Here is a 57,671-nt window from a genome sequence, read left to right on the forward strand (position 1 = left end):
CATCGCCAGACGCCTAACAAACAAAAAAGCCCTAGCTGAATGCTAGGGCTTTTTTGTTTGTCTCGCTTCCAGCGAGCACGACTTAACATGCAGCCCAAAGCTGCTGGCGCAGTGTGTGCCCCTCAGCTCGCAGCCAAGCTGCTTCGCGCTACAGCCATCTATCAAGCTGTGCTTGATGAGCAGATGTCTTTCGCCCCCATGTGAGATGGTGCTGTGGATATGTTGAGAATGGCTCGACTGGTTTATCTGGTCAGATTTATCCAGTCCCTGATCTATCCAGCCCCTGGAGCACAGAGATTTCACCCGACCAGTATTCTCAATGAGGGTATTCCAGGCTCGGGATGCTTACTCAACAATTTGCTCGTAGCAATCGAATACTCGGTTGGAAAGACAGTGTTGTCTGAGCCATTGCCAAACTTGCTCCATCGGGTTCAGATCTGGGGAATAGGCGGGTAGCTTAATCAAAGTGAGATTTGAGAAAGGTGTTGCCATATCCATAGTATGCCAGCCTGCGCCATCAAGGATGACCTCTGCAGAGGTGATTTGGGACATCTGCATCGACAAGACAGGGATAATAAAAAGCCAGCTTAGGCGGCTGGCTTAGGGCTTACTTTGAAAACTCTGTCAGGATTTTATCAAGAATCGGTTGGTTGGCATCCGGGAAGGTGTATTCCGGGAGCTGTTCCAAGTGCACCCACTCGACTTGCTGTCCTTCTACGCCATAAGCCGTACCATTGAATTCCGTAACCAGGTGAATATCCAGTAATACCTGTTTGTCCGGGTAGTCATAAGACAACAACATAAAGGGAGTGGAACCTGCTATGTTGAGGCCAACCTCTTCCGCGAGTTCTCTGGCAAGCGCTTGGGTGACGGTTTCGCCCATTTCGACTTTACCGCCGGGGAATTCCCATTTTCCACCTTGATGCAGATGCCCATGGCGCTTGGCCAGTAGGATCTGTTTACCGGATTTGATAATGCCGACTGCGACATGAACTCTTTTTGTCATGATTGATCCTTGAAGAAATTGCCTTCATCGTAACCCAGCTCATCCAGCATTTGCTGATCAAATTCTGGCTTCACCGGGATAGCATGTTTCTCTGAGGCCCAATCTCCAAGATCGATGAGTTTACAGCGCTCGCTACAGAAGGGCTTGAATTTGGATTCGGGGCTCCATTCCACCTCTTTTTGACAGGTGGGGCACTTAACTGTGATAGGCATTTTTGTGTCTCTCGGGCTAACTGATGGCGCCCATGGTAAAGAGTTTAGCCGCAGGTCGCCAGTAGGAATTTGACGGTTTTGTCGGAATGCTTTTGTTGTTCGAACAGGACAAAATGAATGGCAAAGCGGTTTCTGTGACCACTAATGGTGGGGTAGCAGCCCTGTTCGGCGTCAAGCTTGACTCTGACCAGCGACAAGCTTTGTTGGCTGTCGCCTTGGTAAAAGCCGGCATGGGCCACAGCTTCTCGGTACTCACAGCTCATGCGGGTTAGTTGCAACAGCAGGCTGATAGGTTGCAGTAAACTCCTGAAGTGGTTGGTCCATTGGCGATACTCTTGGCTGCGTTCTTCCCAAGGTTTCGCCAGCCAAAAGTGGAGTTGTGGCAGATCGAAGTTACAGCAAGCACCAGGCATACTGAATCTCTGTCTGAGCGCCGATATAAATCTGTCTTGTTTCAGTTGGCTACCTGGACGCTGCGGGCGTTGCAGCTCTTCTCTGGCATGGGAGAATTGTTCAAGATAGTGCTGCAGCTGTTGTTGATCGACTTGTTCCCGCTGTTGCCAGTTTTGCAGTTGGATTAATTGGCGGTCGATGTCTTTGATGACTTCGCTGCGGTAATCACAGCGTTCGGTAAGTTCACAGAGAGAGAAAAGCGGATAAAAGCATCTGTGTTGATGATCTTGCAGCAGGTTGTTATCCAATTGACGAGCGAGATATTCCAGGCGCAGATAACTACGGATCTTTTCATTTAGCGGCTGTTCGAATATCAGTTCTGTCGTGTTCATGAATTTTTAATGTCTGCCAGCTGTAAGTATTTATTATGCAGCGCCAGTACCTGGGCCTGTAACGCGTCGATCTCTCCCTGATTGTCAATCACATCATCGGCCTTATCGAGTCGGCTCTGGCGGTCGCTCTGGCTATTGATAATGTTTTGAACCTGCTCCTTAGACACCATGTCCCGTTCAATAGTTCGCTGCAATTGTAATTTGGGTGAAATATCTACGACTAATGTGCGATCTGCCAGTTTGTCCAGGCCGTTCTCAAACAGTAAGGGAACCACCATAATGACATAAGGAGAAGCCGCCATCTCAAGCTGTTCCAGCATGCGGGTGCGTATCATGGGATGCAACAGGGCATTGAGCCATTCCCTGTCTTGCGGATGATGAAATATCTGTTCCCTCAGCGCCGCCCTATCCAAGCAGCCATCGGGTGTCAGCATCTGCGGGCCAAATTTATCGCCAATTTGCTTAAGGCCATCTGAGCCCTTGGCGACAACTTCTCTGGCGATGATATCGGCATCAACCAAAACAATGCCTTGCTCGGCAAACAGATTGGCTACTGTCGTTTTACCGCTGCCTATGCCCCCCGTGAGGCCTATAATAAAGTTCGCCATTTAAAGTGTTCCCAAGTACCAGTCAACTATCTGTTGCCCCCACACCATGGCAACCCAACCGGCTATGGCAATATAGGGGCCAAAGGGAATGGGGTTACCCCGATTGAGGTTCTTGAACACTATGAGTAACACACCTACCAGGGCGCCCACCAAAGAAGAGAGCAGAATTATCAGTGGCAGCATCTGCCAGCCCAGCCAGGCGCCGAATAGAGCCATCAGCTTGAAATCGCCATAGCCCATGCCTTCCTTGCCGGTGATTAATTTGAACAGCCAGTAGATAGACCAGAGGCTTAAATAACCGGCTGCGGCACCTATGGTGGCATCGGTAATACTGGCAAAAGTGCCGGAGATATTAATCAGTAAACCGAGCCACAGCAGCGGCAGGGTTATCTGGTCAGGCAACAGCATCTCATCCAAATCTATGCCGCTGAGGGCTATCAGTCCAAAGGTCAGAATAGTTGCATAGGCAAACTGCAGTGTTGGACCAAAGTGCCAAGCGAGCGTACAAATGAGTAGGGCAGTCAACAACTCGAACAGAGGATATCTTGCCGAGATCTTGGTCTTACAGGCAGCGCATTTGCCGCCAAGCATCAGGTAACCGATTATGGGTAAGTTGTGCCAGGGTTTGATATGAGCGCCGCACTTGGGGCAGGCAGACTTCGGCAGCAACAGATTGTACTTGGCCGGGTAGTTATCTATCGGTGCATTGAGCTTGGCTTCACCTATCTGTTTGGCGAATTCGGGTTGGTATTCCTGCAGGTATTGATTGCATTCCTGCTGCCATTCGCGCTTCATCATTACCGGCAGGCGGTGGATTACCACATTGAGAAAGCTGCCTATCACAGAGGCAAACAGAAAACAGAGAACAAGAAAGAGCCACAGATTGTGGCTCAATATGGCAATAAAGTCTGACATCGAATATTACACTGCCCTAAAAATGGTGTTAAAAGTGCTGCTTGTTATTATTGCACCGGCTTTGATACTGAGGCTTAACCTACCACGTTACCCATTTGGAAGATAGGCAGGTACATACCTACAATAAGGCCGCCTACCAGAGTACCTATCACCACCATCATAATGGGTTCAATCAGGCTGGAAAGCCCGTCTACGGCGTCATCTACCTGCATCTCGTAAATATTGGCTATCTTGTTGAGCATATTATCCAGCGAGCCGGATTCTTCACCTATCATCACCATCTGGATCAGCATATCGGGAAACAGCTTGGTGGTACGCATGGCTACGTTCATTTGCATACCGGCCATCACTTCGGTACGTACATTCAGCAGGGCCTTGCGGTAGACATAGTTACCGGAGGCGCCGGCGGCAGACTCCAGGCCATCAATCAGCGGTACCCCGGCGGCAAAGGTAGTGGCCAGGGTGCGGGCGAAACGGGCCATGGCAGCCTTATGGAGAATTTCGCCAATCAGGGGAATTTTAAGCACCATTTCATCGATACGGTTACGAAACTTTTCCGAGTTGCGATGGGCGCGGACAAACAGCCAAACCCCGATAACAATTGCCGCGAGAAACAGATACCAGGTACTTTGCAGCCAACGGCTTATATTAACTATCAACTGGGTAAAGGCGGGCAGTTCGGCGCCAAAGCTGGCAAAGATACTTTCGAACTGAGGTACTACAAACAGCAATAGCAGCACAGTAACTGCTATGGCAACCACAACTACCGCCGCGGGATAGAACATGGCTTTTTTGATCTTGGACTTGAGCGCCTCGGCTTTTTCTCTGTAGGTCGCGATACGGTCAAATACCGCATCCAAAGAGCCGGAATGTTCCCCGGCGGCCACCAGGTCGACATAGAGATCGTCGAAATAAGCCCTGTGGGGGCGCAGGGCATCGGAAAGGGGAATACCGGCCTGAACATCGGCCAGCACAGTGCCCAGCAAAATACGCACCTTGTTTTTCTCATGGCCGCGGGCAATCAACTCGATGGAGGTCACCAAGGGCACACCTGCGGCCAGCATGGTGGCTATCTGGCGGGTGATCACCGCGATATCCATCGGCTTGATTTTTTTATCACCACCAAAGAGAGAGGCAGACTTTTTACGTACCAGTTTGGGATTAATCCCCTGGTTTTTCAGCAAGCTTTTGATTTCGGCAATGCTGGCGCCGCGTAATTCGCCGGAGCTTTGCTTGCCATCGCGATTAAGACCTTTCCAGGTGAAGGTGTAGATCTTGGCTTGAGCCTTGGCACCTTTGGTTTTGGCTTTATTGTTTTTAGCTGTTGCCGTTGCTGTGGCCATAATAGTTCCTTGGAATAAACGGTTTGCCGTGCCTGCATATTATTTTAGTCGGGTTACCCCTGGCCCGCCTGCTGCGAATGGCGTTAAGCACTTATGTTATGGCGCTCATGTTATGGCACTTATGCTTTGGCACGCAGGCTTTGGATATCACAGCCGCTGTCTGGCTTGGCAGGCATCAGTAACTGGTTACCCGGTTGACCTCGGCAATGCTGGTGACGCCCTGAATGACTTTAAGCAGGCCAGACAGGCGCAAGTCCCTCATTCCCTGCTGCTTGGCGGTAGCGGCAATCTGCAGTGAATTACCGCCTTCCATAATGGTTCTGGCAATTTCATCGGACATCTTCATCACTTCATAGATACCGACTCGGCCCTTGTAACCGCCGGAGCAGTGCTCACAGCCGCAGGGCTTATAAACGGTAAAACCGCTATCTATCTGTTGCTGGCTGAAGCCCAGCTGCAGCAGTTCATGTTCGGGGACATCTTCCGCTTGTCGGCATTCGGGACAGAGACGGCGGGCCAGGCGCTGGGCAATTATCAGGTTGACCGAACTGGCAATGTTGTAGCCGGGTACGCCCATATTGAGCAAACGGGTGAGGGTTTCGGCCGATGAGTTGGTGTGCAGGGTCGAGAGCACCAAGTGGCCGGTTTGTGCCGCCTTGATGGCGATTTCGGCGGTTTCCAGATCGCGAATTTCCCCCACCATCACCACGTCTGGATCCTGACGCAGGAAGGAGCGCAGCGCCGAGGCGAAGGTTAACCCGGCCTTGGGGTTGATATGCACCTGGTTAACCCCTTCGAGGTTAATCTCCACCGGATCTTCGGCGGTGCTGATATTGCGCTCCTCGGTATTGAGAATATTGAGGCCGGTATAGAGGGACACGGTTTTCCCAGACCCCGTGGGGCCGGTAACCAATATCATCCCCTGGGGTCTTGCCAGCATCTCCATATAGGCTTGTTTCTGGTCTTCCTCATAGCCGAGCTTTTCTATGCCCAACTGCGCCGAAGAGGAGTCGAGGATCCGCATCACTATCTTTTCGCCCCAGAGGGTGGGCAGGGTACTGACCCGAAAATCAATGCTCTTGTTGCGCGACAGCCTCATCTTGATGCGGCCATCCTGGGGCACCCGGCGCTCGGCGATATCCAGCTTGGACATCACCTTTAAGCGAGCCGATATCCGTCCGGAAAGTGAAATCGGCGGCTCGGACACCTCATGGAGTATGCCATCGATACGAAAACGGATGCGGTAGCGCTTCTCGTAGGGTTCAAAATGCAGATCCGATGCGCCCTTACGGATGGCATCGGTGAGAATTTTATTGATATAGATGACGATGGGGGCGTCATCCTTGCCTTCGCTGTTGTCTTCCGGGCGCTTGTCGGTATCTGTGACTTCAATGCCGGCGAGGGACTCTTCATCCAGGCCATCGAGATCCAGCGAGCTCAAGTCCTCTTCCAGTACCTTTTCCAGCGCCTTGGCTAACTTGTCCTCTTCGACCAGTATCGCTTCGGCATGCAGGCCGGCGCTGAACTGAAAGTCTTCCAGGGCGGCGATATTGGTGGGGTCCGAGGTGGCGATATAGAGGCGGTTGCCGCGCTTGAACAGCGGCAGACATCTGTGTTTGTCGATCAGTTTCTTGTTGAGAAACTCATCCGGAATACTGCTTAGGTCAAACTCATTGAGATCCAGCAGCGGGGTGCCGTACTCCTCATAACAGAGCTCGGCTATGCTGCGGGCGGATAAAAGCTTGCTGGTCACCAGGGTGGTGACCAGGGCTTGGTTGCTGTTTTGCGACTGCTTGATGGCCTCCGTCAGGCTGCTCTCGTTGAGCAGCCCCTTACGGATAAATAGGGTCGATAATCCTAAGTGGAGGCCGGTTGTGGGCATTGATTAACACAGACCTGCTGCTTGACAGCTACCCGATGCGGCCCAATCTGTAGAGCCTCCTGAATTTGGTGTACCAGTTAAAATGTAAGTATAAGCGGCATCAAATGTTGGTGCTCCAACTGATGTTACGGTTATAACAATAGTTCCTGTAGGATCTACTATTTGGGTGCCAGGATTGGCTGGGTCATCGATCATATTGGCGTCAATAGCCACGGTATCAACAAGTGGGCCTGCAGCCCAGCCAGTTAATGATTCATCTAAAGTTGCGCAGCTTGAGCCAGTTTGGATACATACATCTACAGCTGTTTTGGCGGGAGTTGCTGCAAGTACTACTTCACTGAATTTTGCACGCTGAGTATAAGTTTTGTAAGCAGGCAGTGCGATGGCCGCCAGAATACCTATGATGGCCACTACGATCATCAATTCGATCAGGGTAAAGCCCTGGGCACGCTTGTTGAGTTTGATAGTTTTCATTTGCTTTCTCCGTTGTTGCCGTCTTGAGTGAATCGGTAACTTGATTCCCTGTTACTCGTATTCCTGTGATGCCTGTAAATATTCAGGCGGTTTTTCCGGCTTGCCAGCTTAGTGGGGATCACCCCAAAGCCTATCTGGATCCAGACTCAATCAGTTCAGCAAAACCATTTAAGTTTATCGTATGTCGTTCCGGCAAACCGCACCTCAAGGAACTGAGCATTTACTCAAATCACAATTTTTACATTTGTAACTTTATTGTGCGTCATAAAATAGCAGTTTGGGTGGTTACCTTGTCGGTGAGGTTGGCCGACGCGGCCATCTCGCCTGCCCTAAAAGTTAGTATAAAGTTACTAAAAAGGGAATCTGCAATAGTGAAAAAACCACCTGAAATAGCGGAAAAAATCAAAATTGTTATCCACCACCAAGTTTTACCGGTAACAATATTTTGACGCTTTGCCCTGTTTGTGTCAGGGATGTGGCGTTGTCAAAAAAATGCTTGGCTCCCATTTAGCGGTAAATATTGTTGTTAACAATTTGTTTATTTTGTTGGGCGGTTTTGGGGGCGGATTTTTGGCGGGGAATAGGTGATTTTTATAGCTGGTTTTATCTAGGTGGGGTTTCATGCACAGGTTTTGTGCATGGGCTTTATGCATGACTTTATGCATGGGCTTTATGCATGAGTTTTATACTGGTGCCAAGTGAGGTGCACAAACCGCGCCTGCCTGAGGAAGAATATAACCCTGGGATAGTATTATCAGACGGGCTCTTGCTCGGGCTTGGGGCTGGGGTTGGACTTGGGTCTGGACTTGAGTTTGGTCTTGGGGCGGCGGTTTTCAGTGGAGTGGCGAGAGCCTGACTCAGAATAAGGCGCAGATGCTGCAAGCTGCAATGGCAAGCGGATGAGTATTGTGCGGTTAGCGGCGGGGCTTGGCGGTTAACGCCTGCTGGGGGGATTGGGGCTGAAATCGGCATACCCCTGGCGTCAGGGGTATGCCTGCCAAGATCTCAGCCTTTGAGGCGCATGGAGAGATCCATGGCCCGCACATGCTTGGTCAGGGCGCCGACCGAGATAAAGTCGACACCGGTTTGGGCGAAGGCAGTTATGGTTTCCAGAGTGACATCGCCGGAAACTTCCAGTTTGGCACCCAGTCCCTTGGCCTTAAAGCCATTATTGAGCTCTACCGCCTGCAGCATCATGGTGACATCGAAGTTGTCCAACATAACAATATCGGCGCCGCCCTCCAGCGCTTGCGCCAGTTCTTCCAGGGTTTCTACTTCGACTTCCACAGGTTTGTCCGGGCGCAGTGCTCGTGCGGCCGCAATCGCCTTGGCGATACCGCCGCAGGCCATAATATGGTTCTCTTTGATCAGAAAGGCGTCGAACAAACCTATGCGGTGGTTTTTGCCGCCGCCGCAGGTGACGGCATATTTCTGCGCCGTCCGCAGGCCGGGAAGGGTCTTGCGGGTATCGAGCAAACGGCATTGAGTGCCCGCCAGTTTGTCGCAGTAAATCTTGGTCAGGCTGGCTACGCCTGAGAGGGTTTGAATAAAGTTCATCATGGTGCGCTCGCCTGTGAGCAGCAGGCGCGCCGGGCCAGAGAGTTCACACAGCAGCTGATTGGGCAGCACAAGATCGCCATCATCCACATGCCAGTGCAGGGCCACTTCGCCTCCGAGCTGGTTAAATACCTGTTCGGCCCAGGCTTTACCACAGAAAACACCTTCTTCGCGGGTAATAAGGGTAGCTTCGGCATATTTGTCTGCCGGGATCAACAGGGCTGTGATATCGCCCTCGGAGGCCTTCTGGTGGCCAAGATCTTCGTCCAGTGCGGCTTTGACACTGACCCTGATATCATTTTCGAGCATGATACGCGTCCTTGATTGACTCGGGATTATTGAGGAAATTTATGCTGCTAGATTAGCATAATAAGGGGCGCTGCTGGTATTGTGTTGGAGGCACAATTGGCTGTGGTCGAGTCCGGGGTGATTTGAAGCGCAAGCAGCCAAGCCTTGCTTTAGTGACGCCAATAGAGAGTCGGGAGATAAATAATTGGTTCGGGAGCTATGGATTGATGGTTGGTATGGTGAAGCCGTACCCAGGCCTTCACCTCACTTTAATCACAGGCCAGATGGCGAGGTGAGCCTTTTGGTGATCCATAATATCAGTCTGCCGGCCGGCTGTTTTGGTCTGCCTTATATAGAGCAGCTGTTTTTGGGAACCTTGGATACTGAAGCCGATCCCAGCTTTGCCGAGCTTAAGGGGCTGGAAGTGTCGGCGCATTTTCTGATTCGCCGTGATGGTGAATTGCGCCAATATGTTTCGGTCGACCAGCGCGCCTGGCATGCAGGGGTATCTAACTATGCCGGTCGTAGCGGCTGTAATGACTTTGCCGTCGGCATAGAGTTGGAGGGCACAGATGATTCCGGCTTTACCGAGGCGCAGTACCATAAACTTATTACCCTGAGCCAAAGTTTACGGTTGGCCTACCCGGATATCACCAAAGAGAGAATAGTAGGTCACAGCGATATTGCCCCTGGGCGCAAGACAGACCCGGGCCCGGGGTTTGATTGGCAAAGGTATCTGCAGGCGCTGTGACGCGTGTCGCTTTGAGATGGCCACAGGCCTAAAGAGAGCATGGAGAAGAAGAGATGGCACTGTTTTCCCTGTTGATCGCGATTATTGTTGAACGTTTGAAACTGCTGCCGGCTCGTTGGCAGTTGGACAGTGGGCTGCGCTGGTATCAAAGGCAGATGTTTACCGACAGTCAGTTGAGCACTACAGGTGGCATGATAGTGGCGCTCTTGCTACCGGCTGTGAGTGTGGCAGTGGCTTTGTGGGTAGTGGATGGATGGTTTTGGGGCTTGCCTTCGCTGCTGTTGTGGGTGGCGCTGGCGGTAGTCTGTTTTTCCCACCAATATCAAAGGCGTTTATTTAAGCGTTATGTGCAGGCTGCTTGCCGCGGTGATGTGCAAGCCAGTTTTCATTTCGCCGGAGAGCTGGACTGCAGTGAATGCCTGGATGCGGTCAGCGAACGCGAGTTGGGCGCCAGGGTAGGCCAGAGCGTGGCCTGGCTCAACTACCGCTATTATGGCGCCGTGGCGCTGTTCTTTATTCTATTTGGTCCGGTAGGCGCGGTGTTTTATTGCAGTGTGCGTTTTTTTGATGAAAGGCGCCAACGCTTGGCTAAAGAGTGGCCTGTGGTAGATAAGCTGCTGTATTGGCTCGACTGGTTGCCGGCACGGATCATAGGTTTTGGTTATGTGCTTTGCGGTCATTTCAGCAATGCTTTTCCGTTATGGTGCCAGTTGGCGCTGAAACGGGAGGCGACGCCCAGGGAGATAGTGACCCAAGTGGCGCTGGCTGCTGAAACTCTGCCGGATGATGAAGATGTGCCTGTGTCGGTACAGTCTACCTTGGCACTGCTGGCCTTGAGTAAGCGTAACTCAACTTTACTGCTTACTATTTTGTCGCTGTTGACCATTTTTGGTCTGGTGAGTTAGTGCTGAATAAGTGTGCTTGCGGTTTTGCTGCGGCGGGGCTTGGGTTTAACCAGGCTTTGGCTTAACCAGGCTTTGCCGCAAACAGGGCCCGAAGCTGCTTGTTAATTGGTCTGACCCCAGAGGGAAAAATATAGGCTATGCTCACACATCGTGAGTTGACTTGATGCAGATCACTAACTGGACTTTAAAAGTGTGATTTGATAAAGTGCGCTCACTCGTAGAAATTGGTAAGACCAATTTACAATAGGAGCTGAGGGCCAGATGGCTTATAGCAAAATCAGTCAGCCAAAGATTTCTGACGTCATCATGAATCAGTTGGAGCAGATGATCCTGGAAGGCAGCTTGCAGCCGGGTCAGAAGTTACCTCCTGAACGCGAGTTGGCGTTGCAGTTTGAAGTCTCCCGTCCCTCATTGCGGGAAGCGATTCAAAAGCTGGAAGCAAAAGGATTATTGCTGCGCCGCCAAGGCGGTGGTACCTACGTTAAAGAACAGTTGTGGCAGAGTCTTGCCGATCCCATAGTCGAACTTATGCAGGGTGATCCGGAGAGTCAATATGACTTGCTGGAGTTCCGTCATGCCACCGAAGGCATGATGGCCTATTTTGCCGCCCTGCGCGGAACTGACGCCGATATGCAGAATATCCAGCGAATGATCCAGGAAGTGGAAGACGCCGAGGGAATTGAAGCGCAAGCGGCCGCCATTGTGCATTTTTACCGGGCGGTAGCCGAGGCATCACACAATGTTGCCATGCTGCACCTGGTTCTGAGTTTAACTCCTGTGCTGCATCAGAATGTGGCGCAAAACCTGGAGCTTCTGAGTCGTCGTGAAGAAGCTTCATCCATGGCGAATAAACATAGGCGGGCTTTGCTGGCCGCTATTATTCGCCGCGATCCCGAAGCCGCGCGTGAAGCGTCCAATGACCACTTGAGTTATATCGAGGAAGTCATGTTGTCGGTACGGGAAGAAGATAGCCGGTTGCAGCGTAGCTTGCGCCGTTTGAAGAGCGGCGTGTAGCCCAGGGGCGGCCCAGTGCCCACCTTAGGACGTCGTAATCACTATTAATACAATGTATAGAAGGACAGTGTCATGTCTGAAAATATGCTACAAGACTTGGATCCGTTAGAGACACAGGAATGGGTAGAATCCCTGCAGGCCGTATTGGAGCAGGAAGGTCCCGAACGTGCTCATTACCTGTTGGAAAAGCTGATCGATAAGGCTCGCCGTAACGGTACTCACCTGCCTTACACTGCCACTACTGCTTACCTGAATACCATTCCTGCCGGGCAAGAACCTCATATGCCGGGTAACCAGGAGATGGAACGTCGCATTCGCGCCATTGTGCGTTGGAACGCGTTGGCTATGGTACTGCGTGGTTCCAAGAAAGATCTGGAGCTTGGTGGTCATATTTCCAGTTTCTCATCCAGTGCCACTATCTATGATGTGTGCTTTAACCACTTCTTCCGTGCTCCCAACGAGAAAGACGGCGGCGACCTGGTTTACTTCCAGGGTCACATCGCCCCCGGCATCTATGCCCGTTCTTTCCTCGAAGGTCGTCTGAGCGAAGAACAGCTGGCCAACTTCCGTCAGGAAGTGGATGGCAAAGGCCTGTCCTCCTATCCGCATCCCAAGCTGATGCCTGATTACTGGCAGTTCCCTACGGTTTCCATGGGTCTGGGCCCTATCCAGGCGATTTATCAGGCGCGCTTCCTTAAGTACCTGACTGACCGTGGCATCAAGGATTGCTCCGAGCAAACCGTATATTGCTTCCTGGGCGACGGCGAGTGTGATGAGCCGGAAGCGCTGGGTGCCATCGGTTTGGCCGCTCGTGAAGAGCTGGATAACCTGGTGTTTATCGTTAACTGTAACCTGCAGCGTCTCGACGGCCCTGTACGCGGTAACGGCAAGATCATCCAGGAGCTGGAAGGTGAATTCCGCGGCGCCGGTTGGGAAGTGGTCAAGGTTATCTGGGGCCGTTACTGGGATCCATTGCTGGCCAGTGACACCAGCGGTAAGCTGCTGCAACTGATGAACGAAACCGTTGACGGTGAATACCAGAACTGTAAAGCCAAAGGCGGTGCCTGGACCCGTGAACACTTCTTCGGTAAGTATCCTGAAACCGCCGAGATGGTAGCCAACATGTCTGATGATGACATCTGGCGCCTGAACCGTGGTGGCCACGACCCGGTGAAGATTTACGCCGCGCTCGATAGAGCCAAGAAGACCAAGGGGCGCCCAACCGTGATCCTGGCCAAGACAGTCAAGGGCTATGGTCTGGGTGATGCCGGTGAAGGCAAGAACATTGCCCATAACGTCAAGAAGATGGATATTGAAGCCATTCGTCACTTCCGTGACCGCTTCAACATCCCAATCCCTGATGACAAGCTGGATGAGATCCCCTTCTACCATCCGGGACCGGATTCCGAAGAGGTTAAATACCTCAAGGAACGCCGTGAGGCCCTGATGGGTTATCTGCCTGCCCGTCGGCAGAAATTCAGCGAAGAACTGCAAGTGCCTTCACTGAAGATTTTTGATGCGGTTCTCAAAGGCTCCAACGGCCGTGAGATCTCTTCTACCATGGCCTTTGTGCGGGTATTGACGGCCTTGCTGAAAGATAAGGGCATAGGTAAGAAGATAGTACCTATCATCCCGGATGAGGCCCGTACCTTTGGTATGGAAGGTCTGTTCCGTCAAGTGGGTATCTATGCTCACGAAGGCCAGAAATATGTGCCTCAGGATGCGGATCAGGTTGCTTACTATCGTGAGGACAAGTCCGGTCAGGTGCTACAGGAAGGGATTAACGAGCTGGGCGCCATGTCCTCTTGGGTGTCGGCTGCGACCAGTTACTCGGTCAATGATACGCCGATGATCCCTTTCTATATCTATTACTCCATGTTCGGTTTCCAGCGGATCGGCGATCTGGCCTGGGCCGCCGGCGACATGCGCGCCCGTGGCTTCTTGGTCGGTGGTACTTCCGGCCGGACTACGCTGAACGGCGAAGGCTTGCAGCACCAGGATGGTCACAGCCATATTCTGGCCAATACCATTCCTAACTGCATCAGCTATGACCCAACCTATGGTTATGAGATTGCCGTTATTGTTCAGGATGGTATTCGCCGCATGTATGGCGAAGATCAGGAAGATATCTTCTACTACCTGACCACAATGAACGAGAACTATGTTCAACCTGAAATGCCACAAGGCGTGGAAGAGGGAATAGTCAAGGGTATCTACAAGTTGGAAAGCGTTGCCGGTTCCGGCAAAGGCAAAGTCCAGCTGATGGGTTGCGGTACTATTCTCGAGCAAGTACGCAAGGCGGCACAGGCGCTGGCGAAAGACTTCGGTATCAGCACAGATGTGTTCAGCGTTACCAGCTTCAACGAGCTGGCGCGTGATGGTCAGGCGGTTGAGCGCTGGAACATGCTGCACCCAACAGAAACCGCCAAGGTGCCTTATGTAAGCACAGTGCTGGCAAAAGATGCGCCTGCGATTGTGGCGACCGATTACATGAAGATCTATGGCGAGCAGCTGCGCGCTTACGTGCCTTGTGACTACAAGGTGCTGGGTACCGACGGTTTCGGCCGCTCTGACAGCCGCGCCAACCTGCGTCACCACTTCGAAGTGGATGCCAAGTTCATCGTGGTTGCTGCGCTCAAGTCGCTGGTGGACCGCAACGAGCTGCCGGTAGATGTTTTGGCCAAGACCATTGCCGAATATGGCATCGACGCCGACAAGATCGACCCACAGCACGCGTAAGAGGTGAAGCAGAATGGCTGATATGAAACAAGTACTGGTTCCCGATATTGGCGGGGACGAGGTACAGGTTATTGAGATCTGTGCCAATGTGGGTGACAGCCTGGCGGCTGAAGACTCCATTATTACCGTTGAAAGCGACAAGGCGACCATGGATATTCCTGCGCCATTCGCCGGTGTGCTCAAAGAATTGAAAGTGGCCGTTGGCGACAGCGTGTCTGAAGGCACCTTGATAGCCTTGATGACTGCCGAAGGCGCAGAAGCGGCTCCTGTTGCAGAGGCGCCCAAGGCTGAAGCCGCGCCTGCTCCGGCAGCGGCTCCCGCGCCAGCTGCAGAACAGGCGGCGCCGGCCGCACCTGCAGCCGGTGGCAGCCAGGTCATCGAAGTGACAGTGCCGGATATTGGCGATGCCGCAGATGTCGATGTTATCGAAGTGCTGGTGAGCGAAGGTGAGGCTATCGAAGCCGACGCCGGGTTGATCACGCTGGAAACCGATAAGGCGACCATGGATGTACCTTCGCCTCAGGCGGGTACAGTCAAGTCACTGAAAGTGAAGGTTGGCGACAAGGTTTCCCAGGGCTCTTTGGTGTTGCTGCTGGAAGTTGGCGCCTCTGCCGAAGCGCCACAAGCGCCAGCGGCTCAAGCAGCCGCACAGCCGGTGGCCGCTCAGGCAGCCGCGCCTGCCACAGTTGAAGTGAAAGAGATTGCGGTTCCCGATATCGGTGATGCTGCCGATGTGGACGTTATCGAAGTGCTGGTGGCGGTAGGTGATGAGATCAGTGCCGATCAAGGGCTGATCACTCTGGAAACCGACAAGGCGACCATGGAAGTACCGGCGCCCTTCGGTGGCAAGCTGGTTTCTCTGACCGTCAAAGTGGGTGACAAGGTGTCTCAGGGTAGCGTGATTGCCACGGTTGAGACCCAAGGCGCTGCTCCCGCAGCAGTTGCTGCACCGGCAGAAGCCCCAGCTCAGGCGGCCCCTGCCCCCGCACCGGCTCCAGTGGCCGCGCCTGCAGCGCAGAGCCGCCCACCTGTGCCGCATCATCCGAGCGCCGGTGCCCAGCCTAACACAGGTGCGGTACACGCTTCTCCGGCGGTGCGTCGCCTGGCCCGTGAGTTCGGTGTGGACCTGACTCAGGTGAAAGGTACGGGTCGCAAGGGCCGTATCCTCAAAGAGGATGTGCAGGCCTATGTGAAATATGAACTGTCACGGCCCAAGGCCACGGCGGCGACTTCTGTCGGCGGCGGCAGTGGTCTGCAGGTTATCGATGCGCCTAAGGTAGATTTCAGCAAGTTCGGTGAAGTGGAACAAGTACCACTGACCCGGATCCAGAAGATCTCCGGCCCTAACCTGCACCGCAACTGGGTGACCATTCCCCATGTGACTCAGTTCGATGAGGCTGATATCACAGAGATGGAAGCTTTCCGTAAGCAGCAGAATGAATTGGCTGCCAAGCAGAAGCTGAATGTGAAGATCACTCCGCTGGTGTTCATGATGAAGGCGGTTGCCAAGACGCTGCAGCAGTTCCCGGTATTCAACTCCAGCCTGAGCCCGGACGGTGAATCGCTGATCCGCAAGAAGTACTTCCACATAGGGGTGGCGGTTGATACGCCAAACGGTTTGGTTGTGCCGGTGGTGCGTGATGTGGACAAGAAAGGGATTATCGAGCTCAGCCGTGAGCTGACCGAAATTTCGATCAAGGCCCGCGACGGCAAGCTCAAGGCAGCCGACATGCAAGGCAGCTGCTTCACTATCTCAAGCCTGGGTGGTATCGGCGGTACCGCGTTTACGCCTATCGTCAACTATCCGGATGTGGCAATTCTCGGGGTGTCCAAGTCTGAGATCAAGCCGAAGTGGAACGGTAAAGAGTTTGAGCCAAAGCTGATGTTACCACTGTCACTGTCTTATGATCACCGGGTGATCGACGGGGCGATGGCGGCACGCTTCAGTGTCACTCTGTCAGGGATCTTGTCCGATATTCGTACAATGATCCTCTAACACAACAGGCTGCCCTTCGGGGCGGCCTTTTGTTTATTGTGATCAGTGTCAAACACGGGTTAAAATGCGCCCACCTTACGAGACAAGCACTTTCGAGCTGGCGCATCGCAGGTTGGGCTGGCTGTCCCCAACGGAATGAAAGAAATCAGAGGAAAAAATGAGTAACGAAATCAAAACTCAGGTAGTGGTATTAGGTGCTGGCCCTGCTGGCTATTCTGCGGCTTTTCGCGCGGCAGATTTAGGCCTGGAGACAGTGATTGTTGAGCGTTTCAGCACTCTGGGTGGCGTATGCCTGAATGTGGGTTGTATTCCTTCCAAAGCCCTGTTGCATGTAGCCAAAGTGATTGAAGAGGCCAAGGCGGTATCGGATCACGGTGTTGTGTTTGGCGAGCCAAAAATAGATCTCGACAAGCTGCGTGGCTTTAAAGAGAAAGTGATCGGCCAACTGACCAATGGTCTTGGCGGTATGTCCAAGATGCGTAAAGTTAAGGTGGTTAACGGTTTCGGTAAGTTCACTGGCCCCAACAGCCTCGAAGTGAAAGGTGCCGACGGTGAAACCACAGTGGTTAACTTTGACAACGCCATCATAGCTGCCGGCTCTCGCCCAATTCAGCTGCCTTTCATTCCTCATGAAGATCCACGTATCTGGGACTCTACCGATGCACTGGAACTGAAAGAGATCCCAGGCAAGATGCTGGTGATGGGCGGCGGTATCATAGGTCTGGAAATGGGTACTGTTTACTCGTCTCTGGGCAGTGAAATCGACGTGGTTGAAATGTTCGACCAGGTGATCCCTGCGGCGGATAAAGACGTGGTTAAGGTCTTTACCAAGCAGATCAAGAAGAAATTCAACCTGATGCTGGAAACCAAGGTGACAGCGGTTGAAGCCAAAGAAGACGGCATTTATGTGTCTATGGAAGGTAAGTCGGCACCTGCCGAGCCAGTGCGTTACGACGCAGTGCTGGTGGCCATTGGCCGTACTCCCAATGGCAAGTTGATTGATGCCGACAAGGCCGGGGTCAAGATTGACGAGCGTGGCTTTATCAATGTCGACAAGCAACTGCGTACCAATGTGGCCAACATCTTCGCCGTGGGTGATATAGTTGGTCAGCCAATGCTGGCTCACAAAGGTGTGCATGAAGGCCACGTGGCCGCCGAAGTGATTGCCGGTATGAAGCACTTCTTCGATCCTAAAGTTATCCCATCCATCGCTTACACAGATCCTGAAGTGGCTTGGGTTGGTCTGACCGAGAAAGAAGCCAAAGAGCAGGGCATAGCATACGAAACCGCGACCTTCCCATGGGCAGCCAGCGGCCGTGCTATCGCTTCCGATGCCAGCGAAGGTATGACCAAGCTGATTTTCGACAAAGAGACTCACAGAGTGATCGGTGGCGCTATTGTGGGTGTCAACGGCGGTGAGTTGCTGGGTGAAATCGGCCTGGCCATCGAGATGGGTTGTGATGCCGAAGATCTGGCGCTGACCATTCACGCTCACCCGACTCTGCACGAGTCTGTAGGGCTGGCGGCCGAGATCTACGAAGGTTCAATCACAGATCTGCCTAACCCAAAGGCAAAAAAGAAAAAGTAATCTGCTGATTGGGGACTTGTTCCCTGGCAGGGTTGAAGTCGGGTCCAGTTAGCTGGGCCCGATTTTTTTATATCAAGTGCAATCCTTGTAAACGAACTGTTGTTTACAAGATGAAATTCGGTGGTCTAGCTGGTACATTCAAGACTGGTCACCAAGGTCATTCATCAACCGATGATAAGAAAACTAATAACAGCAGGTATTGCTATACTGCTCAGCCTTTTTTTCGGGGCTGCATCGGCAGATGCCGACGAGTTGGTTAAAAGGGTATTTTCTTCCAGGGATGGTTTGATCAACACCAGTATTCTCGACATCAGTATGGATGAGCGGGGATTTATCTGGCTCTCTACCGAACAGGGACTGTATCGCCTCAGCAACGCCAATATCCGCCGTTTGGATCGCGATGGTCTGGAATCGCGGATGGCCGATGAGTATCTACCCCTGGTCAAGTCTCTCGGGCAACAACAGATGCTGGTCAGTACTCTGTCGCACGCCTATCTCTACCATATAGCCGATAACCGTTTCCGTCAGTTTGGCAGCGATGAGCTGTTTCCGGATTATCAGGGTGGCGGTTTAATGAAGAGCTTGCAATCGACCGCTGGCGGCTGGCTGCTGTTAACGGAAAAAGGTCAGATTTGGCGCCTGAGTCAGGACCTGCAACAGCTTAGTAAGTTGTTTGATTTACCTTTCGACAGCGATTTGCTTTGGGATCAGCTGTTACAGCTTGAGAGTGGTGCCTTACTAATAGGGAACGCTTATGGCTTGGAGCTGAGATCGCACAATGGCGATGTATTGCAGCGTTTACCCTGGCAGGATAACTATGGACGTCTCAATGCCTTGTTTCTGGATAGCCAACAGCGGATCTGGGTGGCCGCCAGCAAAGGATTCTATCGGGTGGATCTGGCTGCCAACAGCATAGAGGCCGTGGCCGAAATCCCTTTTTTTACCAGTGAAATCACCGAAGATCTCAAGGGAAACCTGTGGATTGCCAGCAAGCAGGGATTGTTAAACTGGTCTCCGGATAGCCGCAAATTAAAACAGTATAAAGAACAGTTGAAGCTCAAGGCCGGTATCGAATATATCAATGCCCTGCAGGTGGACAGCAATGGCCTGATCTGGGTTGGTGGCACGGGGCATTCGCTGGCAGTGGTAGCCGATTCACCGGAATTTATTCTGGATAGTTTCAGCGCTTCTGAACCTTACAAGCTCAGTGATTCCATGGTTTGGGCCATACTGGCCGACGGTGAGATGCTGTGGCTGGGAACCGACTCAGGGTTGTTGGCCGTCAATCGAAATACCCAACAGAGCCAAACTACGCTTCCCAAAGGGATGGAGGTCAATGACAGCATCTACAAGATAGATAATTTGGACCAGAATCACCTGTTGTTATCGACCACCAATGGCTTATTTGTGATGAACAAGCAGACCTTGGAAGGGCAACCCTTGGGGGATTGGAACGGCAGCGGGCAGTCTCTGAGTCACAAGACGGTGATCACGGCTTTGAATGAGGGCAACCTTTGGTGGTTTGCGACCAGCAGCGGTTTGTATGAGTGGGATCAAACTCAAGGCAAGATAGCGCAAAAGACTTTGCCGGATACTGAATCCAGTGGCAATAATCCTGCGATTTACGGTGTCTATCGCGATAGTCGGCAGCGCTTGTGGATAGGTGGCAATAAGTCGTTCGGTTACCTGGAAAAGGGCGGTGGCTTCCGCTCGTTGGCGTCGGTATTTGATGACTTGCCGCATATGCCGACGGTGAGCCAATGGTTGGAATTGAGTCCGGATCGTTTTTGGCTGGCCACCCGGCAGGGAGGCTTGATCGAGCTGGACTTGCAGACCATGAATATTCGCCGTTTGACGCAAGAATGGCAATTGGACTGCAACACAGTATTTTTTTTGCAGGATACCGGCGACTACCGAGTTGTGGGATGCAGTTATGTGTTGATCCGTCAGGAAAAGAGTAGTGGTGAAATCAAGGTATTCAATAATGATGACGGTTTGTTGGGGGAGGAACTCAACGAAGGGGCATACTTCTATCAGCCGCAGCAGGGCCTCTATGTAGGTACGCCGGATGGGGTGATACTGCTGGACGTTGCCGGCATGGTTAATCGTATTCCAAAGCACGGCGCCATTGTTGAGTCGATTGCGGTTTATTATGACAATAAAACAGAGCTGAGTTTGGTACCGACTCCTGAACAACTCATTGCTCCCGGAGCCAGAATGCTCAGTTTTCAACTGAGCAGCATGGACTACCTGGATGATGCGCCCATTAGCCTCAAATACCGTTTGCGGCATCCAGGGGAAGATGAGTTGAATTATCTACTGCTGGAAAATCAGTCACAAATCAATCTTTCCGGATTAATTCCTGGCCCTTATCAATTGGAAGTGATCAGTCAAAACAACGGTATCTGGCAGTCGGAGCCCTTCCGTTTCCCCTTTACCGTTGACCAGTTCTGGTGGCAGAGCCTTTGGTTCAAGGGATTGTTGTTACTGTTGTCGATGGCAGCCCTGCTCAGTGTTGTGATCTTTCGGCAGCGTCAAGTACAACGTTTTATGACTATGAACCTGGCGCTGCGCCAAAGCGATGACAGGTTGAGGCAATCACTCAGGGGCAGTGAATCGGATCTCTGGGAATGGCGCCGTGATACCGGCCAGTTTCATCTGGATAATCGCGGTGGCGTGCTGGGCAGTGGTGAAGACTTTATTCTTATCGGGATAGATAAGTTGCCGGTGCATCCAGATGATAGGACTGCCGCTTTGGACGAATGGCGCAGGATGTTGGAAGGTGAGAGTGACAGGTTTGAGTCTGAATACCGTTATATGCGTCAGGATGGCAGTTGGGGCTGGCTCAGGGTGCGCGGTAGGCCGGTCAGTCACGATCCGGTTTCCGGCAAGGTGCTCAAGGCAGCCGGGATTTATTCCGACATCACCATCAAGCGGCAACTGGAAGAGGAGGTAGAGCTGCTGGCGCAGGCATTTGAAAACACCTCTGAAGGGGTGTTTATTTTGGACGCCGATGAGGTCATCAAGGTCGCCAACAGAGCGGCAGAGTCGATAGTAGGTCAGGATAGGCAGAGCCTGCAGGGACGGCACTTCGGCGAGTTGGTGGTCAGTGAAAACTTCCATAAAGATAAGGTCGCCATTTTACTGCAAGGGATAGATTCCTGGACCGGCGAGCTGGAAATTGTTGGTGTGGCCGGGTCGCGCTGTCCTGTGTGGCTCAATATTTCCCTGATGCAGGATCGCAAGGAGCGGGTGCAACACTATGTGGTGGTGTTTTCCGATATCACTGAGCGCAAACGCACCGAGGCGGATCTGCGCCGCCTGGCGAACTATGACGTGCTGACCGGTTTGCCGAACAGGTCGCTGTTTGCCAACCGTTTGCAACAGGCAATCGAAGGGGCCAAAGATCAGCAACATAAGCTGGCCTTGCTGTTTTTGGATCTGGACAGGTTCAAGCATGTTAACGACTCCTACGGCCACAGCATGGGAGATGCGCTGCTGATAGAGGCCGCCAATAGGCTGCAGTCAGTGATGGGGCCGGAGCAGGTGTTGTGCAGGTTTGGCGGTGATGAGTTTGTGATCCTGGTACAGGATGCCGAGATAGATAAGCTCAATCGCCTCTGTGAGCGTCTGTTGGCGCAGATAGCTCAGCCGTTTGAACTCTATGGACGGGAGTTTTTTATTTCCACCAGTATCGGCATCAGTATCTGGCCCGACGATGCCAGACAACCTGAGATGTTGATCAAGAACGCCGATCAAGCCATGTATCACGCCAAGGAAGAGGGCAGGGGGAATTTCCAATACTATTCCAGTGAGCGTAATGCCGAGGCTTTGTATCATCTCCGTTTGGAAGCCGATTTACGCCACGCCATAGAGCAGGGCGAGTTTGAGCTCTATTACCAGGGTCAGTTTGATGTAAAACAGCAGCAAAAGTTTATCGGTATGGAAGCCTTGCTGCGTTGGCATCATCCGAGCGAAGGTTTTGTACGGCCGGATATTTTCATCAAGGTGGCTGAGTCCTGTGGGTTGATAATTGCTATCGACCGTTGGGTGCTGCGCCAAGCTTGTGAGGATGGGGCCCGTTGGAGCAAGAATGCGGCGGAGCCGTTCAAGTTGTCGGTAAATGTCAGCGCAGTGCATTTCCGTCACCCGGAATTTATCAGTGGCGTGCTCGATATCCTTGAAGAAACCGGAATGCCGGCCGAATATCTGGCGCTGGAGATCACCGAAGGGGTGTTGATGAAAGAGCTGCAGCTTGCCCGCCAGCATTTGAGACAACTGAGAGCCCACGGCATAGAGGTGGCCATTGATGACTTTGGCACCGGCTACTCATCGCTGGCTTATTTGCGTCACTTTGAAGTGAATACCCTGAAAATTGATCGCTCCTTCCTCAAAGATATTGCCGGCAACAGTGCCGATCAGGCGATTGTCAGCAGTATTGTCGAGTTGGCCCGTAATCTCAAACTCAAGGTGGTGGCCGAAGGGGTGGAAACCCGGGAACAGCTGCAACAGGTCACCCATAGAGGTTGTCATATCATTCAGGGTTACTACTTTGCCAAGCCTGTACCTGCTGGTGAACTGGCATCCTGGTTTTACGAAACGTGCGATTTATGATCTTTGTTTATACCCTATTGGAACTTTCTCTTTGCTGTAAATTCTTTGTTAGAATATACCGACTCTAATTCTGGAACTCTTGCTAGGTATGAAACCCTCTCTGCGCTTACTGGTTTTGATTGGCACTCTGTTGAGTGTGGCTGCGGTGGCGGCCGAACGTCCTAAGGTAGGCCTGGTACTCAGTGGCGGCGGTGCCAAGGGTGCTGCGCATGTTGGGGTACTCAAGATGCTCGAGGCCAACAATATTCCTGTCGATTATGTTGCCGGTACCAGCATAGGCGCCTATGTCGGCGGCCTCTATGCGCTTGGCTACAGCGCCACAGAAATTGAAACCATTATGATGAATGAGGACTGGTCCAAGGGGTACTCGGACACCATCCCGCGCCAGGCCATGAGTTACCGCGATAAGCAACAAAGAGATAAGTACAATATTCCGCTTAACCTTGGTATCCGTGATGGTGAAGTACAGTCGCCCAGTGGCGTACTTCTTGGGCAAACCATGTCGCAACTGTATCGCAATACCACAGATCTGGTGCGTGAGTTCAACAGCTTCAATGAACTCTCCATTCCTTATCGGGCGGTGGCGACAGATTTGGAAACCAGTCTGCCGGTAGTGATCAGCAGTGGCAGCCTGGTGCAGGCGATGCAGGCCTCAGCGACAGTGCCGGGAGCGCTGCAACCAGCTGAAATCGATGGTAAGTTGCTGGTGGATGGTGGTATTGCCAACAATATGCCGGTGGATGTGGTCAAGGCCATGGGCGCCGATGTCATTATCGCCGTCGATATAGGTTCGCCTTTGGTGAAAAGGGAGAAGCTTAACGGCACCTTAGCGGTATTGGACCAGTTGTCTACCATGCTGACCAACGCCAGCACAGAGCGGCAGAAGGCCTTGTTGACCAAGGAGGATATCCTGATCCGCCCGGCTATCGACAACCTCAGCACCACAGATTTCGCCGATATGCCCAAGGCGCTGGAAGCCGGGGTGACAGCTGCCGTACGGTACACCGACAGATTGAGCCAGTTGGCCGTGTCTCCTGAGGAATACCGCGCTTATGTCCGGCAAAAACGCGACGCCAGTCGTGATTGGTTGGATAACTTGGATCGCCCGGTTACCCGGATAGTTTTCGATAACAGGTCCAAGGTCAGCGACTCACTGCTGGGTGATACTCTGGGTATCGAATTGGGTGACAGAGTTACCAAACAGCAACTGGACGAGAGTATTGCGCGGTTATACTCACTGAATAAGTTTGAACGTGTCAGTGCCGAGTTTCAGGATACTGATGAAGGCCGAGTGTTAACCGTAACCACCAAGGCCAAGTCCTGGGGACCTAACTATTTCCAGTTTGGCTTGAATTGGGAGGACGATTTCTCACTGGATTCGGCAGTGACCCTGGATGGTGCCGTGACCATGACGGACTTGACCGAAAACGGTGGTGAATGGCGCAACGAGCTCAAGATGGGCTTTGAGAAGCTGCTCGGTACCGAATTTTACCAGCCTCTGGACAGAGATCAGCAGTTCTATGCCCGCGCCCGATACCAATACGAGATCAAAGGTTGGGATGTGTTTGATGCCAACAAGCTTTACTTCGAGCTGGATCGCAAGAGTCACAGAGTCGACCTGGGTTTGGGGTACAACTATGTCAAGCAGGGCCGGATTGAGCTGGGGCTGACGGGTGAGTCGGGAGTGGTCTCCAATGATGCCTTCTTCGATGATCTCAAGTTCAACACCTATGGCGCCTATTTGAAGCTCGGCTACGATACCCTGGACAGCATCAGTTTCCCCACCTCAGGTAACCGTTTTACTCTGAATATCTATTTGCGTAATGAAGAGTATGAAGACGGCGAGTTCAAGACGGATCCGGAACGTTCGCTCCAGATAGAAGCCGACTGGAAAGGGGTAGTCAGTGTTGGCAGCCACTCTTTTGTGGGTAAGGCATCCTATGCAAACGTGGATAAAGACGGCAACTTTACTCTCTATGTATCCGACCTCGGCGGTTTCCTTAATCTCTCCGGCTACCACAAGAATTCTATTGCCGGCGCCCAAAAGGTGTTCGGTGCCTTCATTTATCAGTACGATCTCGGTCGTGATGCGCTGGGGATGAAGGACTTTCCGCTTTACTTGGGAGCCAGTTTGGAAGCGGGTAACGTTTGGGGTCTTGATGAGCATGTGATGTTCAACGATCTCATCTATTCCAGCAGTTTGTATCTGGGGACAGAGACTCAGCTGGGCCCTGCCGCGATCGGCTTTGGTTTCAGTGATAACGGTGAAAAGGCGGTTTACCTGTTTCTCGGCAAAAACTTCTAAGTCTTATTGTTGACCAGGTCAGTGGTGTTCATAGTTATTTACAAAAATCCACTACAGACTGGTCACAGGGAGTGCTAAGGTTTGAAGCTGGTATCTTTGTAACAATATAACTATCTGAACAATCACAAATTCGGGAAAGAAAATGAGCAAAATAACCACCCTGGCACTGGGCATCGCCCTCAGCCTTGGTCTGGCTTCCTGTGCCAGCCAGCAAGCGCCGCAGTCGCAAGCAGAAGTGAAAAAGGCCTCCGGTATTGAGCTGGAGAACTTTGACCACCAGGTTCGTCATCAGGACGATTTCTACTACAGCGTCAACGGTAAGTGGTTGGCTACTACGCCTATTCCGGCCGACAAATCCAACTATGGTGCTTTCTCTGTGCTCTATGAAGAAAGCCAGGCTGCCCTGAAACAGATTATCGAAGAAGCCGCCGCCAAGCCTAATAAAGCTGAAGGTTCGGTGGAGCAGAAGATAGGCGATTTCTATGCCGCCTATATGGATAGCACTCTTGCTGACCAACTGGGGATTGCGCCGCTCAAGGGACAACTGGCCGATATCGCCAAAACCGCCAGCCATGCCGATGTTGCCGCGCTGATGGGCAAACTGTTGACCGATGGCTCCGGCATTCCCTTTGGTTTTTACGTTAATAACGATGCCAAGAATTCCAGCCAATACGGGGTTTACCTGTACCAGAGCGGCCTGACACTGCCGGATCGTGATTACTACCTCAAGGATGATCCCAAGTTTGTCGCCAATCGCGAAGCGATGCGTGAATATGTTCGCAACCTGATGAGTGCCGCCGGTTACCCGCACGCCGATGCCGCTGCAGCCAATGTCGCCAACATTGAACTCTTTATCGCCCAGAGCCAGTGGAGCCGGGTCGAGTCCCGTGATGCCAACAAGGCTTACAATAAGATGAGCCTGAAAGAGTTGCAGCAGCTGATGGGCGGCTTCGACTTTGACGGTTTCGCCAAGGCGGCCGGTCTAAGCGGCAAGACTCAGGACGTGATAGTGCGTCAACCTTCCTACTTTGAGAAGTTGGGCGCCGAGTTCGGCAAGTTCCCTGTTTCAGCCTGGCAAGACTACCTGGCATTCCATCTGGTGGACTCCTACGCCGGTTTGCTGAGCCAGCAGTTTGTCGATTTGCACTTTGATTTCCACAGCAAAACCTTGATGGGTATTCAGGAGCAAAAACCGCGCTGGAAGCGGGCCGTCGATGGCGCCGACCAAGTGATTGGTGAGCTGGTGGGTAAAGAATATGTAGCCCGTCACTTCCAGCCGGAAGCCAAGGCGCGGATGGAGTCGATGATCAAAAACTTGATCAAGGGCTTTGAAGTCAGCATCAATGAGCTGGAGTGGATGACACCCGAGACCAAGAAAGCGGCTCAGGAAAAACTGTCCAAGTTTACTTACAAGATAGGTTATCCGGACAAGTGGAAGGACTACAGCAATCTGGAGATCAAGGCCGACGATTTGGTGGGGAACTATCAGCGTTATGCCCGTTTCGAGTATCAGGACATGCTGGCTAAGCTGGGCAAGCCAATCGATCGCACTGAGTGGCACATGACACCGCAAACGGTGAACGCCTACTACAACCCTGTGATGAACGAAATCGTGTTCCCGGCCGCCATTCTGCAGCCGCCTTTCTTCAACATGGAAGCCGATGACGCGGTGAACTATGGTGGCATAGGCGCGGTGATTGGCCACGAGATCAGCCATGGTTTCGATGATCAGGGCGCCAAGTATGACGGCGACGGTAACCTGCGCAACTGGTGGACAGACAAAGACCGCGAAGAGTTCCAGAAGCGCGGTGCGCAGCTGTCTGCCCAGTACAGCCAGTTTGAAGCTCTGCCTGGCAAGTTCGTCAACGGTGACTTGACTCTGGGCGAGAACATAGGCGATCTGGGTGGCTTGACCGTTGCCCTGCGCTCTTATCACCTGAGCCTCAACGGTAAAGAAGCGCCGGTAATGGACGGCCTGACCGGCGATCAGCGTTTCTTCGTCGGTTGGTCACAGGTGTGGCGCCGCAACTACCGTGATGAGGAGCTGGGACGTCGTCTGCTGACTGACCCCCATTCACCCAGCCACTACCGCGCCATGGGTACTCCCCGCAACGTGGAAGGTTTCTACGAAGCCTTCGACCTCAAGCCGACTGACAAGATGTATCTGTCGGAAGAGGACAGAGTGAAGATCTGGTAAGGCGGATTATCCAGAAAACAGAGCCAGGCAGATGCCTGGCTCTGTTGTATCTGGTGGTTTATAGGGTATCAAGCAGTGTCGGCAGGGCTTCCAGGCTATCACGCTGATAATGCGCCGCGGCCCAGCGGGGATCCTGGCGCTGCTCGGCTGCCGGGACTATCAAGGTCTGCATATTGGCGGCGCGAGCGGCTATCAGGCCGTTGAAAGAATCTTCCACCGCCAGGCAGCGGCTCGGCGCCAGCGCCAGTTTGGCGGCGCAGGAGAGATAAACCTTAGGGTGGGGTTTACCGAGGGGAAAATCCTGAGCCGATTGTATCGCATCGAAGGCTTCTGTTATGGCGAGTTTGCCAAGCACGGCATCGATAATATCCCAGGAGGAAGAGGTGGCCAGACCCACTTTCAGACCTCGGCTGCGGCAGGCGCTGAGGGCTTCGACAACACCGCGCATGGGTTTGCCATCGCGGCGGATATAGGCGATTACCGCCGCTATGATTTGATCGGCGATATATTGAGGATCTACTTTGACCTCGGGAAAGCGCTGTAACCAGAAGTCCACCACTTGATCGATTCGCAGGCCGGTGGTGAGCGCAATGGCCTCGCGGCTGACGCTCATTCCAAGCGAGTGTAAAACCTGAAACTCGGCTTGCTGCCAGACGGGCTCTGAGTCAATTAATATCCCATCCATATCGAAAATAACGGCCTGTATTGCGGGTGCTTGCATGGAAAAGTCTCAAAAACGGCGCGGATTTGGACGCAGGATAACGAAAATCGGCCTCGGGATGCAAAATTATCCCGGCTGGGATGCTTGGCTGAAGGCGTTTGAATTTAATTCGATTACTACAATCTAATTATTTGTATTTAAATGAAAAAATCATTTTTTCAAACTATTGTCTAATTTCCTTTGTTTAATGAGGGGCTTAGTGTGTTGCCGACCTTGGGATTTTGCCACGATTTCTCAGTTGCCTTAGTGTGATCTCATTCATACTTTTGCAAAGCTGTAGTATACTGCAGGCCGGAATTTACGGGTCGATCCTGTGGGGCTGTCAGCTTCATTCATGAAGACGTGCAGTCGTAAGAGCGCCTAACAAAGAGGAATGTTGCCGTGCTAGAAGCATATCGTAAACACGTCGAAGAGCGTGCTGCTGAGGGCGTAGTCCCTAAGCCATTGGATGCACATCAAGTGGCTGAGCTTGTTGAATTAGTGAAAAACCCACCTGCAGGCGAAGAAGAATTTATTCTTAACCTGCTCGAAAATCGTATTCCCCCAGGTGTTGATGAAGCCGCCTATGTTAAGGCCGGTTTCCTGGATGCCGTTGCCAAGGGTGAGGTGAAATCGCCAATCCTGAGCGCCGAGCGTGCGCTGGAACTCTTGGGCACCATGCAGGGCGGTTACAATATCGAACCCCTGATCCGCCAATTGGACAACGAGCAGATGGCCCCGCTGGCGGTCAAGGCTCTGTCCCACACCCTGCTGATGTTCGATGCCTTCCACGATGTGGTTGAGAAGATGAAGGCGGGTAACGCCTATGCCAAGCAAGTGGTTGAGTCCTGGGCCAATGCCGAGTGGTTCCTCAGCCGTCCCAAGCTGGCCGAGAAAATCTCTCTGACCGTATTCAAGGTCACAGGCGAAACCAACACCGACGATCTGTCTCCGGCTCCTGATGCCTGGTCACGTCCCGATATCCCACTGCACGCTTTGGCGATGCTGAAAAACGCCCGCGACGGTATTGAGCCGGATCAGCCAGGCGTAGTAGGGCCAATCAAGAAGATTGAAGAACTCAAAACCAAGGGCTTCCCACTGGTTTATGTGGGCGACGTGGTAGGTACAGGTTCTTCCCGTAAGTCGGCGACCAACTCTGTGCTGTGGTTCATGGGTGATGATATTCCATTCGTGCCCAACAAGCGTGCCGGTGGCTTCTGCCTCGGTGGCAAGATAGCTCCTATCTTCTTCAACACCATGGAAGATGCCGGTGCTCTGCCTATTGAGTTGGATGTGGGCAATATGGAGATGGGCGATGTTATCGACATCTACCCTTATGCCGGTAAAGTGACCCGTCACGATAGCGACGAAGTTATCTCTGAATTCAAACTCAAGACTGATGTGCTGCTGGACGAAGTGCGTGCCGGTGGCCGTATTCCATTGATCATCGGCCGCGGTCTGACCGACAAGGCCCGTGAAGCTCTGGGTCTGGAAGCCTCCGATGTCTTCGTGCGTCCAGGTGACGTTGCCGATACCGGCAAGGGTTACACCCTGGCGCAGAAGATGGTAGGTAAGGCCTGTGGCGTAGAAGGTATCCGTCCTGGCCAATACTGTGAACCCAAGATGACTTCTGTCGGTTCTCAGGACACTACCGGCCCTATGACTCGTGACGAGCTAAAAGACTTGGCCTGTCTCGGTTTCAGTGCTGATTTGACCATGCAGTCTTTCTGTCACACTGCCGCTTATCCCAAGCCTGTTGACGTAAATACTCACCACACTCTGCCTGACTTCATCATGAACCGCGGTGGTGTTTCCCTGCGTCCTGGTGACGGTGTTATTCACTCCTGGCTGAACCGCATGCTGCTGCCTGATACCGTAGGTACAGGTGGTGACTCGCACACCCGTTTCCCAATCGGTATCTCTTTCCCAGCCGGTTCCGGCCTGGTGGCTTTTGCCGCCGCTACCGGTGTTATGCCACTGGATATGCCTGAGTCTGTGCTGGTGCGCTTCAAGGGCAAGATGCAGCCTGGTATCACTCTGCGTGATCTGGTGCATGCGATTCCGCACAAGGCCATCGAAATGGGTCTGCTGACCGTTGAGAAGAAGGGCAAGAAGAATATCTTCTCCGGCCGTATCCTCGAAATCGAAGGTCTGGAGCACCTCAAGGTTGAGCAGGCATTCGAACTGTCTGATGCGTCTGCCGAGCGTTCTGCCGCCGGTTGTACCATCAAGCTGGATAAAGATCCTATCATCGAGTACCTGAACTCCAACATAGTCATGCTCAAGTGGATGATTGCCGAAGGCTACGGCGACCGTCGTACCATAGAACGTCGTATCAAGGGCATGGAAGAGTGGTTGGCGAACCCTGAACTGATGGAAGCCGACAAGGATGCCGAGTATTCAGCGGTTATTGAGATCGATCTGAATGAGATCAAAGAGCCTATTCTGTGTGCACCGAACGATCCCGATGACGCCGTATTGCTGTCTCAGGTAGCCAACACTCAGATTGATGAAGTGTTTGTCGGTTCCTGTATGACCAACATAGGCCACTTCCGCGCCACGGGTAAGATGCTGGACAAGTTCGCCAAGACGCTGCCTACTCGTCTGTGGATTGCTCCGCCAACCAAGATGGATAAGGATCAGCTGACCGAAGAAGGTTACTACGGTATCTTCGGCCGCGTCGGTGCCCGTATTGAGATCCCCGGTTGTTCTCTGTGTATGGGTAACCAGGCGCGGGTTGCTGAAGGTGCGACCGTGGTGTCGACTTCTACCCGTAACTTCCCGAACCGCCTGGGTACGGGGGCCAATGTGTACCTGGCCTCTGCCGAGCTGGCTGCCGTTGCAGCGCTGTTGGGACGTTTGCCAAGCCCTGAAGAGTATCAGGAATATGCCAAGGAACTGGACGCAACAGCGGCCGATACCTACAGATACCTGAACTTCGACCAACTGGAGTCTTACACCAAGAAGGCCGGTGAAGTGATCTTCCAGTCAGCGGTTTAAGTTATTGCATAGATTATCGCAATAACCTAAGTCAGCTCATGGAACTCAATGCCAATAGCTATAGAGGCTTAACGGTTTCCGGGAGCTGACGCAAAACCCCACTAACTTTGTTAGTGGGGTTTTTCTATGTTAGCTGAAGCGTTCGGGAAGATGCGAATAGCTACTCATGGCACCCTCATTGAAAGAGGGCGAAGCTTACAAAGCGGTTTGTTGTGTGCCGATCACGCCTTGATTCACATCACGAAGAAGTGGACTAAGCCTATAGGGGATAGGGAGCCGGTGAGGGTGAAACTCACTGTTCGGTGACAGAGTATCACAGTGATAAACTGGCACCTAAACAGAAGAATATATCGCCGTGTTAACTATATGAGTATTAATGCTTATACATAACATCAAAACTCCAAGAACGGCAGTTTTATACAGTGCGAATTACGGGATCAGTTTTCCAGTTCGCTGCGCAAATACTTGAACAGCTCGGCAGAGGACTTGGACTGAGGCCCCTTGGCCAGTTCCTTATTGGCCTGACGCACCAGTTGCCTGAGTTTTTGTCTGTCCAGTTGCGGATGTTCTTCCAGCAGGGACTGCACTTCGGCATCGCCACCATTGAGCAAACGGTCACGCAACTTCTCAAATACCTGGGCCTTGGCGGCCGCTTCGTTGTTCTTGTTCAGCACCCGCTCAAGCGAGGTTTGAATCGCCTCAAGATCTTCGTTGCGCATCAGCTTGCCGATAAACTGCAACTGACGACGGAAGGCCTCGGTATTGGGCTTGATGTTCTTGGTTTGCATGATGGCATCAAACAGGGACTCACCCAGCTCAATTTTGGCCAACTGACTCTTGCTCAGCGCTGCCAGCTGTTTGCCCAGATCCTGAGCCTCTTCACTGTCGCGTTTGAGCGAGGTCTTGCTGATATAGTCCTCGTCCTCATCATAAGGCTGTTTAAAATGCTCTGAATCGCCAACTATTTTCATAAAGTCTTTCCTCTGATACTGGCGCTGATTGTAGCATCCCCCTTGGCGCTTCGTCTTCTACGGCAGCAAAATTGATCTGTCGTGGTTATGTGAATAAAGCCGGCTTTTGTTATGCTAGGGGCAGTTTAGCCAATTCAAGAGTAAACCTGTGTCTGCAAATTTTATTGATAGTGAACTGAGTGCGTTGAAAGACGCGGTGGCGATGGCGCTGGAGTATGCCAATAGCCTGGGCACCAGTGCTGCCGAGGTGGCCATCAGCAAGCAACAGGGTCTGAGTGTTTCCACTCGCCTCAAAGAGGTGGAAACCGTCGAATTCAACAAGGATGGCGCGCTGGGGATCACCCTGTATCGCGATGGACACAAGGGCAGTTCTTCCACTTCGGATCTGTCGCCGGAGGCGATTCGCCAGGCGGTTAAGGCCGCCGATGGTATCGCCCGCTATACCAGTGAAGACCCTGCCAGCGGGTTGGCCGACTCTGAGTTGATGGCGAAAGATTTTCCCGATCTGGATCTCTATCATCCCCGTCACACCAGCCCGGAAGAGTTGGCCGAGTTGGCCATTCGCGCCGAAGCTGCAGCGCTGGACAGAGACCCGAGGATCAAGAATTCGGATGGTGCCAGTGCCAACGCCCACAACAGCGTCAAGGTCTATGGCAACAGCCATGGTTTCCTGCAGGGTTACTGCAGCTCGCGCTACAGCCTGAGCTGTGTGGTGATTGGCGCCGAAGAAAACGGCGATATGCAGCGCGACTATGACTATGGTATCAACCGCCGCTTCGACGCCTTGTTGAGCCCGGAGCAGGTGGGGATTAAGGCCGCCGATAAGACGGTTGCCCGTCTCGGTGCCCGCAAACTGGCAACCGGCAAAATGTCCGTGCTATTTGCGCCCGAAGTGGCCACAGGTCTGGTGGGGCATCTGGTCAGCGCCATCAGTGGCTCAAGCCTGTATCGCAAGTCCAGCTTTCTGCAGGATGCTATCCACACCCGGATTTTCCCTGAATGGTTCAGCATTGCCGAGCAGCCGCATCTCAAGGGTGCCCTGGCCAGTGCCAACTATGACAGCGAAGGGGTCGCGACCCGTGAGCGGGACATAGTCCGTGACGGCATACTGGAGAGTTATCTGCTGACCAGTTACTCGGCGCGCAAGCTGGGACTGGTCAATACCGGCCATGCCGGCGGCATCTATAACTGGACGCTGGCCGATACCGGCCACAGTTTTGATGAGTTGGTGCGTTCCATGAGCCGGGGGATCATAGTCACTGAGGTGATGGGCCAAGGCGTGAATATGGTCACCGGCGACTATTCCCGCGGCGCCGCCGGTTTCTATGTCGAGCATGGCGAAATCCAGTTCCCGGTCGAGGAGATCACCATAGCCGGTAACCTGAAGCAGATGTACCGCTCCATGCAGGCGGTTTCCAGCGACAGGGATTTGCGCTCCAGCATCCGTACCGGGGCAATCTTGCTCGATGAGATGAAGATAGCCGGTAACTGAGTTGGCAAACGGCTAAAAACGCTTGGAAAAAGCCCGCTGTCAATGCGGGCTTTTGGGCATGTTCATTTTTATCAAAACGTTACGGGCTTATTGGGCATCATGCAGGGTGATATGCTTCCTCACCCGAGTCACTATCCTCAAAGTTGAGTGGCAGATATTGGCTGAGCTCTTTTAAGTTATTGCAGATACTGTGGGCTCTCTGTTCATCCCCTTGATGCAAGATGGTGAACATATGTTGCAGTGCCATGGCATTAAGATAGTCCCGGTGAACCGGCGGGAAGATTTCGGCATCGATTTTCGCCCGCTGCAGGCGCTTGTTTATCGCTTGTTGACTGCTGAGCAGCACCAGTTCCAGCGCGGTTTTCAAGTGCTGTTCCTCTTCGGCCATCAAGTTCATGGCCAAGTCCAACTGTGCCTGTGGCGTTAACGGCTTACGGGAAAACATCTGATTAACTCTTTACGGCCAAAAACGCCAGTGTACCCCTGGCATGCTGGACTCAGGCTGAACCACAGGGACTAGAGCCCTTGTTTAGGCTTAGGGGAACTAAGGCGTCGCAGCAGGCTGTGATACCTGTTGCATATAGTCTTGATAACGCCGCTCGGTTTCCCCGCTGTTGGCCATTTGAGACAAGACTTGCTGTAGTGCGTAGGCTATGCTGCCTGCTTGTAATTCCCAAGGGCTGTTGTCAATGGATATCGGCTTGGCGGCGACATAATTGGGGTTTACGTCGGCGCTGAAATAACGGCTCTTGCGTGAGAAGCCCAGGTGACCTGGCCGCCAGTTATCGCAGCAGTTGGGATGCAGTTTTAGCCCGTGCTGAGGATGATTTTGCAGCCAGTACCTCAGGGTTGATTCATCGTAGACATAGAAATCCCCTTGATGCTGTGTGAGAAAGGCTATCGCGGAGTCTGTGCTCATGTCCGGTGGCTTGCGCACTATCAATTTGTTTGGTAAACCACCCAGCTGATAGCTACCGGGGGAGATCAGCAGCACCAATTGTTTATCCACCAATTGCTGCAGCGAAGTGATGTCAGTCAAGTCGTCGCGGCTGACGCCTATATAGCGTTCAGACAGGCCGTTAACGATAAAATGTGCATAGTTGTGGCGTTCTTTGGAGAAGGCCAACCCAGGGTAAAAGTCGATATTGCCCTTGGCGATTTCCCGTAGAATACGCTTTTTCGGTGCTCGCACTACCTTAAGACTACAACCTATTCTCGCTGCTGCCTCTTGATAGAGGTTGAGATAGAGGCCGCTGTTATCCGGTGCTTCAGCAATATAGGGTGGCCGGGCGTTGGTGCGATATCCCATGGTTAACTCACAATTTTCTGTGGCAAACACTTGTGCCGCACAAACGAGCGTCAGCAGTGTCAAACAGAACTTGATGATCAAAGAATAACTCCTCCGGGTGGGGCTAACGCAGGCTGAATAATACGGCGGGTTGCTAGCATAGGTAAAATACTCGTGATATTTTCCTGGAGCCGATACTTGGTTATTTTAATAAAAGAGGATAATATTTGCGCGATTTTTGTCCGGTATGGCTGGGCAAGTCTCATCCAATTGAAATAAGGAGCCGATATGGCCAAACATATTAAGCAGACCGCACTGCTGGAGCATGAATCCGGTCGTGGACAGATCAAAGATAACGCCCTCAAGGCGGTGGTGACCAGTTCACTGTTTCGCTGTCGCAGCGAGAAGCCGAAGAAGGGCAAAGGATCATACAGTCGTAAAGGACGCAATGGAAAGGGGCAACAGGGTGTTGCCCCTTTTGATTTTATGACTCTAATCTTTTCACCCTGCTGACACCTCAAGAAAGGTTTCTCCAAGGTGTTGGGAGAGTTTATTCCGGCATTTGCACCAGTTCGGCCCACAGATCGTGCTCATCAGAATGAGTGATCAGTGCGCGCACCATGTCCCCTGGGCTCAGTTCCACTTCCCCGTTTAAGAATACCATGCCGTCGATTTCAGGCGCATCGGCATAGCAGCGGCCAATGGCGCCTTCCTCGTCCACATCATCGATGAGGACATCCAGCTCACGGCCTACCAGGCGCGCCAGCCGCTCGGCACTGATCTCGGCCTGCACCTGCATGAAACGCTCATAGCGGTCCTGCTTGACCTCTTCACTGATAAGCTCGGCCAAGGTATTGGCCACGGCGCCATCGACTTCCGAGTACTTGAAGCAGCCTACGCGGTCCAGCCTTGCTTCACGCAGGAAGTCCAGCAGGATTTCGAAATCCTCTTCGGTTTCACCGGGGAAGCCAACGATAAAGGTTGAGCGGATCACCAGATCCGGGCAGATCTCACGCCATTTCTTGATGGCGTCCAACTGGCGGTCGACCCGGCCGGGACGCTTCATCATCTTGAGCACGCGAGGGCTGGCATGCTGCAGCGGCAGATCCAGATAGGGCAGGATCAGTCCTTCGGCCATCAGCGGGATCAGCTCATCGACCCAAGGGTAAGGGTAGACATAGTGCAGGCGTACCCACACACCCATCTTACCCAGATGGCGGGCCAGGGTAGTGATATCCTGCTTCACCGGCATGCCGTTCCAGAAATCGGTGCGGCCGCCCTTGTCTTTGCCGTATGCCGAGGTGTCCTGGCTGACGACCAGAATTTCCTGAACCCCGCTTTCCACCAGGCGTTTGGCTTCATCCAGTACGCTGCCGACACTGCGGCTGTCCAGATCGCCCCTCAGCGCCGGAATGATGCAGAAGGTACAGCGGTTGTCGCAGCCTTCGGAAATCTTCAGGTAGGCATAATGCTTGGGGGTCAGCTTAACCCCGGCTTGCGGGATCAGCGAGGTGAAGGGGTTGTGCTCCGGCTTGGGCACATATTTGTGCACATGGTTCAGCACGGCTTCATAGCTGTGGGGGCCGGTGATCTCCAGTACATCCGGATGCACTTCGCGGATCTGGTTTTCCTTGGCGCCCAGGCAGCCGGTGACTATCACCTTGCCGTTTTCTTCCAGCGCTTCACGCACAGCATCCAGCGACTCTTCCACCGCGGCATCAATAAAGCCACAGGTGTTGACTATTACCAGGTCGGCATTGTCATAGCTGTTGGTAACCTCATAGCCGTCGATGCGCAGTTGGGTGAGGATCCGCTCGGAATCCACCAGGTTCTTGGGGCAGCCCAGGCTGACAAAGCCGATGCGATTGCCGCTGGTTTGGGCCTCGGCAGGGCTGTTTTCCTGTGCCAGAGTCTTGGCCGGAGTGTCCAGAGTCGTGGTCTGCTTGGGATCAAATATGTCGACTGATTTCTTCAAGAGCTGTTTTCCGCAATGCTAAAGCTGATGGAGCACGCTTGGGTGCCGGTAAAATTGGCGGCGATTATACCTCAGCCATAGAAAAGGTACAGTTGGGCTGGTTAATTTATGTTCTATGTTGCCATCTCGGTTGCCGCTTCAAAACGTCGTTGAAAAATTTTTTGATTTTTTAACCCTTTTGTCAGCTGGCTGCGTTTCTATGGTCAACGAAGCGAACTTTTTGGAGAACCAAGATGAAAAAATCTCTGCTGAATCTGGCGCTGATAGGCGCACTGTTACCCGCTACTCTGATGAGCCACTCGGTACTGGCCCAGGATAGACCTCTGCTGGAAACTACAGGCGTCAGCCAGATACAGGTTGAGCCCGATATGGCCGAAATCAATGTTGAAGTGTCATTAAGCGAATCTGATGCCAAGGCGGCCAAGGCCGCATCCGACCAAGCGGTGGCCGCTTTTATCGAGCGCCTGCTCAAGGCTGGGGTCGCCAAGGAGTCGATTGCCGCCGCCAATCTGAATCTGCAACCTGAGTATGTTTACCTCAAGGACAAGGCGCCCGAGCTCAAGGGCTATCGCGCCAGTCGCAGTGTGACAGTGTTGGTGAAACAGTTGGATCAGCTCAACCCCATACTGGACTCGGCGCTAATAGGCGGGATCAACAAGGTGAACCAGATTAACCTTAAGTCCAGTAAAGAAGCCGAGATGCGCAAGCAGGCGCGGCAGGCGGCCATTGAAGATGCCAAGCAAAAGGCCAGTGAGCTGGCAGCCGGATTCGGCGAGAAACTCGATGGCGTCTGGTCGATTCGTTATTTCGACCAAGGCCCGGTGCGTCCTGTGATGTACAAGGCCGCCATGATGGCCGAAGGCGCTATCAACCAGAGCTATGAGTATGGCCAGGTAACTTTCTCCGACAGGGTCGAGGTCAGCTACAAGCTGCGTGACTGAAGTAAGCATTTGGGGGAGCCGGTAGCTCGCTGATGGGGCAAAGCGCTTTTTAACCGTGGCTCATGAACAAGCGGTGCCGGTATTTGTAGGCCGTGACATGAGTCACTTACCCTGGGCTTAATGCCCGCCGGGCGGGATATTTACCGCCAGAGGCACAATCCGGCTTGCTATTGGGGCCGTGATAGTTAGAATGCCAGTCGAATACCTTTGAGTAGAGGCGCGCTGCCTAAGAGTAACCGGGAAGAGGGTGATGCCTTTGAGGCCCGGGGAAAGGAGTCGGCGCCGAAGTAGCCAGGCCATCGAACCTGACTGCTGGTTCTGTATCTAACAGGTGCAGGACTGCCATAGTCATCCACTATGGAGCGCTACCTGAAGGAGCTGAGAAGTTTCTGCCCTCCTTGGTCTGAGTTTCTTCGATCCTATCGGTAGATCTCCACCTTAGTTGTTTTAGGTGTAAAGAGATCATGAATATCATGCATTTTGCGGACTCTCCCTGGTCCATAGTTCCTCCTCTGCTGGCGGTTGCGCTGGCGATCATCACCCGTAGAGTACTGCTCTCCCTTGGAGTAGGCATAGTCGCCGGCAGCCTGATGTTACAGCAGTTTTCACCGCTGCAATCGCTGCGCTATCTGTTTGACAGTGTGCTGAAAATCTTCTGGGTCGATGGTGCTCCCAACAGCGATAACCTGAATATGCTGCTGTTTATGCTGCTGCTGGGTGGGCTTATCAGCTTGATGACCGCCTCGGGGGCGACCCGGGCCTTCGCCGAATGGGCCGCTAGGCGCTGCCAGAGCCGCAAGGGCGCCAAGTCGCTCACCGGCTTGATGGTGTTTGCCTTCTTTATTGACGACTTCTTCCATAGCCTGTCGGTGGGGCCCATTTGCCGCCCTGTGACCGACAGATTCCAGATCTCCCGCGCCAAGTTGGCCTATCTGCTGGACTCAACCGCGGCGCCTGTATGCGTATTGATGCCCATCTCCTCCTGGGGGGCCTATATCATCGCCCTGGTGGGCGGCATACTCGTGGCCCATGGGGTGACAGACCAGAGCCCGATCGCCGCCTTCGTGCAGATGATCCCCATGAACCTCTATGCGGTATTTACCCTGATCATGGTGGTGGTGGTGATCGCCTTCCAACTGGATATTGGGCCGATGCGACAGCATGAGCAGCGGGCGCTCGAAGGCAAGCTCTGGGATGAATCCAAGGGCCGGCCAATAGGGCTGGATATGGAAGCCCCGGCCGACAGCCGCGGCGGCATGCTGGATATGGTGTTGCCTATAGTGACACTGACGGCGGCGAGTATCTATTTTATGCTGGACTCCGGGGCCCAGGTATTGGCCACCAATGGTCAGGCCTTCAGTGTGCTGGGCGCCTTTGAACATACCAATGTGGGTTCGTCTTTGGTTTATGGCGCCCTTTGCAGCCTGGCGGTGTCCGGCCTGTTGGCTCTGCGTCTCGGTCTTGGGATATCCACTTGGCTGCGTGCCGCCCCCAGAGGCGTTATGGCCATGCTGCCGGCGATCAACATACTGCTGTTTGCCTGGACCATAGGCGCCGTGGTGCGTGACATGGAAACCGGCAAATATCTCGCCAGCCTGGCCAACGGCAACCTGCCCACAGGGCTGCTGCCTGTGGTGGTGTTTGTGCTTTCCTGCGCTATGGCTTTTGCCACAGGCACCAGCTGGGGCACTTTCGGTATCATGTTGCCGCTCGCCGGTGATATGGCCGCCGCCAGCGATATTCAACTCCTGCTGCCCATGTTGTCGGCTGTGCTGGCCGGCGCTGTGTTTGGCGACCACAGCTCGCCCATCTCCAGTACCAGTATTCTGTCGGCCACCGGCGCCGGCTGTCACCATATAGATCATGTGCTGACCCAGTTGCCTTATGCTCTGACCGTCGCCTTCGGGGCAGCGCTGGGGTATCTGGCCATGGGGCTGCTGCATTCCACCTTGGCCGGTTTCCTGGTGAGTGCCGCCTGGTTTGCACTCTTCTGCCTCTATCACGCCAGGCGCTTCCAGGCGGCTCCCGAGGCCGCCATCGGCTGAGGCTGAGATAGGATACCAAAAGCCCCGGGAGTTTCCCTCGGGGCTTTTTACTCTTGCCAAAGGCTTTTGCGTCGATAAGGAGTCTCAGTGATCCAGATAGAGATAGTTTTGCCAGCTTTTCATTCCTTATCAATACCTTACGCATGATTGACACATGCTCAAAGCTGTCGGAATAGATGGCAATCTCCACATTGGTGCCCAGTGGCAAATGATACTGACTCAGATCATCCAGCGGCTTGAGTTTCACCAGAGGTTGGCCGTTGAGGCGAATTTGTGACGAGCCATAGAGCTGTCCCTGCGCCTGCACCTGAGATTCACCTAAGGCCGGCAGCACTTCGACCACTTCGGCTTGAAACACCTTGCCCGGCAGAGCGCGGAAGATCAGCTCGGCCTTGATGCGACTGGCCTCGGCGGCCTTATAGACAGCGTCAAGCCCCAATACTGCCTGTTTGGTCTGCTCCAGGCTGGCTTACAGCCGGGTGACTTCTGTTTGATAAGGAGTCGGATTGACCCGGAACAGCCACTCGCCCTCTTTTAGCAGTTTGTTGGGGGTGACGGGCACATCTATGACCTTGCCGCGCACTGAGGGGCTCCGCGGGGTGGTGATGTACATCTGGCTACCCATGGCGGTATGGGGATGGCTGTAGCTCATCAACAAATCAAGGTGGCTATCAGTACTACTCCACAGAGCACTACGATGGGCAAGCTTCAGTTGTTGAGCAGAATACGGAAAATCTTGAAGATGGCGACGCAGATAGCGGATTGCCCGGGAATGATGAATTTTTTCAGGAGTATAAGACGAAAATCGGCTCGTGCCCGAAAGGGTTAGGGCTCGGCAGGTCCCGGCAGCATAAGCTGATAAAACGCCAAATCCAGCCAGCGGTCGAACTTATAGCCCACCTGGGGTAGGGTGCCTGAGTGTTTGAACCCCAACTTCAGGTGCAGGGCGATACTGGCCTGGTTTCCGGCATTTATGGCGCCCACCATGGTGCGTATGCCGCGCTCCCGGGCCTGGGTTATCAAATGCTGCATCAGAAAGCGCGCCACCCCTTTGCCTCTATGCTCCGGGTGCACATACACAGAATGTTCCACCGAGTAGAGGTTGGCCGGATAGCCGCGAAAGGGGCCGAAGCTGGCAAATCCCAACAGTTGCCCCTGCTCATCCTCGGCGCCCAGAATCGGCCAGTTGCCTTGCTGTTTGGCGCCGAACCAGTCGCGGATCTGCTGCTCGCTCCTGGGCTGATATTCATAAAGGGCTGTGGTATGGGCAATGGCATGGTTGAAGATGGCGCGTATCGCCTCGCCATGTTGCTCAAGTTGGCAGTGACACAGATGCATCTTAGGCTCCCAAGGTGGTTTCGCCTGAGTATGCCACAAGTCGGTCGGTGTGCCACCTAAAGGACTGGATATCAAAAAACAGTGCCTGCCCAGATGGCAGGCACTGCTCTGGCTCAGTGCTGATCCAGCATGCCTTGGGTGACAATAAAGTCGATGATTTCAGCCACCCCTTGCCCCTGCTTGAGGTTGCTAAATACCCAAGGCTTGTTGGGGCGCATTCTGGTGGTATCTTCGGCCATCACTTCCAGCGAGGCTCCGACATAGGGCGCCAAATCTATCTTGTTGATCACCAGCAGATCGGAGCGGGTAATGCCAGGGCCGCCCTTACGGGGGATCTTCTCGCCCTCGGCCACATCTATTACATAGATGGTCAGATCTGCCAGTTCTGGGCTGAAGGTGGCACTGAGGTTGTCGCCGCCACTCTCGACAAAGACCAGATCCAGGCCGGGATGGCGCGCCGTCAGTTCTTCCACTGCCGCGAGATTCATAGAGGCGTCTTCGCGAATTGCCGTATGGGGGCAGCCACCGGTTTCCACGCCTATTATGCGGTCGGCGCTCAAGGCCTCGGCGCGGGTGAGAATTTTGGCGTCTTCCTGGGTATAGATATCGTTGGTGACCACGGCCAGGTTGTAGTTGTCACGCATCGCCTTGCACAGAACTTCCAACAGTGCTGTCTTGCCCGAACCAACGGGGCCGCCAACGCCTATGCGCAAAGGTTGTTTGGTTGTTTGCATATTTTCTCTCATGAACGAAACAGTCGGGTGTATTGGGTTTCATGGCGGGCACTGGCAATGGCCAGTGCCGGGGTATAACTGCCGATATCGGCTTCGGGCCAGTCTTGCGCCTTTTGCAGCGCCTCGGGGATCTCGGCGCTCAGTTGCAGCAACAGCTGCTGACCGGCACTCTGTCCCAGGGGGATCAGCTTGACGCCGGCAGTGACGGCATTTTCGAGCCAGCTCCAGCAATAGGCTTCACACAGTTCATATGTCGGCAGTTGCCAGTGTTTGGCTGCGAGGGCAAAGGCCGCCAGTTGGGTTTGCAGCACCAGCTCCCGCTCCTCGGGCGCAAGTGGGATCCCCAGCTGTGGCAGCAGTTTGGCAAAGGCCTGACCGCGCTGGCGTTCTTCCTGCCTTAGTTCTGCGGTTTCGCGACTGGCCAGCAGTAATCGGCAATAGTCGCTCGCCGCAGAGATGTGTTCTTGCGCCAGCGCCTGGCACAGACGCATCAGCAAGGGCAGCTCCAAGGTGGCCAGGCTGTCTTTAAGTTGGTTTTGCAGCCAGTGTCCCAGGGTGACAGGGTCTTTGACCCAGCCCCGCTCTATGGCCCACTCCAGTCCTTGGGAATAGGTAAAGCCCCCCACAGGCAGAGACGGACTCACCAACTGATAGAGGCGCAAGCGGCCAAGCTCGCCGGGTGCCTTGGTCTGAGGCTCAAGGCCCAGCTGCCCATGGGCTGGAACCCGGCCTGGGTTGATATTAGTGCTCATGGCTGTGGTCGTGACCATGTCCGTGATAGTGCCCATGACTATTGCCGTGACTATGAGCGTGACTATTACCGTGACTATGGCCCTGGGCACTGCCACCATAGGCTCCCGCCTCGGGTTGGAACTTGTCCTGGCGATAGCTGACCGTGAGTCCGAGTCCCTTAATCATCTCGTCCAGAACATGATCGTGCAGGTAACAGCATTGGCCTTGGGTTATCTGCAGCGGCACATGACGATTCCCCAGGTGATAGCAGGCACGAGCCAGCAGCAGTGGGTCTGAACTGCTGACCACGGACAGGTTCTCGGCCTTGGCACAAACCTTGGCCAACTCGCCCGTTTCTGCCTTGAGAATATCGCCTTCTTTGAGGACAGTACCGCGTGGCAGAAACAATCCGGCTTCGCTGCCGTCACTCAAGGTCACTCTTTGGCGGCTGCGAACCCGCTCATCCATCGACAGCCACAGCTGCAGTGTCGGGAGCTGTTGGCATTCATCGGCTTCCAGGCGTTGACAGAAATGGATCATCTAAACTTGCTCCTCTTGGTTTCAAGGCCTGTATATCAAAACAGGAAGTAGCGCTGGGTCATGGGCAACTCAGTGGCCGGTTCACACACCAGCGGCATACCATCGGCCTTGACTTCATAGGTTTGGGAGTCCAGTTGGATCTCCGGGGTATAGTCGTTATGCAGCATCTGTTTTTTACTTATGTTGCGACAGCCCCTCACTTCACCTATGCGACTCTTGAGCCCCAACTTACCTGGGATATCCGCTGCGATGGCCGCTTTGGACAGAAACAGCATGGAGCTGCTGTGCAGCGCCTGGCCAAAACAGGCATACATGGGGCGATAGTGCACGGGTTGCGGAGTGGGGATGGCCGCATTGATGTCGCCCATAGGGGCGTAAGCGGTCAGGCCACACTTGAGCACCAGTGCGGGTTTAACCCCGAAAAATGCCGGATCCCAGAGCACGATATCGGCCAGTTTGCCCGGCTCTATCGAACCCACCTCATGGGCTATGCCATGGGCGATCGCCGGGTTGATGGTGTACTTGGCCAGATAGCGCTTAATGCGTTGGTTATCGTTGTGCTCCGTGTCTCCCGTCAGAGGCCCGCGCTGCAGCTTCATCTTGTGGGCACATTGCCAGGTACGCATTATCACTTCCCCGACCCGGCCCATGGCCTGGGAGTCGGAGGACATCACTGAGATGGCTCCGAGATCATGCAGTATGTCCTCGGCGGCTATGGTCTCACGACGAATGCGCGACTCGGCAAAGGCCACATCTTCGGCAATGGCCGGATCCAGGTGATGACAGACCATCAGCATATCCAAGTGCTCATCCACAGTGTTGACTGTGTAAGGCATGGTGGGATTGGTGGAGGCCGGCAGAATATTGGCTTCTCCTACTGACTTGATCACATCCGGGGCATGGCCGCCACCGGCGCCTTCGGTGTGAAACACATGAATGACCCGGCCGTCGATCGCCTTGATGGTTTCTTCATAGAAGCCGGCTTCGTTGAGTGTGTCCGAGTGAATGGCTACCTGCACATCCATCTCATCGGCCACCTGCAGGCAATGATCTATGGCGGCTGGCGTAGCCCCCCAGTCCTCGTGGATCTTGAAACCCATGGCACCGGCCGCTATCTGTTCCCGCAGTGCTTCCTTATTGCTGACATTGCCCTTGGCGAACAGGCCTATGTTGATTGGCAGTGAGTCCACGGCTTCCAGCATCCGGTGCATGTTCCAGATCCCCGGAGTGACTGTGGTGGCGTTACTGCCGGCCACAGGCCCTGTGCCGCCACCGATAAAAGTGGTGACGCCACTGACCAGACCTTCTTCGGCCTGTTGTGGGCAGATAAAGTGGATATGGGTATCCACCCCTCCGGCGGTGACCAGCTTACCTTCACCGGCCACCACTTCGGTTGCCGGGCCAACTACTATGTTGACACCATCCTGCACATCTGGGTTACCGGCCTTGCCTATGGCCTGAATGCGGCCGTCTTTAATGCCTATGTCTGCCTTGACTATGCCCCAGTAATCCAAGATCAGGGCGTTGGTGATCACCAAGTCGACACAGTCGGCCGCCAGTGCCTGGCTCTGGCCCATGCCATCGCGGATCACCTTGCCGCCACCAAACTTGACCTCTTCGCCGTAACGGCAGTAATCCTGCTCTACTTCGAGGAAGAGCTCAGTGTCGGCCAGCCGTACCCGGTCGCCCTTAGTTGGGCCATACATGTCGGCGTAGGCCCGTCGTGATAACTTGCTCATTTTGCCTCCAGTGCGCCCATAATGGCACCGCGAAAACCATAGATGGCCCGGCGACCGCCAAAGGGCACCAGCTCCACGGTTCTTTGCTGGCCGGGCTCGAAACGGATTGCCATGCCGGCCGGAATATTTAGCCTTAACCCCTTGGTTTGCTCGCGCTCGAACGCCAGTTGGGGGTTGACCTCGTAAAAGTGGAAATGCGAGCCGACCTGAATTGGCCTGTCACCCAGATTAGCCACCGAAATTTTCAACTTGGGCAGGTCAGTGTTGATTTCAATGTCGCCCAGTGCCTCATTGAGGCGGTATTCGCCCGGGATCATCCGCTGCCTCCAATCAGATTATCGGTTCGTGGATCGACACCAACTTGGTGCCGTCGGGGAAGGTGCATTCCACCTGAATGTCGCTGATCATCTCGGGGACGCCTTCCATCACATCCTCGGCACTGAGTATGGTGCGGCCGTAGTTCATCAATTCGGCTACTGTCTTGCCGTCACGGGCCCGCTCCATGATTTCACAGGAGATCAGGGCTACCGCTTCCGGGTAGTTCAGCTTCAGGCCTCGGGCCCGGCGACGTTCGGCCACCAGCCCGGCGGTGAACAACAACAGTTTGTCTTTTTCTCTTGGGGTCAATTCCATCTTCTGGTCTCGCTATCAGGTCGCCCAAATCCTTGGCGGCTGCGGCAGACGTCCGTGCCAGTGTTGGTGGATCTGTTGCCAGACGGCAATCAAGGCCGTCATCAGCACTTCGGTTTGGTGTCCCAGCAAACGGATACAAAGAATGCCGTCTACCAGGGTGGCACCGTATTCAAAATCGCTTGTGTCTGCGGCGAAGGCAGTCAATGCCTGGCGTACCAACGCCAGTAACTGCGCATCGGCGGGGAAAACGTAGCAGTTGCCCTGCATGGGATAGGTTTGTAATCCTGCCAACTGCTCAGGGTTGCCGGCCTGCTGCACAAACAGGCCTTCAGACAGGCGCAGCTCGCCATCCAGATAAATTTGACTGCGGCCGCGGATATCGCCATGGCTGAAGCGCTCCTTGAGCACAGGGCGACCGAAGCAGAGCATCTCCCAGCCGATGAAGCGTGCACCTGTGACCAGCTCTATGCGGGTTTCCAGGCGGGCACAGGCGCCGGGGAAAAACAGGGTTTCCTGGGGCAGCCATTCCAGCAGGGCGCCATCGGCCACTTGCAGTTGCAGTTGCTGAGCCGCGTATTGGCCGCCGCTGCGGTAAAACTTACCGGCGCCCGGAGTGGTTACCAGACTGTGGGCACCGCTGTCGGCGGCGATAATGATCTGCAGCTGGTCGCCGCCGACTACACCGCCCGGTGGATGTAACAGATAGGTGTGGCAGACTCCGGCTTCGGCCTGAAACGGGCGTTGCACCAGCAAGGGACCAAACTGTTCCCTTTGCAGCAGCCGGGTTTGCCCCCGTCTGGGGCCATAGCGCAGATAGAGTCGGGCACGCCAGTTGGCATGCGTTACAGGAATTACAGACACACTTACCCCTGCCCTGGAATTGTCAAAAGGCATTTAGTTGTTTGAAAGTTGGACTCGATTTCGATCAGTTCGGCGTCGACCACGCCCTGGATGCACCGCAGAAAACTACGCGGTAGGGCGAAGAGAGAAAGGTCGACGGACGCCTGAGATCATAGGGGCAGTCAAGCATGGCGACAAGAGTCGCTAAAGCGAATTCATTTCGTTATCTGCTCATTTTATTTCGCAGTTGTTGTTTCCGGAGTTTTCGCCAGCACCAGCGATGGGCGTCTGTGTCCAGGTGAGCCGCTATCCTTGAGGGCAAACAGTGCCAGAATGTCGTTGCCGCTGCGGGAATGGCTGCGAAACTGCAGCGGTGTCATTCCCTGATGCTGCTTGAACTTGTCGCAAAAATAGGCCGGGCTGTGAAACCCGGACAGCTTGCAGACCCGACTGACCGGGAAGTCGGTGAAGGTCAGATAGTTGAGAGCTACCCCCATGCGCACTTCCAGCAATAATTTACTGAAACTGTAGCCTTCCTGTTGCAGATGACGCCTGAGCGTGGCCGGGCTGGTATACAGACGGGCGGCGACTTGTTCCAGGGTCCATTTATGGCCGGGATCTGTCATGATCAGGCGTGCCAGCGCCCTTTCCCTGGGTTCGTCATATTTGACTCTGAGGGTATTGAACAGATCGACTCCGGCGGCCAGTATCGCCTTGAGGATAAAGTACTGACATTGGCGCAGCAGGCAGGGAGCTTGAGGTGTTTGGCTCACCAGTTCATGGGTGAGCCGCAGCAGTTCAAAGTTGTCCCTGGCAGCATCCGGCGTATTCAGGGCGTAGCGGCGATTGTGGCCATCTATCTGACACTGGCCCGGCAGATAGTCGACGGCCAACTCTGCCAGCAAAGCTTCATCCAGCGTCAGCGTTTGCACCGTCAGCGGTTGCTGCGCCGCTTCTATATGACAGGAGATATGGGCAAAACGGGGAATGATCAGCAGAGTATCCTGGTTTACGTTCAGTCGTTCACCATTGATACTGACCCAGCCACGACCCGAGTACAGACGCACCAAAAGCACGCTATCTATATAAAATTCGCGCAGTTCTAGATGTCTGGATGAGTCTATATGTCGGTATTGCATCGTGAGTCTGAGCCGGGATGAATGCCTGCATTATAACCTGAGCCGGCTTGTCACCAAGCCGGGCAGATCAAAATCCGCTCCCCGGGATTCAGTCGCGACTGTCTTTGGGGGCTTGAAACTCGGTCAGGCTCATATCGGCGTGCAGTACGGCTATCCGCTTGGGGGCGCCGTTTTCTGCCAGTTCCAGAAGGCCGATACCGCTTTGGTTGACCAGGCGCTTGCTGGGGGCTCCATTGGGGCGGCGGCCGCGGATCGACATGCGTTTGCGTTTGGTCAGCAGATTGAGCGGCGAGAAATGCCCATAGAGCCAACCGTTGAGCTTATCAAACACAGGCAGCAGCTTTTCCGGGAACTGATTTTTGATGCCGCTGGCGGTGATCTGGTAGATGTTGGGACTGGCACGGCGAAAGCGGATCCCTATGTCATAGGCAAAGGAGTAATGCACATCGCCGGAGAGGATCACAAACTCCTGCGGGGTACGTCTGTGCATGAAGATCGACAGCAGGGCGTTGGCGGCGCCGGGGTGTGCCATCCAGTTTTCGGCGTCCACCAGCAGCGAAGCACCTATGAGAGTGGCCGTGCGCTGCACAGCCTCAATCAGCTTGACCCCGAAAATCGGCGCCGCCGACACTATGATGACCTTATCCTGCCCCAGCAGCGCCTGTTGTAGATCCATCAGCGCCTCCCAGTCCATCAGTCCGGAAGGCTTGGCCAGGTTGGATTCGCTGCGCCAGCGGCGGGTACGGGTATCCAGTACTACCATTCTGGGGTGAGTATCCAGGGTGTAGTGCCAGTTCTCACACTTGAGCAGCTTGTCTATCAGGGCATCCTGGCGCTCGCTGTCGGCCAGATAGAGGCCGCTCAGATCTTCGAAAAAGTCGGTAAACCTCTTGGGTTGATTGCCGAGAGCTTGAAACAGGGTGTACCCCAGCAAGGCATTGCCTATGATGCGCTTGGAGAAGGCGTGACCATAGGCGGCCTCTTCCCAGCGGGCCGTGAGGTTCCAGTCGTCGGTGATGTCATGATCATCGAAGATCATATAAGTAGGCAGATGCGCCAGCAGGCGCCTAACCTTGCCAAGACCCGCCTTGAACTCCAATAGATGTTGCCACTGGGTCTGCCACTCCTGTGCCCGTTTGCCGGTCAGCCCGGGTAACTGCTGCGGTAGTTCCAGTTGCTGCCACAGTTCCGGTGACCAGATTAAAAGATACAGGGCCGTGACTTCGGCGAAGCTCAGCAGATGGTTTTCAGCCATCGAAGAGGTGAATATGGGGTGATTGATATACCAGCGCCAAAGTGCTGTCTTGGCCGGATACTGGGTACGGGGCAAGAGCTGTTTTGGCCTTTGGTAGAGGGAGTCAGGGCCATAATCTATCTGCGCCGAGTCTTTGAGTGGGGCGTCACTAAAGCTTTCCTGCTTTAGTCCCAGCAGCTCGATTACCTGGGCAATGGCCACCAGGGTGGGGCCGGCCACGTCATCGACATAGAGCTGATCGCCGCTCAGCATCAGTAGCGCCGGGCGCTCGGCAGGGGCATTGTTCTGCTCCAGCAGAGTATCGGCCGCCACCAGTGCATCACCGCTGTGATGGTGCGGGTTGCGACAGGAGCCGTGCAGCAAACGATCCAGCCTGGGCTGCAGCACCAGTTCGGGGGAGGATTTGTCCGGATAACACAGACCTTCGATATCGGCGAACAGCGACTGACCATCGGCATCTTCCAAGCTATAACCCACGGCTTGCCCTTGGGGCAGTAATCCGGGAACCTCCAGGTGCAGCAGATACTGCCAGGCATGTTCGCCCAGTTGCACTCGGTGCACTTGTTCTTCATTCAGCGGCAAGGGCGCCGACTTGTGACTCAACTTAAGCGTCAATTGCGGGCTCAACGGTTTGCTGCTGACCCACCAGAGGGTGAAATGGTCCCGGTCGCAGTGACGCAATATCGGGCCGGCCAGGATCAGCGGCAAGGAAGAGGAAGTGGTCATCGGCGGGTTCTGCAGCCTCTCAGGAATGAAAAAGGGTGAATCCACAGGGTAAACAAGTGCTTTGGCTTTGAAAAGCCCCTAAAATGTGAAGCCTTGTTAATGATGTAAAGCGGCCGTGCCGAGGCGTCGACGGCAGACATTGACATTCCAGAGCCTCGCAATGCCATAGCCAACTTGGTATACCTGCCGATTCAATGCCTTTGCAGGTTTTCGGATGATAAACGGATGAAAAGTACCCCGATGGGAATGACTGGCTTATTTGGCCGAACCGGTGGCCTGGCGGCGGCCGATCAACTGGCGTTGCTGCGGGTTTTGGGTTTGCTGCTGCAATTGGGGTTGACCCTGCTCGGCAGTGACGCCTTTGGCCTGACGCTGCAACCTGAACCCTTGTGGTGGGTGTTCGGGCTGGAAAGTGCCTACCTGGCCTTGACCCTGTGGTTGCGTCATCCTCTTTATCGTCAGAGTGCCGGTATCTTTATCGCCCTGTTGCTGGACACCCTGTTCTGGATCTCCTGGCTGTGGTTTTCCGGTGGTGCTACCAATGCCTTTATTTCGCTGCTGCTGGTGCCGATTGCGCTGGCGGCGGTCACCTTGCCCGCCTGGGGCAGTTGGAGCCTGGCTGCGTTGTCGACCCTGGCCTATAGCCTGATGATCTTAAGCTTGCCGGAAGGCCATATCCGTCATCAGGGGATGGATATGAGTTCACACTTCCTGGGGATGTGGCTCAACTTTGTGGTGTCGGCACTGGTGTTGACCACCAGTGTCGCCCTGATAAGCCGTCGTCTGCGACGCCAGGATACCGAGCTCGGTTGGCTGAGGGAAAATCAGCTGCGGCAGGAACAGCTGCTGGCGTTGGGCACAGCTTCGGCGCAGATGGCACACCAGTTGGCAACGCCACTGGCGAGCCTGAGATTACTGCTGGATGAAGCCATGGAAGAGGGTTTGGATGCCGAAGCGCAGGTGCAAATGGATCAGGCGTTGTCCCGCTGTGAAGTCACACTCAATGAATTGCGCCGCGCCACTGAATCGATTCGTGAGCGTCGCCGCCAGGCCGTGACATTGGCGGCACTGGGGCAAAATATGCGCCAGCAACTCATGCTGTTGATGCCCGAGGTGGATTTCAGTCTCACCCTGCCTGCTGGCCTGACTGAACGTGAAATTATCACAGATGCCAGTCTATTGCCGGCGCTGCTGGCGCTGGTGGATAACGCTGCCAAGGCTAGCCTTAACAATATAGGCGAGCCCAAGGTTGAAATTGGCTTCGATTCGCTCGGTGACACTCGGCTTGAAATTAACATCAAGGATTATGGCCGCGGCATAGAGGCCCATCTCTTGGGTGAGCTTGGACTGATGCCAGTGGCGAGCCGCACAGGTATGGGGGTTGCCGTGCTCTTGAGTCACGCCAGTCTGGAGAAGCTGGGGGGCGAGCTGGTGTTGCACAACGGCCCACAGGGCTGTGAAGCGCGTATCAGTCTGCCCTTATTGCCGGTTTCTGCCATTAAAGGAGATGCGGCATGAAGCGGCTATTGATAGTCGAAGATGACTTGGCGCTGGCGGCCATTTTGACACGGCGTATGCAGCGGCATGATTTTGAGTGCTGCCATGCCGAAGATGCCAGCCAAGCACTGCTCAGCGCCCGCAGCTGGCAGCCGAGCCATGTGCTGCTGGATATGAAATTGGCGCAAAGCAACGGCCTTAGCCTGATAGTACCGCTGCGAGCCAGCCTGCCCAAGGCCTGTATTGTGTTGCTCACCGGCTTTGCCAGCATAGCCACTGCGGTGGAGGCGGTGAAACTGGGGGCCGATAACTACCTGGCCAAGCCGGCCGACACCCGGACACTGCTGGCGGCACTCAAAGTCGAGCCTAAACCCCATACGGCTTCATCCTTGCCTGATGAAACCCCGCTGCACCCCAAGCGCTTGGAGTGGGAATATATTCAGCAGGTACTCAATGCCAATAAGGGCAATGTCTCGGCCACCGCCCGCCAGTTGGGAATGCATCGCCGCACCCTGCAACGTAAGCTGGCCAAGAAGCCTGTTGCTTAAAAAAATCCCGGCCTTCCGAGACGAGAAAAGGCCGGGGCAGGTTCAATTGCAGTGGAAATCTCAACGGCTTGCGGGAGCACGGTGAGGATGAACCCTTAAGCGGGCAACCGTGGCGCCCTTAAAAACGGTACTCGCCCATGACCCAGGCGTTGAGACCGGGTTGTGGTAAGCGCTCGCCGACGGCGATATCACCGCCCATTACCCGGTTATAACCGGCGAGATGATCGACATATTCTCTATCCAGCAGGTTATCGACTCCGGCCTTGAGCATAAAGCTGTCACCGCGGTAACCGGCCGCCAGATTCACCAAGCCATAGCCTGCAGTTTCCTGCTCCAGCTGAGTGGCCGAGACCTTATCCTGGGCGGCAACCGCTACTGTCTCCAGGCGGGCAAACCAGCTGCCCTGATCCCAGTTGAGTCCCAGAGTCAGGTTGGGCGGGGCGATACGGTAAAGCTTGTCTTCCACGTCGCGGCGCTCACCATAGGTATAGGCCGCTTGCAGATCCAGGCTCCACTGTTCATGCAACTGCCAGTGGGCGTTGATATCCATGCCGTAGAGCAGGGCGTCGGTATTGCTGAACACCAAGGTGTTGGCATCGCCGGCGGCGATAACGGCAGGATCATCCGTGGGCAGGCCTTGAATATAGTTGTCTATCCTTTGGACAAACACCCTTGGGGTCAGGTTGAAATCCTGGCGGTGTAAATCCAGCCCCAGCTCCAGTTGCCAGGCGGTTTCCAGATCCAGGTCCATCTGGCCCACATAGGTGCGGCCATCGGCCAGCCCGCCGGTGGACTGCATCGGCACCCAGAGATAGCGCTGTTGATAGCTGGCACTGGCCTGTTTTCGTGCCAGACCGATTATGGCATCCAGCTCATTGTCGATTTCGAAGCGGCCGTTGATCACCAAGTCCAGCCCGGTATCGTTTTGGCTGCGATCGGCCTGATTGAATCTGTCCATCAGGGTCTTGATTGCCGGTTTCATCGCCGCCATAGAGTGACTCACGGCATCGGCATCAAACCTGTAGTGTTTCACCCGGCTGCCCAGTTGCCAGCTCCAGCGGCCAAAATCCTGTTGCCATTGGGCGTAGAGGCTATAAACACTGTCGTTGATACCGTTGAAGTTATCCACCCGGAACTTGCTGTTGCTGGGGTCTGTCACCACAGTATCGTGTTCGGCATGGCGCCAATCAAAGCCAAATTCCCAGCTGTCTTTCGCCATTTGCCAATGGCCGTCGAAACTCTTGGAGTCGGCTATGGTGTAGCGCGGTGCCATGGTAGGCATTTTCATCCGTAGGCTGAAGTTGTCCATGCCGTGACGGGCATCGCTGTAGCCCAGATGCCAGCGCATCTGCCAATCGGCCAGCAGGTGCTCACCACTGAGTTTGAATCTGTCAGTGCGGATATAGTCGATATCCATCGGCAGCGCCGGGGTGGCGGCATCTGTGGTTTCCAGATGCTGGAACGAGAAGGCTATCGACTCATCATCGGCGTTGCTGTCGGCCAGGTTGAATCTGTATTCACCGCCGAACACCTGCTTGTCGTAGACCCCTGGCAGTAATCTGTGGTTATCGCCGCTCTCGGGCACATCATTGCCCTTGAACAAGTCGCCATACAGCATGAGTGCCTGACGCTCGCCGCCGAAGTTGCTCTTGACGCCGATGCGACTCTGCTCGCCATTATGCTGGTATTGGCCGCTGACCAGGCCGCTGACTTCATCGAAACGGGCCTGGGACTCCACTACCCGGATACTGCCACCCAAGGTATCGACGCCGCTGGCGACTGGGGCTATGCCGCGATCCAGTTCGAGTTGCTCTGTGATTACAGGCACGGCATAACTCAAGGGAGTATCCATGGCGTTGGGACCGGCGCCGGCCATGCTCATGCCGCCGACCTGGGTTTCGACTCTATCGCCAAAGAGGCCTCGGTACTGGGCTATGCCGGTTAGTGGGCCGTTACTGTTGACGTTGGCGCCGGGCAGTGACTTGAGCAGACCACTGATATCGGCCTTGGGCGCGGTGGCTTCAGGCGAGGTCTGCAGCACGCTGCTCTGTACGCTGCCGCGCACCACCAGCACTTCCATGGGAGAATCACTGGCCTTGGCGGCAGTGCCCAGACCGATTATAGGCAGTAAAGCCAGAGCGAGAGGAGAAGGTGAAAAGCGCATATCTTATTGATTTTGGTTGTTTTGGGTGACCCATTCTGGGTCTTGTGCGCGGGCGGGGCAAAGCTAAACAACCAAAGTGCGACAAGCTGTCGCACCCGGGATGGGAGTCAAACCAAGGGAGTGAACTTGATCAGTTCGGCAATACTGTGGACGCCAAGCTTTTTCATGATCTTGGCCCTATGTACCTCTATGGTTCGCAGCGACAGATAGAGAGCTTCGGACATCTGTTTATTGGTCATTCCCTGCACCAGAAGTTGCAATACCTGCTGCTCGCGCTCGGTCAGGGTGGCGTATTTCTGCTGCAGTTGTTGCTGTTCATGGGTCTTGAGGCTGTAGTCGAAGGCTTTTTCGATAGCGGCGGCCAGCGCCTTGCCGGCCACGGGTTTCTGGAAAAAGTCGCAGGCTCCCTGACGAAAGGCGTCAACGGCCATTGGCAGATCGCCATGGCCGGTAAGAAAGATGATCCCCAAGGGACTGTTGGCCTCCAGTAGTCTCTGTTGTACCTGCTGGCCTGTGAGTTCAGGCATGCGGCTGTCGAGGATCACGCAGCCTGGCGCCTCCAACTCAGCGTCCTGGAGAAATGCCTGGCCGCTGTCAAAGGCTTGCAGCTGATAACCGAATTGGCTCAGCATAAAGCCGAGTGAATCCCGGACGGCGGCATCGTCGTCCACCAAATAAAGCGCTACGTCAGTCACATACTTGCCTCTCTCAGGTGAATAAGCCAATCCTAATCTTTGTCGTGGTGAGGCTCAAACTCGGTTGTTGGCTTTTAGAGCCAGATCACTGAGGTGTTGGCCGACATTTGCCCTCCATCAAGTTATTTTTTTGCTGTCTGTATTAGCTTATCTTCATGGATAAAAGGGAGTGGGAATGGCCAGAATATTAATCTTGATACTGTTGTTGGGGGCCGGGTGTGCTTCGGCTTCGGCGCAACTGTATGAACCGGCGACCGATGCCGAAATGGGTGACGAGCCCATAGAGGCCGTGTTTCGGGTCGGAGTGCTGGCCAATCATGGTGTGGCTCAAGCCAAAGAGAGATGGCGCCCCATGATGCAATATCTCAGCCAAGAACTTCCAGGAAATCGCTTCGAGGTCGAACCGCTGACTTTTGAGCAAATGAGCCAGCAATTGCTGGAGCACAGGATCCACTTTATCGTGACCAACCCAGGGCAATACCTTAGCCTCAGCAGCAAGCTGCCCCTGTCATGGCTGGCTACCATGCGTAGTCGCAAGCATTTGGGAACTACCTTTGCTATCAGCTCGGCTATCATAGTGCGGGCCGACAGCCCGGTGCGCAATATTGAGGAGCTGCGTGGTGCTACTGTGGTGGCCAGCGATCCTCAGGCGCTGGGGGGATATCAGGCGACAGTAGGCTTGCTCAACAAGCGTGGCTTTGCTGCCAAGCGTTTTTTCGGCGAAGTGCGTTTTTTGGGGTTTCCGCTGGAGCCTCTGGTTTACCAGGTGCGTGACCGCACTGTCGATGCCGCCATTACTCCCTTCTGTACCCTTGAGGAGATGGTGGAAACCGGCTTGGTGCAACGTCAGGACTATCGGGTAATCAACGGCGTCAAGCCCGAGGGGTATGACTGCGAGACCAGCAGTGCCCTCTATCCCAACTGGTCATTTGCCGCCTCTGATCTGGTGCCCAGTCATATCACCCAAGCGGTGACCCGGGCGCTGTTCGACTTGCCTTCCGACTCTGAAGCGGCGATCAAGGCCGACACCATGGGCTGGACAGCTCCTATCAGTCAGCTCAAGGTGATCAAACTATATGAGGAGCTGGATCTTCACGGCGGCCCACCTCCTCTGTATGAAGCCGCCATCGACTGGGTACGCAAGAACAAGGAGTGGGGCGGAGCGCTGCTGTTACTGTTCCTGATCTCCACTCTCTACCACCTGTGGCTGGAATATAAGTTTCGCCAGAAGAGTGAATTCCTGTTGGCAACAGAGCGACAACTGCGGGACAAAGAGTTGCAACTGGAACGAATGCAAAGTGCCGCTATTCTGGGCGAAATTGGTGCCGGGCTGGCGCATGAGCTCAATCAGCCGATTGCCGCTATTACCCAATACAGTGAAGGCGCCATGATGGTGCTGGAGCAGCGCGCTGCCGAGGGCTGTGGCGAGCGCGCCGATGCCATGCGTGAGGTGCTGACCAAGATCAATAATCAGTCTATCCGCGCAGGGGCCGTGGTGCATCGTATTCGCGGTTTGCTGCGTCGGCGCCGGGCCGAATCTGAGCCAGTGGTGATAGAGTCACTGCTCAGGGATGCACTGGCGCTGTTTCAGCGGCCGATGGAGCAGCAGGGCGTCGAGCTCAAAATAAGTCGCCGCGGGTCGGAGCGGCCGTTGCTGGGGGATGCTGTAGGGCTGAGTCAGATGCTGGTTAACCTGCTGAAAAATGCTATGGATGCCCTGGATGAAGTTTCGGGTAAACGGGAGATCCAGCTCAAACTCGACTATCAGGCCGCGCCCCCCGCAGCCGGGACCAAGGGAGACTGGCTGCTGCTGGAACTCTTGGATACAGGCATAGGCCTCAGCGCCTCGGCGGCGGAGTTGATGCTGTCTTTTGCTACCACCAAGGAGGATGGCTTGGGGCTGGGATTGGCTATCTGCCGCGACGTGGTGACTCAGCATAATGGTCATCTGGAGCTGGAAAACCGCCGCGAGTGCCGCGGTTGCCGGGTGCGGGTGTGGCTGCCTATGGGGGCACCATCCCGGAATGAATGATTATCCTTGACTCAAGTCGCTGGTGTCGGCTTTATCGCAGTGCCCCAAGGGTTTGCCACTGACGGCGGCCGAACTCCAATACCACGCCTACAGCCAAACCGGCGGCGGCATTGACGGCCAGGCTCACCACAGCGGTCGCCAGGATAACAAAGATACAGAAAGGCTTGCCGTCCAAGAGGCGTTTGGACCAGGCCAACTGCAAGCCGGCGGTGGACAGCAGACTACCGAGAATAGCCAGCGGAATAAGGCTCAGCAGCCAGGCCACGTTTTCCCCCCAGGAGAGGGCTATCAGCAGGCAACTGCCGCCGAAGATTAGCGGCGCCCACAGGCGGCGGGCACCGAAATGGTATTGCACCGCCAACCCTCCGGCACCGTGGCACATGGCCGAAGCACCGAAGGGACTCAGCAGCAGATTGGCCAGGCCAGAGCTGGTGGCAAAGGCCTTGGGGCTGAAACGCTTGCTGTCTTCGGGGAACTTCTCTTTGGCCATTACTGAGGTGGCGATAACGGCATTGGTCAAAGTCAACGCCAGTTGCGGCAGCACCAACAGGGTTGCCGCGGCTCCCCAGTCATTTAACTCGGGCCAGCTCAAGTGCCAAGGCGTGTTGTTGAACACAAAGCTGCTGTCGCTGCCGCCTTGCTGGTATTGCCATAGCATGCCGAGGGCAATCACCAAGGGCATGGCCAGATAGCGCAGCGGGATAAAGCGGGCAAAGAAAATCAGTGCGAAGGCGCCGAATCCCAGCACAGGCTCGTCGGCCATCATCTTGAAGCCCATCCACAACAGTTGCAGCCCTATGGCCAGTTGGATGCCGACACTGATAGCCTGGGATATTTGCCGCGACAGCCAACTGATGGCGCCGGAAGCCGCCAGTACCAGCAGTATTACTCCCATCAGCATGGCGCTGGCTTGCATCATGCCGGGTGTCAGCCCCTGGGCGATGACCAGGGCGGCAATCACTTTCATGGGTTGCACGGGAATGGGGCGGCGATAAAACAGGGCTGTGGCCAGGGCAAAGAGACCGAAACCGAGAAAAATGCCTTGGGGAGAAAACTGATTCAGAGCTATCAACCCAAGCACCAGAGGGAGAAAGGTTCCCAGATCGGCAAAGGCGCCGCTAAGCTCACCCAGGGAGCGGTTTAATGAGGAAAAAGTCTTGCCGTTTGTTGTCATTGCACTTGCCACAGAAAAGGATGCCCAGACAACGCAAGAAAAATGCCATTTTTTGTAGGGAGTTGTATCATCAATGACCCGAATTTACCGTCATAGTCTAATTCAGTGTAGTGCCGCTTGGACACTTTGGCCCGATTCTGGGTCTAAATGTCTTTTTTGGGGATAAGTGGCATCTCGTTTGGAGAGTACCAGATGAGAGAGTGGCAGATGAGAGTGACCGGCTCCCGGGAGGCAGGGAGATGCGGGAGCCGGTCTTCAGGGCTTGCCTGAATCGGATCAGCGGGCGTGGCGAGC

General features: G+C 54.3%; 47 protein-coding genes, 1 pseudogene and 1 riboswitch (1 of these 49 running past the window's edge). Of the genes and pseudogenes, 18 read left to right on the top strand and 30 right to left on the bottom strand.

Going from position 1 to position 57,671, the window contains the following annotated elements; translation table 11 throughout:
- Nucleotides 1-276: 276 nt before the first annotated feature.
- The 9 genes and pseudogenes from CX651_RS10445 to CX651_RS10485 form a co-directional block, all read right to left on the bottom strand.
- A pseudogene (locus tag CX651_RS10445) lies at nucleotides 277-534 on the bottom strand (transposase); the annotation flags it as partial.
- A gap of 73 nt (nucleotides 535-607) precedes the next feature.
- Nucleotides 608-1,006: an 8-oxo-dGTP diphosphatase MutT gene (gene mutT, locus CX651_RS10450; RefSeq protein WP_101055951.1), complete on the bottom strand. Its 399-nt coding sequence runs from the start codon at nucleotides 1,004-1,006 to the stop codon at nucleotides 608-610.
- Nucleotides 1,003-1,218, bottom strand: a complete 216-nt coding sequence (yacG, locus tag CX651_RS10455) for a DNA gyrase inhibitor YacG (RefSeq protein ID WP_039033599.1) — start codon at nucleotides 1,216-1,218, stop codon at nucleotides 1,003-1,005. The genes mutT and yacG overlap by 4 nt, the downstream gene beginning before the upstream one ends.
- Before the next feature lie 44 nt (nucleotides 1,219-1,262).
- Nucleotides 1,263-2,003 (bottom strand): cell division protein ZapD, encoded by a 741-nt coding sequence (gene zapD / locus CX651_RS10460; protein ID WP_101055952.1) that lies wholly within the window; start codon nucleotides 2,001-2,003, stop codon nucleotides 1,263-1,265.
- Nucleotides 2,000-2,611 (bottom strand): dephospho-CoA kinase, encoded by a 612-nt coding sequence (gene coaE, locus CX651_RS10465; RefSeq protein WP_101055953.1) that lies wholly within the window; start codon nucleotides 2,609-2,611, stop codon nucleotides 2,000-2,002. The genes zapD and coaE overlap by 4 nt, the downstream gene beginning before the upstream one ends.
- A complete protein-coding gene (locus CX651_RS10470) occupies nucleotides 2,612-3,526 on the bottom strand; it encodes a prepilin peptidase (protein WP_101055954.1) in 915 nt (304 codons plus the stop codon).
- Nucleotides 3,527-3,600: 74 nt separating this feature from the next.
- Complete coding sequence (locus tag CX651_RS10475) at nucleotides 3,601-4,869, bottom strand: type II secretion system F family protein (protein WP_101055955.1); 1,269 nt, start codon at nucleotides 4,867-4,869, stop codon at nucleotides 3,601-3,603.
- A gap of 175 nt (nucleotides 4,870-5,044) precedes the next feature.
- Nucleotides 5,045-6,751 carry a type IV-A pilus assembly ATPase PilB gene (pilB, locus tag CX651_RS10480; RefSeq protein ID WP_101055956.1) on the bottom strand — a complete coding sequence of 569 codons (1,707 nt, stop codon included), beginning with the start codon at nucleotides 6,749-6,751 and terminating at the stop codon, nucleotides 5,045-5,047.
- Between the two features lie 3 nt (nucleotides 6,752-6,754).
- Nucleotides 6,755-7,225: a pilin gene (locus CX651_RS10485; protein WP_101055957.1), complete on the bottom strand. Its 471-nt coding sequence runs from the start codon at nucleotides 7,223-7,225 to the stop codon at nucleotides 6,755-6,757.
- Nucleotides 7,226-7,293: 68 nt separating this feature from the next.
- On the opposite strand from CX651_RS10485, the gene CX651_RS19855 reads away from it, so the two are divergent.
- Nucleotides 7,294-7,674, top strand: a complete 381-nt coding sequence (locus CX651_RS19855) for a hypothetical protein (protein WP_146225989.1) — start codon at nucleotides 7,294-7,296, stop codon at nucleotides 7,672-7,674.
- A gap of 556 nt (nucleotides 7,675-8,230) precedes the next feature.
- On the opposite strand, the gene nadC is transcribed toward CX651_RS19855, so the two are convergent.
- On the bottom strand, nucleotides 8,231-9,091 hold the full coding sequence (gene nadC / locus CX651_RS10490; RefSeq protein ID WP_101055958.1) for a carboxylating nicotinate-nucleotide diphosphorylase: 861 nt from the start codon (nucleotides 9,089-9,091) through the stop codon (nucleotides 8,231-8,233).
- Nucleotides 9,092-9,275: 184 nt separating this feature from the next.
- Between nadC and ampD the strand changes: the two genes are divergently transcribed.
- The 9 genes from ampD to CX651_RS10535 all read left to right on the top strand — a co-directional run bounded on the left by ampD (nucleotide 9,276) and on the right by CX651_RS10535 (nucleotide 27,179).
- On the top strand, nucleotides 9,276-9,821 hold the full coding sequence (gene ampD / locus CX651_RS10495; protein ID WP_229799870.1) for a 1,6-anhydro-N-acetylmuramyl-L-alanine amidase AmpD: 546 nt from the start codon (nucleotides 9,276-9,278) through the stop codon (nucleotides 9,819-9,821).
- Nucleotides 9,822-9,874: 53 nt separating this feature from the next.
- Entirely contained in the window at nucleotides 9,875-10,726 is an 852-nt protein-coding gene (gene ampE, locus CX651_RS10500; protein ID WP_101055959.1) for a beta-lactamase regulator AmpE, read from the top strand.
- A 261-nt stretch (nucleotides 10,727-10,987) separates the two neighbouring features.
- Complete coding sequence (gene pdhR / locus CX651_RS10505) at nucleotides 10,988-11,740, top strand: pyruvate dehydrogenase complex transcriptional repressor PdhR (protein ID WP_039033589.1); 753 nt, start codon at nucleotides 10,988-10,990, stop codon at nucleotides 11,738-11,740.
- A 72-nt stretch (nucleotides 11,741-11,812) separates the two neighbouring features.
- Nucleotides 11,813-14,479: a pyruvate dehydrogenase (acetyl-transferring), homodimeric type gene (gene aceE, locus CX651_RS10510; protein ID WP_101055960.1), complete on the top strand. Its 2,667-nt coding sequence runs from the start codon at nucleotides 11,813-11,815 to the stop codon at nucleotides 14,477-14,479.
- Nucleotides 14,480-14,492: 13 nt separating this feature from the next.
- Nucleotides 14,493-16,475, top strand: coding sequence for a dihydrolipoyllysine-residue acetyltransferase (gene aceF / locus CX651_RS10515; RefSeq protein WP_101055961.1), 1,983 nt, complete (start codon nucleotides 14,493-14,495; stop codon nucleotides 16,473-16,475).
- Nucleotides 16,476-16,632: 157 nt separating this feature from the next.
- A complete protein-coding gene (gene lpdA, locus CX651_RS10520) occupies nucleotides 16,633-18,063 on the top strand; it encodes a dihydrolipoyl dehydrogenase (RefSeq protein WP_071476775.1) in 1,431 nt (476 codons plus the stop codon).
- Nucleotides 18,064-18,234: 171 nt separating this feature from the next.
- Nucleotides 18,235-22,677: an EAL domain-containing protein gene (locus tag CX651_RS10525; protein WP_101055962.1), complete on the top strand. Its 4,443-nt coding sequence runs from the start codon at nucleotides 18,235-18,237 to the stop codon at nucleotides 22,675-22,677.
- Between the two features lie 88 nt (nucleotides 22,678-22,765).
- The gene (locus CX651_RS10530; RefSeq protein WP_101055963.1) at nucleotides 22,766-24,982 is read left to right on the top strand and encodes a patatin-like phospholipase family protein; all 2,217 of its coding nucleotides are present in this window, start codon (nucleotides 22,766-22,768) and stop codon (nucleotides 24,980-24,982) included.
- 142 nt (nucleotides 24,983-25,124) lie between these two features.
- Entirely contained in the window at nucleotides 25,125-27,179 is a 2,055-nt protein-coding gene (locus CX651_RS10535; RefSeq protein WP_101055964.1) for a M13 family metallopeptidase, read from the top strand.
- A gap of 58 nt (nucleotides 27,180-27,237) precedes the next feature.
- On the opposite strand, the gene hxpB is transcribed toward CX651_RS10535, so the two are convergent.
- Complete coding sequence (hxpB, locus tag CX651_RS10540) at nucleotides 27,238-27,900, bottom strand: hexitol phosphatase HxpB (protein ID WP_101055965.1); 663 nt, start codon at nucleotides 27,898-27,900, stop codon at nucleotides 27,238-27,240.
- Nucleotides 27,901-28,281: 381 nt separating this feature from the next.
- On the opposite strand from hxpB, the gene acnB reads away from it, so the two are divergent.
- Nucleotides 28,282-30,879 carry a bifunctional aconitate hydratase 2/2-methylisocitrate dehydratase gene (gene acnB, locus CX651_RS10545; RefSeq protein WP_101055966.1) on the top strand — a complete coding sequence of 866 codons (2,598 nt, stop codon included), beginning with the start codon at nucleotides 28,282-28,284 and terminating at the stop codon, nucleotides 30,877-30,879.
- A 437-nt stretch (nucleotides 30,880-31,316) separates the two neighbouring features.
- Here acnB and yjgA read toward each other — a convergent pair whose 3' ends face one another.
- Nucleotides 31,317-31,850, bottom strand: a complete 534-nt coding sequence (gene yjgA, locus CX651_RS10550) for a ribosome biogenesis factor YjgA (RefSeq protein WP_101055967.1) — start codon at nucleotides 31,848-31,850, stop codon at nucleotides 31,317-31,319.
- Between the two features lie 148 nt (nucleotides 31,851-31,998).
- Here yjgA and pmbA point away from each other — a divergent pair, with 148 nt between their 5' ends.
- On the top strand, nucleotides 31,999-33,342 hold the full coding sequence (gene pmbA / locus CX651_RS10555) for a metalloprotease PmbA (protein WP_101055968.1): 1,344 nt from the start codon (nucleotides 31,999-32,001) through the stop codon (nucleotides 33,340-33,342).
- Between the two features lie 97 nt (nucleotides 33,343-33,439).
- Here pmbA and CX651_RS10560 read toward each other — a convergent pair whose 3' ends face one another.
- Both CX651_RS10560 and CX651_RS10565 read right to left on the bottom strand, forming a co-directional pair.
- Complete coding sequence (locus tag CX651_RS10560; RefSeq protein ID WP_101055969.1) at nucleotides 33,440-33,787, bottom strand: hypothetical protein; 348 nt, start codon at nucleotides 33,785-33,787, stop codon at nucleotides 33,440-33,442.
- Between the two features lie 99 nt (nucleotides 33,788-33,886).
- On the bottom strand, nucleotides 33,887-34,732 hold the full coding sequence (locus CX651_RS10565; RefSeq protein WP_101055970.1) for a substrate-binding periplasmic protein: 846 nt from the start codon (nucleotides 34,730-34,732) through the stop codon (nucleotides 33,887-33,889).
- A 186-nt stretch (nucleotides 34,733-34,918) separates the two neighbouring features.
- Here CX651_RS10565 and CX651_RS10570 point away from each other — a divergent pair, with 186 nt between their 5' ends.
- Nucleotides 34,919-35,143: a ribosome alternative rescue factor ArfA gene (locus tag CX651_RS10570; RefSeq protein ID WP_096141104.1), complete on the top strand. Its 225-nt coding sequence runs from the start codon at nucleotides 34,919-34,921 to the stop codon at nucleotides 35,141-35,143.
- 37 nt (nucleotides 35,144-35,180) lie between these two features.
- On the opposite strand, the gene rimO is transcribed toward CX651_RS10570, so the two are convergent.
- Nucleotides 35,181-36,605, bottom strand: a complete 1,425-nt coding sequence (gene rimO / locus CX651_RS10575) for a 30S ribosomal protein S12 methylthiotransferase RimO (protein WP_039033558.1) — start codon at nucleotides 36,603-36,605, stop codon at nucleotides 35,181-35,183.
- A gap of 233 nt (nucleotides 36,606-36,838) precedes the next feature.
- Between rimO and CX651_RS10580 the strand changes: the two genes are divergently transcribed.
- The gene (locus CX651_RS10580) at nucleotides 36,839-37,546 is read left to right on the top strand and encodes an oxidative stress defense protein (protein ID WP_101055971.1); all 708 of its coding nucleotides are present in this window, start codon (nucleotides 36,839-36,841) and stop codon (nucleotides 37,544-37,546) included.
- A 204-nt stretch (nucleotides 37,547-37,750) separates the two neighbouring features.
- Nucleotides 37,751-37,922, top strand: a riboswitch (Lysine riboswitch).
- Between the two features lie 88 nt (nucleotides 37,923-38,010).
- Nucleotides 38,011-39,591 carry a Na+/H+ antiporter NhaC family protein gene (locus CX651_RS10585; protein WP_101055972.1) on the top strand — a complete coding sequence of 527 codons (1,581 nt, stop codon included), beginning with the start codon at nucleotides 38,011-38,013 and terminating at the stop codon, nucleotides 39,589-39,591.
- 469 nt (nucleotides 39,592-40,060) lie between these two features.
- Here the strand turns inward: CX651_RS10585 and CX651_RS20105 are convergent, their stop codons facing one another.
- The 11 genes from CX651_RS20105 to CX651_RS10640 all read right to left on the bottom strand — a co-directional run bounded on the left by CX651_RS20105 (nucleotide 40,061) and on the right by CX651_RS10640 (nucleotide 49,267).
- A complete protein-coding gene (locus CX651_RS20105; RefSeq protein ID WP_224865825.1) occupies nucleotides 40,061-40,243 on the bottom strand; it encodes a hypothetical protein in 183 nt (60 codons plus the stop codon).
- Between the two features lie 173 nt (nucleotides 40,244-40,416).
- Nucleotides 40,417-40,929, bottom strand: coding sequence for a GNAT family N-acetyltransferase (locus CX651_RS10595; RefSeq protein ID WP_101055973.1), 513 nt, complete (start codon nucleotides 40,927-40,929; stop codon nucleotides 40,417-40,419).
- Nucleotides 40,930-41,042: 113 nt separating this feature from the next.
- Nucleotides 41,043-41,663: an urease accessory protein UreG gene (gene ureG, locus CX651_RS10600; RefSeq protein ID WP_101055974.1), complete on the bottom strand. Its 621-nt coding sequence runs from the start codon at nucleotides 41,661-41,663 to the stop codon at nucleotides 41,043-41,045.
- Nucleotides 41,664-41,671: 8 nt separating this feature from the next.
- Nucleotides 41,672-42,514 carry an urease accessory protein UreF gene (locus CX651_RS10605; RefSeq protein ID WP_232788332.1) on the bottom strand — a complete coding sequence of 281 codons (843 nt, stop codon included), beginning with the start codon at nucleotides 42,512-42,514 and terminating at the stop codon, nucleotides 41,672-41,674.
- Nucleotides 42,405-42,935, bottom strand: a complete 531-nt coding sequence (gene ureE, locus CX651_RS10610) for an urease accessory protein UreE (RefSeq protein WP_101055976.1) — start codon at nucleotides 42,933-42,935, stop codon at nucleotides 42,405-42,407. Before ureE ends, CX651_RS10605 begins: the two co-directional genes overlap by 110 nt.
- Nucleotides 42,936-42,970: 35 nt before the next feature.
- Entirely contained in the window at nucleotides 42,971-44,674 is a 1,704-nt protein-coding gene (ureC, locus tag CX651_RS10615; protein WP_101055977.1) for an urease subunit alpha, read from the bottom strand.
- Nucleotides 44,671-44,991, bottom strand: coding sequence for an urease subunit beta (locus CX651_RS10620; protein WP_101055978.1), 321 nt, complete (start codon nucleotides 44,989-44,991; stop codon nucleotides 44,671-44,673). Before CX651_RS10620 ends, ureC begins: the two co-directional genes overlap by 4 nt.
- Before the next feature lie 13 nt (nucleotides 44,992-45,004).
- Nucleotides 45,005-45,307 (bottom strand): urease subunit gamma, encoded by a 303-nt coding sequence (gene ureA, locus CX651_RS10625; protein ID WP_039033550.1) that lies wholly within the window; start codon nucleotides 45,305-45,307, stop codon nucleotides 45,005-45,007.
- Nucleotides 45,308-45,322: 15 nt separating this feature from the next.
- Nucleotides 45,323-46,168, bottom strand: coding sequence for an urease accessory protein UreD (locus CX651_RS10630; protein WP_224865829.1), 846 nt, complete (start codon nucleotides 46,166-46,168; stop codon nucleotides 45,323-45,325).
- Between the two features lie 215 nt (nucleotides 46,169-46,383).
- Nucleotides 46,384-47,286, bottom strand: a complete 903-nt coding sequence (locus CX651_RS10635) for a helix-turn-helix transcriptional regulator (protein ID WP_101055980.1) — start codon at nucleotides 47,284-47,286, stop codon at nucleotides 46,384-46,386.
- Nucleotides 47,287-47,374: 88 nt separating this feature from the next.
- Complete coding sequence (locus tag CX651_RS10640; RefSeq protein ID WP_101055981.1) at nucleotides 47,375-49,267, bottom strand: alkaline phosphatase D family protein; 1,893 nt, start codon at nucleotides 49,265-49,267, stop codon at nucleotides 47,375-47,377.
- A gap of 225 nt (nucleotides 49,268-49,492) precedes the next feature.
- On the opposite strand from CX651_RS10640, the gene CX651_RS10645 reads away from it, so the two are divergent.
- Together CX651_RS10645 and CX651_RS10650 are read left to right on the top strand one after the other, a co-directional pair.
- Nucleotides 49,493-50,785 carry an ATP-binding protein gene (locus tag CX651_RS10645; protein ID WP_373296801.1) on the top strand — a complete coding sequence of 431 codons (1,293 nt, stop codon included), beginning with the start codon at nucleotides 49,493-49,495 and terminating at the stop codon, nucleotides 50,783-50,785.
- Complete coding sequence (locus CX651_RS10650) at nucleotides 50,782-51,312, top strand: response regulator transcription factor (RefSeq protein ID WP_039033548.1); 531 nt, start codon at nucleotides 50,782-50,784, stop codon at nucleotides 51,310-51,312. Before CX651_RS10645 ends, CX651_RS10650 begins: the two co-directional genes overlap by 4 nt.
- 118 nt (nucleotides 51,313-51,430) lie before the next feature.
- On the opposite strand, the gene CX651_RS10655 is transcribed toward CX651_RS10650, so the two are convergent.
- The gene (locus tag CX651_RS10655) at nucleotides 51,431-53,476 is read right to left on the bottom strand and encodes a TonB-dependent receptor (RefSeq protein WP_071476785.1); all 2,046 of its coding nucleotides are present in this window, start codon (nucleotides 53,474-53,476) and stop codon (nucleotides 51,431-51,433) included.
- 107 nt (nucleotides 53,477-53,583) lie between these two features.
- Nucleotides 53,584-54,201, bottom strand: coding sequence for a response regulator transcription factor (locus tag CX651_RS10660; protein ID WP_226685048.1), 618 nt, complete (start codon nucleotides 54,199-54,201; stop codon nucleotides 53,584-53,586).
- A 235-nt stretch (nucleotides 54,202-54,436) separates the two neighbouring features.
- Here CX651_RS10660 and CX651_RS10665 point away from each other — a divergent pair, with 235 nt between their 5' ends.
- Complete coding sequence (locus CX651_RS10665; protein WP_101055993.1) at nucleotides 54,437-56,203, top strand: sensor histidine kinase; 1,767 nt, start codon at nucleotides 54,437-54,439, stop codon at nucleotides 56,201-56,203.
- Between the two features lie 31 nt (nucleotides 56,204-56,234).
- Here CX651_RS10665 and CX651_RS10670 read toward each other — a convergent pair whose 3' ends face one another.
- Entirely contained in the window at nucleotides 56,235-57,377 is a 1,143-nt protein-coding gene (locus CX651_RS10670; protein WP_101055982.1) for a putative sulfate/molybdate transporter, read from the bottom strand.
- 276 nt (nucleotides 57,378-57,653) lie between these two features.
- Nucleotides 57,654-57,671 carry the 3' portion of a tetrathionate reductase family octaheme c-type cytochrome gene (locus CX651_RS10675; RefSeq protein ID WP_101055983.1) on the bottom strand. The gene runs 1,383 nt beyond the window's last position, so only the last 18 of its 1,401 coding nucleotides appear in the window; its start codon lies off the right edge, out of view — the gene reads right to left on this strand; its stop codon occupies nucleotides 57,654-57,656.

It is taken from the genome of Shewanella chilikensis, assembly GCF_002836945.1.
GTDB lineage: Bacteria > Pseudomonadota > Gammaproteobacteria > Enterobacterales > Shewanellaceae > Shewanella > Shewanella chilikensis.

Bases quoted from the DNA above. Each gene is read 5' to 3' on its own strand.
- coaE (WP_101055953.1), bottom strand. From the start codon at position 2,611: ATGGCGAACTTTATTATAGGCCTCACGGGGGGCATAGGCAGCGGTAAA.
- ureE (WP_101055976.1), bottom strand. From the start codon at position 42,935: ATGATCCATTTCTGTCAACGCCTGGAAGCCGATGAATGCCAACAGCTC.
- zapD (WP_101055952.1), bottom strand. From the start codon at position 2,003: ATGAACACGACAGAACTGATATTCGAACAGCCGCTAAATGAAAAGATC.
- ampE (WP_101055959.1), top strand. From the start codon at position 9,875: ATGGCACTGTTTTCCCTGTTGATCGCGATTATTGTTGAACGTTTGAAA.
- ureA (WP_039033550.1), bottom strand. From the start codon at position 45,307: ATGGAATTGACCCCAAGAGAAAAAGACAAACTGTTGTTGTTCACCGCC.
- CX651_RS10530 (WP_101055963.1), top strand. From the start codon at position 22,766: ATGAAACCCTCTCTGCGCTTACTGGTTTTGATTGGCACTCTGTTGAGT.
- CX651_RS10475 (WP_101055955.1), bottom strand. From the start codon at position 4,869: ATGGCCACAGCAACGGCAACAGCTAAAAACAATAAAGCCAAAACCAAA.
- CX651_RS10525 (WP_101055962.1), top strand. From the start codon at position 18,235: ATGATAAGAAAACTAATAACAGCAGGTATTGCTATACTGCTCAGCCTT.
- pilB (WP_101055956.1), bottom strand. From the start codon at position 6,751: ATGCCCACAACCGGCCTCCACTTAGGATTATCGACCCTATTTATCCGT.
- CX651_RS10595 (WP_101055973.1), bottom strand. From the start codon at position 40,929: ATGCATCTGTGTCACTGCCAACTTGAGCAACATGGCGAGGCGATACGC.
- CX651_RS10485 (WP_101055957.1), bottom strand. From the start codon at position 7,225: ATGAAAACTATCAAACTCAACAAGCGTGCCCAGGGCTTTACCCTGATC.
- CX651_RS10570 (WP_096141104.1), top strand. From the start codon at position 34,919: ATGGCCAAACATATTAAGCAGACCGCACTGCTGGAGCATGAATCCGGT.
- lpdA (WP_071476775.1), top strand. From the start codon at position 16,633: ATGAGTAACGAAATCAAAACTCAGGTAGTGGTATTAGGTGCTGGCCCT.
- CX651_RS19855 (WP_146225989.1), top strand. From the start codon at position 7,294: ATGCCTGTAAATATTCAGGCGGTTTTTCCGGCTTGCCAGCTTAGTGGG.
- CX651_RS10645 (WP_373296801.1), top strand. From the start codon at position 49,493: ATGAAAAGTACCCCGATGGGAATGACTGGCTTATTTGGCCGAACCGGT.
- CX651_RS10580 (WP_101055971.1), top strand. From the start codon at position 36,839: ATGAAAAAATCTCTGCTGAATCTGGCGCTGATAGGCGCACTGTTACCC.
- CX651_RS10635 (WP_101055980.1), bottom strand. From the start codon at position 47,286: ATGCAATACCGACATATAGACTCATCCAGACATCTAGAACTGCGCGAA.
- ureG (WP_101055974.1), bottom strand. From the start codon at position 41,663: ATGCAAACAACCAAACAACCTTTGCGCATAGGCGTTGGCGGCCCCGTT.
- CX651_RS20105 (WP_224865825.1), bottom strand. From the start codon at position 40,243: ATGAGCTACAGCCATCCCCATACCGCCATGGGTAGCCAGATGTACATC.
- CX651_RS10620 (WP_101055978.1), bottom strand. From the start codon at position 44,991: ATGATCCCGGGCGAATACCGCCTCAATGAGGCACTGGGCGACATTGAA.
- yjgA (WP_101055967.1), bottom strand. From the start codon at position 31,850: ATGAAAATAGTTGGCGATTCAGAGCATTTTAAACAGCCTTATGATGAG.
- CX651_RS10640 (WP_101055981.1), bottom strand. From the start codon at position 49,267: ATGACCACTTCCTCTTCCTTGCCGCTGATCCTGGCCGGCCCGATATTG.
- hxpB (WP_101055965.1), bottom strand. From the start codon at position 27,900: ATGCAAGCACCCGCAATACAGGCCGTTATTTTCGATATGGATGGGATA.
- CX651_RS10605 (WP_232788332.1), bottom strand. From the start codon at position 42,514: ATGGTGGCAGTGCCCAGGGCCATAGTCACGGTAATAGTCACGCTCATA.
- CX651_RS10665 (WP_101055993.1), top strand. From the start codon at position 54,437: ATGGGTGACGAGCCCATAGAGGCCGTGTTTCGGGTCGGAGTGCTGGCC.
- CX651_RS10470 (WP_101055954.1), bottom strand. From the start codon at position 3,526: ATGTCAGACTTTATTGCCATATTGAGCCACAATCTGTGGCTCTTTCTT.
- CX651_RS10585 (WP_101055972.1), top strand. From the start codon at position 38,011: ATGAATATCATGCATTTTGCGGACTCTCCCTGGTCCATAGTTCCTCCT.
- yacG (WP_039033599.1), bottom strand. From the start codon at position 1,218: ATGCCTATCACAGTTAAGTGCCCCACCTGTCAAAAAGAGGTGGAATGG.
- CX651_RS10670 (WP_101055982.1), bottom strand. From the start codon at position 57,377: ATGACAACAAACGGCAAGACTTTTTCCTCATTAAACCGCTCCCTGGGT.
- CX651_RS10535 (WP_101055964.1), top strand. From the start codon at position 25,125: ATGAGCAAAATAACCACCCTGGCACTGGGCATCGCCCTCAGCCTTGGT.
- aceE (WP_101055960.1), top strand. From the start codon at position 11,813: ATGTCTGAAAATATGCTACAAGACTTGGATCCGTTAGAGACACAGGAA.
- mutT (WP_101055951.1), bottom strand. From the start codon at position 1,006: ATGACAAAAAGAGTTCATGTCGCAGTCGGCATTATCAAATCCGGTAAA.
- aceF (WP_101055961.1), top strand. From the start codon at position 14,493: ATGGCTGATATGAAACAAGTACTGGTTCCCGATATTGGCGGGGACGAG.
- CX651_RS10650 (WP_039033548.1), top strand. From the start codon at position 50,782: ATGAAGCGGCTATTGATAGTCGAAGATGACTTGGCGCTGGCGGCCATT.
- CX651_RS10560 (WP_101055969.1), bottom strand. From the start codon at position 33,787: ATGTTTTCCCGTAAGCCGTTAACGCCACAGGCACAGTTGGACTTGGCC.
- nadC (WP_101055958.1), bottom strand. From the start codon at position 9,091: ATGCTCGAAAATGATATCAGGGTCAGTGTCAAAGCCGCACTGGACGAA.
- CX651_RS10655 (WP_071476785.1), bottom strand. From the start codon at position 53,476: ATGCGCTTTTCACCTTCTCCTCTCGCTCTGGCTTTACTGCCTATAATC.
- ureC (WP_101055977.1), bottom strand. From the start codon at position 44,674: ATGAGCAAGTTATCACGACGGGCCTACGCCGACATGTATGGCCCAACT.
- pdhR (WP_039033589.1), top strand. From the start codon at position 10,988: ATGGCTTATAGCAAAATCAGTCAGCCAAAGATTTCTGACGTCATCATG.